Consider the following 41,005-nt stretch of genomic DNA (forward strand, 5'->3'; position numbering starts at 1 on the left):
GTGGGGGGGGGGGGGGGGGGGGGGGGGGGGGGGGGGGGGGGGGGGGGGGGGGGGGAGAGGGGGGGGGGGGGGGGGGGGGGGGGGGGCCCCCCCCCCCCCCCCCCGCACCCGTACCCGCCGTCCTCCGCCCGCGCCGGTCAGCCCAGCAGCTCACGCAGCCGGCCCGCCTGTCCCTCAGCCGTACCGGGCGGGTTCCTGCGATGCGCGGGATCTTCGAACGAGAGGATGAACAACCAGGTCAACGCGAGCAGACGACGGCACTCCCGCAGACGGCTGCGCTCCTCGGCGGTCAGATCGAAACAGTCGAGGAAGGCCGTGGCGTCGAAACCTCCGTCGACCCAGCCGGAGACATGCTCGGTGATCTCCGCAAGTTCGAAGGCGCGGTCGCTGCGGCCGGAGTCCTCGAAGTCGACCACCCGTACCCGGGAAGCGTGCTCGTCCCAGAGGTAGTTGGCGAGGTTCCCGTCGCCGGGGCCGAAGACCGGTGCACCGGGGACGTCCGGCCCGGCGGCGAGGCCCGACCGGTCCAGCCAGGCCATGCCCTCGCGCAGCGCCGCCCGTACCACCGCTCCGGCAGCCGGTCCCGGCCCCCGACCGTGCCAGGTGCGCAGCCGGGCGATCAGCCCGGCCTGGTGGTCCGGACGCATCGGCACCCGGGCAAGGCGGTCGTACGGGACCGCCGCGTACAACGCGTCGAGCGTCGCGGCCATCGCCGCCATCCGCGCCGCGTCCACCGGAGATCCCCGCAACGGAACCCCCGGCACCCGTGACATCACCACCGTCGGCGGAACGGCGTCGCGATCGACGGCGATCGGTGCGGGGGCGAGGCCCGGCGCATGAGCGTCCAGCAGCGTCAGGGCCCGCCACTCACGGTCGAGCAGAGCACGGGCGTCGCCCTTCCGGTAACGCTTCGTCACGTCGTCGCCGCGGATCTCGACCACATGGGTGCTCCACCGCACAGAGTTCATGGCGCCGATCCTGCCAAGCGGGGCGCGTACGGCCCATTCCTCCCGGGCTGCCGCCCCGGAGGGACACACCCCTCAGACCAGCGGCTTGGCCGACATCAGCAGGTGCTGGTGGGCGGGGCGGGAGTCCTCCGCGTCCGCCCCGGGCGTCCGGCCGGTGACCATCGCCCGCTGGCCGGGGCCCATCAGCTCGAACCTGATCACGGGGGTGCCGAACGAGCCCAGGGCATCCATCAGATACGCGGGGTTGAAGGCGACCGTCAGCTCGTCGGCGCCCTCCAGGACGGCGGGCAGTCGCTGGGAGGCGACGTCGTCCTCGTAGCCCGCCTGGAGCAGCACCGAGCCCTCGGAGAAGGCGAGGTGGAGCGGGCTGCCGCCCTCCGCGACCACGGCGACCCGCTTGACGGCCTCGACCAGGGGCGCCCGGTCCGTCTCCGCCGTGACCGCGCCGGTCATCGCGAACAGCTTGTCGTGACGCGGCAGTCGGCCGTCGAGCAGACGCACCGTCGTACGCATCCCGGCCAGCTCGAAACCGGCCGAGCCGCCGTCCAGCGCGAGCCGGACCATGCCGCCCCGACCGAAGGAGCGGGCGATCTCGGTGAGCCTGCGGGCGGAGACCACGACATCGACCGGGACACCGTCCGCGCCACCGGCCGCGCCGGGCTTCCAGGTGAGAGTGCGCACCGCGAACCGGTAGCGGTCCGTGGCGGCGAGCGTCATCGTGTCGCCGTCCAGGGACAGCCGGATGCCGGTCAGGGTCGGCAGCGTGTCGTCCCGGCCCGCCGCCACCGCTACATGGGCGACGGCCGCCGCGAACTCCTCCGCGTCCACCTCACCGAGCACCTCCGGCAACGACGGCAGCGCCGGGTAGTCGTCGAACGGCAGCACCGAGAGGCCGAACCGGGCGCCGTCGCTCGCCAGCGAGAACCGTGAGCCCTCGACCGCGCACTCCACCACCCTCTCGGGCAGCACCCGGCAGACATCGAGCAGTCGGCGGCCCATGACCAGCACCTTCCCGGCCCGTACGGTCTCCGCCGCCACCTCGATACGGGCGGACGCCTCGTAATCCAGCCCCGAGATGCGCAGCCGGCCGTCGGCCGCCTCCAGCAGCAGCCCGCCCAGCACCGGAACGGGTGAGCGCGTGGGCAGCACCCGGGCGGTCCAGGCCACGGCATCGGTCAGTGCGCTGCGCTCAATGCGGAACTCCATGGCGACGGCCTCTCCCGGTCGACTCCGATCACGGTCGTGATCGTGAGCCGACACTAGGGGCCGCCACTGACAACGGAAGAAGAAGAACGGTTGCGGCCGACGCGACAGCGGCCACCCCCGTGAGCCGCTGCTGTCGCCCCCTACCCCTCCCCCGAGAGTGCCGCAACCGTGTTCGGACTCTAGGTCCTCGGGTAGGTACCCGGAAGCTTCAATTCGCACTGTGTGGGCCGTGGCAGGTATCAGTCCGCACAATCAAACCGGTAGCCTGCATTCCGGTTTTTGGGCAGGAGTGGAGGACCTGTGCACGCGCGGGAACGGGCCGATGACGTACTGCGGATGTACCGGTTGGCCCGGTCGGGCGGGTCCCGGGAACTTCTGCACTGGGTGTCCGGCCGGGCGGCCGGCTGGGCCGGGCTGCTCGACGGGGACGGCACCGTGCTGCACGGCGTGACCCGCAGCGCGGACGGTACGGGCGTCGAGTCGGCAGCGATGGCGGGTGAGTACGCGAAGGGCCTGTCGGGGCTCGACGCGCGTTCCTTCGCCTTCGACCGGGGCCCGCACACCGCGCTGCTGTTCCCGCTGGACGGCCCGCCGGACGCCGCCGCCCCGATCCTCGCCGTGGTCACAACGCGCCCGCTGCCGGACGGGCTCGCCACCCTGCTCTCCGACGTGGCGATGCCGCTCGCCATGTGCTGGGCCGCGGAGGCCGTGGAACGCAAGCGGCGCCGCGTCGACCTCGCGGAGTCCCGCAGCCGGGAAGCGGTGCTGCATCTGCTCATGACGGGTCAGCTGTCCATCGCACACCAGGTGGCGGGCGCCCTCTGCGCATCCGCGCCACCCCCACCGGGACCGCGAGGGCCCGCCGGGACGAGAAGAAGACTCGGCAGCCCCTCGGCCTGGACGACATCCTGCGCGCCCCGGCCGTACGGGAATGGGCGGCCCAGCAACTGCGCCCGCTCACCGAACCCGACACTCCCAGGAGCACCACGGACCGGCGGGACACCCTCCGCGCCTGGCTCCGCTGCGAGGCCCAACTCACCCCGACAGCCGAGGTGTTGGGCATCTCGGTACCGGGGGTCCGCAAACGTCTCACCCGGCTCGAATCGGTGCTCGGCCGCTCACTGCTCCAGGCGCCCAGCGCCCGTTACGACCTGTGGCTCGCCTTCCGGGCCCTGGACGTCACCGGAGCGGACACCGCCCGGTGAACCGAAGAGGGGGCGTGTCCGGACCGGCCGGACACGCCCCCGTCGGGTGGGGTCCCACAACCGCGGATCCGCGGAATGCGGGTCAGCAGCTCAGATTGGAGCCGGGTGTGGTGCCGAGGATCGACACGAACGCCTGGTAGCGGTCGATACGGCTCTGGACCTGGGCAGGGTTGCCGCCGTTGCACTCCAGGGAGCCGTTGATGGAGCGGATCGTCTCGCCGAATCCCGCACCGTTCACCATGGCGTTGTGGGCGGTCATGGTGCCGGGGCCGTTCTGGGTGTTCCAGTACCAGAGGCCGGTTTTCCAGGCGACCGAGGCGTCCTGCTCGACCAGGTACGGATTGCCCAGCAGGTCGATGCCGAGGGCGTCACCGGCGGCCTTGTAGTTGAAGTTCCAGCTGAGCTGGATCGGCCCGCGGCCGTAGTACGCGGACTGGCCGGCCGGGCAGCCGTAGGGCTGGCTGCTGTCGCAGTAGTGCGGGTAGTTGGCCGTGTTCTGCTCGACCACGTACACCAGACCGCCCGTCTCGTGGCTGACGTTGGCGAGGAATGCCGCCGCTTCCTGGCGCTTGACGGTGTCGCTCCCGGTGTTCGCGAAGCCCGGGTAGGCACTCAGGGCCGCAGTCAGTCCGCTGTACGTGTAGAACGGATTCCGGTTCGGGAACATCTGGTTGAACTGCGCCTCGCTGACGACGAAGCCGGACGGGGTGCCCGGGTCCGTACCGCCACCACCGCAACTGCCCTGGTCCGCCCAGACGTCGGAGCTGCCGGGGGTCTCGTTCTGGGTCCACCACTTGGCGGTCCAGTTGTGTCCGTTGTAGGAGGCCGACCCGCCGCCGGTGTAGACGGACGAGGAGTTCCAGGGTGCCGCGCAGTCGGCTGCCGCGGCGGTGGTGGCGGGGAGAACGACGACCATTGCGACGACCGCGCCCAGCGCGGCCAGCAGGCCCATGATGCGTCTGATCATGCGATCACTCCTTCGGTGCGGCGCAACGAGCCGGCCGGTGCACCGCCATGGGGGGTTGACGGTCACTCAAGCGCTGCTGGTCTGAACCTGTCAAGGTCTGGACCAACAGGGGGACCCCTTCCCGACGGAGCGTTCACAGGCGGACCGACGGCGCATTCGCACCGCCGACCCCGCCCCCAACAGGGGGAATTCCGGACAGAGTTCATCCGGATCATGCGGCGCAGCACGGACGGAGCCGAAGGAAAAACTCCGACCCCGTCCAGCATGCGGAACGCCGGACCTGGCCGGCCCGGCGGCGGGCCGTCAGCAGCCCAGCCGGGAGCCCGGCGCCGTACCGCCGATGCCGGTGATCCGTTCGTACTTGGCGACCCGGGCGGCGACCGAGGCGGGGTTCCCGCCGTCGCACTCCAGGGAGCCGTTGAGCGAACGGATCGTCTCACCGAATCCCGCACCACCGACCATCGCCTCGTGCGAGGTCATCGTGCCGGGGCCGTTCTGGGTGTTCCAGTACCAAAGGGCCGTCTGCCAGGCGATGGACGGGTCCTGCTCGACCAGCCAGGGGTTGTTGAGGAGATCGAGGCCGAGCGCGTCGCCCGCGGCCTTGTAGTTGAAGTTCCAGCTGAACATGATCGGACCCCGGCCGTAGTAGGCCTTCTGTCCTGCCGGGCAGCCATACGGTTGGCTGTAGTCGCACTTGCGCCAGTAGTTGGCCTCGTTGATCTCCTTCACGTACTGGAGCCCGACCGACTCGAAGTCCGCGTGGGTCAGGAACGCCGCGGCCTCCTGGGCCCGTGTGGTCGGCGTACCGATGTTCGCGAAGCGCGGGTAGGCGTGCAGGGCGTCGATCAGGCCCTGGTACGTGTAGAAGGGGTTGCGGTCCGGGAAGATCTCGTCGAACTGCGCCTCGCCGATGACGAAGTCCGAGACCCCGCCCGTGCAGGCCCCCTGGTCGGCCCAGACGGTCGTGGCACCCGGATTCTCGTTCTGCGTCCACCACTTGGCCGTCCAGTTGCGGCCGTGGTGCGCGGCCGTGCCGCCCTGTGTGTAGGCGGTCGGCGAACTCCACACGGGCGCGCACTTCGGGGCCGGATCCGCGGCGACGGAGGCGGAGGCGGAGGGGAGGAAGGCGGCCGTCGCAACGACGGAACCCAGCACGATCAGAAGGCTCTTGATGGGTTTCAGCGCTGCTCACTCCATCGGCAGGGCACGCCGAACACCTCAGCGGGCCGTCTGGACGTCCCGCCACTCAAGCCCCAATGGCCTGGACCTGTCAAGGTCTGGACCAGTAGGCGAACGGCGGGCGAACGCCCACCGACTCCCTGGCCTCCGGCTTCCTGGGCCATCTGAGCCGGGGCAACGGCCAGGACGTGATCCGGACACACGGACACCTGTCGTGCGCGACGCCGAAGGGGCTGCGGATCTGCGGCGAGGAATGAAAGGCGAGGAGTGAGAACGGAACAGGGGAGGGCCGGAACAGTGCGTCCCGGCCCTCCCCCGTCCTGCCTCCTAGAGGAAGGAGTTGATCTCGATGGTCTCGGTGCGGCCGGGGCCGACACCGATCGCGGAGATCGGGGCGCCGGACATCTCCTCCAGCGCCTTCACGTACGCCTGCGCGTTCTTCGGCAGGTCACCGAAGGTCTTGGCCTTCGTGATGTCCTCGGACCAGCCCGGCAGCATCTCGTAGACCGGCTTCGCGTGGTGGAAGTCGGTCTGGCTGTACGGGAGCTCCTCGACGCGCTTGCCGTCGATCTCGTACGCCACGCACACCGGGATCTGCTCCCAGCCGGTCAGCACGTCCAGCTTGGTGAGGAAGAAGTCGGTGAGACCGTTGACCCGGGTCGCGTACCGCGCGATGACCGCGTCGAACCAGCCGCAGCGACGGTCACGGCCGGTGGTGACACCGCGCTCGCCACCGATCCGGCGCAGCGCCTCGCCGTCCTCGTCGAGCAGCTCCGTGGGGAACGGGCCCGCGCCGACGCGAGTGGTGTACGCCTTGAGGATGCCGATGACCCGGCTGATCTTCGTCGGGCCCACGCCGGCACCGGTGCAGGCGCCGCCCGCGGTCGGGTTCGAGGAGGTGACGAAGGGGTACGTGCCGTGGTCGACGTCGAGCAGCGTGCCCTGACCGCCCTCGAAGAGGACGACCTTGCCCGCGTCGATGGCGTCGTTCAGGATCAGCGTCGTGTCGGCGACGTACGGCTTGATCTGCTCCGCGTACTGGAGCATCTCCTCGACGATCTTGCCGGACTCGATCGCGCGCCGGTTGAAGACCTTGGCGAGGAGCTGGTTCTTCTGCTCCAGGGCCGCCTCGACCTTCTGCTCCAGGATCGACTCGTCGTAGAGGTCCTGGACGCGGATGCCCACCCGGTTGATCTTGTCGGCGTACGTCGGGCCGATGCCTCGACCGGTCGTGCCGATCTTGCGCTTCCCGAGGAACCGTTCCGTCACCTTGTCGACCGTGACGTTGTACGGGGTGATCAAATGGGCATTGCCGCTGATCAGCAGCTTGGACGTGTCCACGCCGCGGTCGTTCAGCCCACTCAGCTCGGAGAGCAGGACGGCCGGGTCGACGACGACACCGTTTCCGATGACCGGGGTACACCCCGGCGAAAGGATTCCGGAGGGGAGGAGATGCAGTGCGTACTTCTGGTCACCGACGACCACCGTATGGCCGGCGTTGTTGCCGCCTTGGTAACGCACCACATAGTCCACGGATCCACCGAGGAGGTCGGTGGCCTTTCCCTTGCCCTCGTCACCCCACTGAGCACCGAGCAGCACAAGTGCGGGCACAGGCGTACACCCCTTCCGGGCGGGGCATGTCCAAGGTCAGGGGGCGTACGTAAACGTCGTACATGCCGTACGACGATGTACGACAAGGCCTGAACCGTCGAACCGGGTGCCCCGGAATAGACGAAGCCCCTGGCGCAATAGCGCAAGGGGCTCTTGCACCAAGATGCTACCCGAGGAAGGACCGAGGTGTCGGCTGCCCAGCCCCCCGGCGACGGTGCGCACCAGCTGCTGGTGGTCATCGACCCGGTCGCCCGCCGGACCGACGGCGAGTCCGTGCGTATCGCGAAGGACGTGCTGAGCGCCGGTTCGCACGCCAAGATCTGCCTGCCCGACGGGCCCGAGGAATTCGCCCGTGCCCTGTCCCGCCGGGGCAGTCGGCGGCCGGTGGTGGTCGGTGACGACCGCGCGCTGCGGCGGGCGGTGGCCCAGCTGCACCGGGAACGGGAGCCGGCCGGGAGCGTGCTCTCGCTGATCCCGGTCGGCAGTGCGGCCGCGCTGGAACTCGCCCATTCGCTCGGCGTGCCCATGGGCGCGGTGGCGGCGGCGCGCACCGCGCTGGACGGTGCCGTACGCAGGCTCGACCTGCTGGTCGACGACAGCGACGGCGTGGTCCTGGGCGCGCTGCACATCCCGGCCCTGAGCACGCTGTCGGGCGCGGCGGCCGCGCACACAGGGGTCACCGCGGTCTGGGACACCTGCCGCAACCTGGTCCGCACGCTGGTGCGCCCCACCCCGGCGACGCCCGCCGCCGCCCCGCCGCCCACGCACCGGCTGCGGGTCGAGGCCGACGGCGTCCTGCTGAACGATCTGGACCGCCCGGTCGAATCGGTGACCGTGACCTCGCAGGGCGGCGACGGGGGCCTGGCGGAGGTGGTGATCCGCCCGCCGGCGGCCGACCCGGAGACGACGGAGGCGAAGGCCGTCACGGTCTCGGGCGCGGACTTCCGCTACCGGGCGGACATACAGGTCGGCGGCCCGGTCCGGACGCGGACCTGGACGGTGCGGGCGGGGGCCTGGGGACTGATGCTGCCGGTGGCGGAGGGATAGCGTCCGGGCACGGGGGCCGGACCGGACGCCGGACCACGCGGCCGGGCCCCGCGTGCCCGTCAGGCGTCCGCGCGCCCATCGCCGGACGGGAGGTCGAGCGTCTTGCGGTGCTCGCGCCAGCGGTCCATCAACCCGCCCAGCTCGTCCTGCAGGAACTCGAAGAACGCCGCCGTCTCGATGAGCCGGGCACCGGCCGGGGTGTCCTCGCCCAGGGTGCGGGCACCTTCCTTGAGGGTGTTCTCCCAGCGGGTCAGCACCCGGTCGCGGCTGACGAAGGTGGTGTACCAGACCTCGTCGTGCACGCGATAACGGTCGCGGCGCGAGCCCGGCTCGCGCTCACGGCCGACCATGCTGACCTGCGTGAGGTAGTTGACCGCACCGGACACGGCCGCCGGGCTGATCTGCAGCGCCAGGGCGAGCTCGGCGGAGGTCATGCAGCCGTCGTCGTCCGCCAGGAGCGCGGCGAAGACCCGGGACGCCATCCGCTGCATCCCCGCCTCGGTCATGTCGGACGCGAACCGCTCCACGAACCGCGACACGGCCTCCGCGTCACGCCCGGAGCGCATGCTCTGTTCGGTTTCGCTGGTCATCGCCCGATCGTCTCCCCTGCTTTCCCGGCCCCCGCCATGACGTCAACTTTATACGCTTCCTTAACTTCACAAATTCATGAAAGTAGCGTACGTTCAAAACATGACGAAGGCAATCACGGTGGCCGGACTGCACAAGTCGTTCGGTCGGACACACGCGCTGGACGGCCTCGACCTCACCGTCGAGGCCGGCGAGGTCCATGGCTTCCTCGGGCCCAACGGCTCCGGGAAGTCCACCACCATCCGGGTGCTGCTGGGTCTGCTGCGGGCCGACTCCGGCGCCGCCCAGCTGCTCGGCCGCGACCCGTGGCGCGACGCGGTGGAGCTCCACCGGAAGGTGGCGTACGTCCCGGGTGACGTCACGCTGTGGCGCAACCTCTCCGGCGGCGAGGTGATCGATCTGTACGGGAGCCTGCGCGGCGGCCTCGACCGGGCCCGACGCGCCGACCTCGTCGACCGGTTCGAGCTCGACCCGACCAAGAAGGGGCGTACGTACTCCAAGGGCAACCGCCAGAAGGTCGCTCTCGTCGCCGCCTTCGCCTCCGATGTAGATCTGCTGATCCTGGACGAACCCACCAGCGGACTCGACCCGCTGATGGAGGAGGTCTTCCAGGACTGCGTCGCCGAGGAGCGTGCGCGCGGGCGGACGGTCCTGCTCTCCAGCCACATCCTCAGCGAGGTCGAAACGCTCTGCGACCGGGTCAGCATCATCCGCCAGGGGCGGACGGTGGAGACGGGTTCACTGGCGGACATGCGCCACCTGACGCGTACGAACATCAGCGCCGAGCTGGCCGGAGCGCCCGCCGGGCTCGACCGTCTGCCCGGCGTCCACGACCTCGACGTCCAGGGCCTGCGGGTCACGCTCCAGGTCGACACGGACAAGCTGGACGCCGTGCTCAAGTCGCTCACCGCGTCGGGCGTACGGACGCTGACCAGTACCCCGCCCACGCTGGAGGAGCTGTTCCTGCGCCACTACACGACGGACGCGGCGGACACGACGGACACGGCGAGCGCGACGGACGCGCCCGGCAGCGACGAGGGCGCGGGGGTGGCGGCGCGATGACTGCCGTGACCACGACCGCCCCGGCCGGCACCCGGCGCCGGACCAGGGCCGCAACCGGGCAGCTCGCCGGGACGTGGACCCTGCTGCGGCTCGCGCTGCGGCGCGACCGGATCATGCTGCCGATCTGGGTGCTCGCCCTCGGCGGCTCCTTCTCCTCCGTCGGCGGCTCCATCGCCTCGCTGTACGACACCACCGCCCAGCGCGCCGAACTCGCCGCGTCGATGAACGGCAACAGCTCCCTCCGGGCGATGTACGGACCGGTCTTCGACGACTCGGTCGGCGGGCTCGTGAGCTGGCGGATGGCCGCCTTCGGAGCGGTGCTGGCGGCCGTGATGAGCCTGATCGTCGTCATCCGGCACACCAGGGAGGAAGAGGAGACCGGCCGCCAGGAGATGCTCTCCTCCGCGATGGTGGGACGCCGCGCCCCGCTGACCGCAGCGCTGCTCACCGCGGTGATCGCGAACGCGGCACTGGCGCTGGTGATCGCGGCGGGCCTGGCGAGGTCCGGCGCGGGCGGCGCCGGGGCACTGGCGCTCGCCCTGGCAGTCGCCGGGACGGGTGTGCTGTTCGCCTGCACGGCCGCGATCGCCGCGCAGTTCACCGAGAGCGCCCGGCTCGCCAAGGGGCTCACCGCAGCAGTGATCGGTGCCGCGTTCGTCCTGAAGGCGGCGGGCGACTCGGCGGCGGACGACGGCTCTTCCGTGCTGACCTGGCTCTCCCCCATCGGCTGGGCGGAGAGCGTACGGGCGTACGCGGACGAGCGCTGGTGGGTGCTGCTCGTCTTCGCGGCGGCCGTGGCGGTCCAGGCCGTCCTCGCGTACGGCCTGGCCGGGCGGCGCGATGTCGGCATGAGCTTCCTGGCGACGAGACCGGGGCCCGCGCAGGGGCGGATCTCCACGGCGTTCGGTCTCGCGCTGCGGCTCCAGCGCGGTGCGCTGACCGGGTGGACGCTCTCCTTCGCCGTGGTCGGTGTCGCCTTCGGCGGACTGACCGGCGGAGCGGCCGATCTCGTCGGTGACAACGCGAAGACCAGGGAGATCTTCGAGCGGATGGGCGGACAGGCCGGTCTGACCGATGCGTTCCTCGCCGCGATGGTCTCCGTGCTCGGGATGGTCGCGGCGCTGCACATCGTCGCGTCGGTGCTGCGGCTGCACGGCGAGGAGACCGCCGGCCGCGCCGAGCCGGTGCTGGCGGGCGGAGTGGGCCGGATCGGGTGGGCGGCCAGCCATCTGGTCATCGCGTTCGGCGGCGCGGCCCTCCTCATGGTGGCCGGTGGCCTCGGCCTGGCCGCCGGCTACGGCCACGAACTCCCGGCCGTGCTGGGTGCGTCGCTGGTACAGCTGCCGGCGATCTGGCTGCTGGGCGGGGTGACGGTCCTGCTGTACGGGGCGTTCCCGAAGGCGGCGGTGGCGGCCTGGGGCGTCGCCGGGATCTGTCTGGCGCTGGGGTGGCTCGGGCCCGCCGTCGACATGCCGCAGGCGGTGATGGACGTGTCACCGTTCACGCATCTGCCGAAGCTGCCTGGTGGCACGGGAATGGAATGGGGCCCGGTGCTCGCGCTCACCGCCGTCGCGGCGGTGCTGGTCGGGGCCGGGGTGGGGGCATTGCGCAGGCGCGATGTCCTGACCTGACGGTGACGTGGGGGCAGGGAGTCCCGGCCAGGTGCAGGGACTCCCGGCCAGGTGCAGGCTCGACGCGAGATGCAACCTCAGCGCGGTGCCCCTGCGTCACCCCGTTCATGGAGAACCGAAGCGAAGCCGTCCGCGGGATCGCCGGGTGCCTGGTCGTCGCCGCGGGCGGGGCCGCCGGGACGCTCGCCTGGGCGCCGTACGGCAGGAGCGGAATCTTCGGCGGCTTCGAGGGCGCGACGGAGTGGAACGTGCTCTGGCTCGGGCTGCCGGTCATGGCGCTCGGCGGCATCACGGCCGGGCTCGTCCTCGTCGCCCTCGCGGGGCGGAAGTGGCGGCGGGCGCTCGGGGCGGCGGCGGTGCTCGCCGCCCTCACCGGCTTCGGGGTGGCCTTCGACGTACTGGAGGGACCGCCCCCGGCCTGTGGGCCGGGATGCTGAGCGCCGGGCAGTCGGACGCCCGGCGCATCGAAGTCCCGACCCGCGGCCTCGTCACAGCTCCACGCGGAGTTCCTTCAGGCCCCTGATCACATAGCCCGGGTTCCACTCCGGTTCGGCCGCAAGCCGCAGGTCCGGGGCGCGGCGCAGCAGCTCGCCGAAGGACGCGGCCAGTTCGACCCGGGCCAGCGGGGCGCCCAGGCAGAAGTGGATGCCCGCCCCGAAGGTGATGTGCGGGTTGTCCCGCCGGGCCAGGTCCAGGGTGTCCGGGGCGGTGAAGCGGGCCGGGTCGCGGTTGGCGGAGCCGAAGAGCAGGGCCACCTCCGAACCGCGCGGAATGACGGTGCCGTCGATCTCGATGTCGTCCAGGACCCAGCGCTCGAACATCTGCAACGGGGTGTCGTACCGCATCAGCTCCTCGATCGCCGTCGGCAGCAGCCCGTGGTCGGCGCGCAGGGCGGCCAGTTGCTCGGGGTGGCGCAGCAGGGTCCACCAGCCGTTCACGGTGGTGTTGACGGTCGCCTCGTGGCCGGCGTTCAGCAGCAGCACACAGGTGGAGATCATCTCCTGCTCGCTCAGCCGCTCCCCCTCGTCGTGGGCGGCGATGAGCGCGGAGATCAGATCCGTACCGGGGTTCCTGCGCCGCTCCTCGATCAGCTCGCGCAGATACGCGGAGAAATCGAGCGAGGCGCGGACGGCGGCGCGGGCGGTTTCCTCGGACGGGTTCAGCTCGAACATTCCGCAGATCGCCGCGGACCAGGGCCGCAGCGGGGCCCGGTCGGACTCCGGGATGCCGAGCATCTCGGCGATGACGGCCACCGGCAGCGGCTCGGCGACCGCCGTGAGCAGATCGCCGCCGCCCGCCTCGACGAAGGAGTCGACCAGCTCGGCGGCCAGCCGCCGCACGGTCGGGACGAGCTGCTCGACCGTACGCGGGGTGAACGCCTTGGAGACCAGGCGCCGGATCCGGGTGTGGTCGGGGGCCTCCAGGTCGAGGATCCCCTGCCCGTTGAGGGTGTGGAAGGGCTCGTGCGCGGCGGGCGGCGGCGTGCGGCCGAACTCCTCGTGGGTGAAGCGGTGCAGATACGTGCGCCCCAGGCGACGGTCGCGCAGCAGCGCGGACACATCGGCGTGGTGCGGGACGAGCCACTGGTCGGTCGGCTCGAAGCGGTGTACCCGGCCGGTGGCGCGCAGCGCGGTGTAGGCGGGGTACGGGTCGGCGACGAAGGCCGGGGACCAGGGGGCGAAGGGGGCATCGGCCGCGGAACGGGGAGACGGGTGCATAGGCGGACGCTAACCGCACCCCACCGCCGCCGACCACCCACCCCGCGCGCAAGCGCACGCTTGCGCGCGGAACCGTCGCCCCGGGCACCTCAGGACGGTGTGACCAGCCGGGCCTCGTACGCGAAGACGGCCGCCTGGGTGCGGTCCCGCAGTCCCAGCTTCACCAGGATGCGGCTCACATGCGTCTTGATGGTGGACTCCGCGACCACCAGATGCGAGGCGATCTCGGCGTTGGACCGGCCCTGCGCGATGAGGACGAGCACCTCCGTCTCGCGCTCGGTGAGGTCGCCGATCCGGGCGAGGGCGGGCGAGCGCGGGGACTCCGCGAGCTTCGAGAACTCGTTGATCAGCCGCTTGGTGACGGTCGGGGCGAGCAGCGCCTCACCGGCGGCCACCACCCGTACCCCGTCGGCGAGCTGGCGCGCGGAGGCGTCCTTGAGGAGGAAGCCGGACGCCCCGGCCCGCAGCGCCTGGTAGACGTACTCGTCGAGGTCGAAGGTGGTCAGCACCAGTACCTTGGCGTCCGCGTCGGCGGCGACGATCTCGCGCGTGGCCTCGATGCCGTTGAGTTCGGGCATCCGGATGTCCATCAGGACCACGTCGGGGCGCAGGGCCGCGACCTGCGCGATGGCCTGCCGTCCGTCGACCGCCTCGCCGACGACCTCGATCCCCGGCATGGCGTTGAGCAGCACCGAGAAGCCCTCGCGGACCATCATCTGGTCGTCCACGATCAGCACCCGGATGGGCGGGGTGGTGGGGGTGCTCATGCTCGGTCCGCCTGTTCCGCCCGCTCCGTCTTCCCGAACCCGACCGGCCCGGCCCCGCGTGTCCCGTCCTGCTCCTGGGACTCGGGATCGGCCTGCACGGGGATGAACGCGGCGATCTCGTATCCGCCCTCGCCCGTAGCCTCGGCCGTCATGTCGCCGTTCAGCATCGTGACCCGTTCCCGCATCCCCGTGATCCCGTGACCGGCCCCCGGCGAGGGCTTCACCGGACCGGTGGGCGGCCCGTTGACGACCCGCAGACCGAGCCCGCCCAGCACATAGCCGATCTCCACCTTGGCGGATGCGCCCGGTGCGTGCCGCAGCGTGTTGCTGAGGGCTTCCTGGATGATCCGGTACGCGGACAGCTCGACCCCCTGCGGCAGCTCACGCACCGCACCGGTGATCGTCTTCTCCGTCTCCAGGCCCGCCTCGCGCACATTGGCGAGGAGCCCGTCGAGCTGGGCGAGGGTGGGCTGCGGGGCGTCCGGCGCCTGGTAGTCCTCGGCCCGTACGACACCGAGGACCCGGCGCAGTTCGGTGAGGGCGGCGACGGCGTTCTCCCGGATCGTGACGAAGGCCTGCTCCAGCTCGGGCGGCGGATTCTCCACCCGGTACGGGGCGGCCTCGGCCTGGATCGCGACGACCGACATGTGGTGGGCGACCACGTCGTGCAGTTCACGGGCGATGGTGGTGCGCTCCTCCAGCAGTGTGCGCCGGTCGCGTTCGACGGCGGTCACGGTGCGCTGCACGGTCACCTCGCGCTCCGCGTCACGGCGGATCTGCACCATGGCCACCACGAGCAGGGCGAACGCGGAGGTCAGCGCCATGCTCACGGTGGTGGTCCCGGAGCGCCAGACGGCGTTCTCCATGAACGTGCCGAGCAGTACGGTCAGGCCCCACATCCAGGCGGCGGTGCGCGGCCCGGTCCTGACCGCGACGACGACCAGCACGACCAGGTGCGCGAAGAACGTGCTCGGCCCCCACGGCCACCCGTTGCCGCCGAGCACCGCGGTCACCGGGGTCGACGCGAGCGACATCCAGAACGCCCCGACCGGTCTGACCAGTGTCATCACGACGCAGACGGCCGGGAGCGCCGCGATCACCTCGGCGGGCGGAAAGCTCGTCCGGGAGGCCCCCGTCAGGAAGACGACGAGCGCGGCCAGCACCACCATCGCGTGCGGCGCCCAGGTGGCACGCGCCCGCACCCGCTTCGGCAGCCGACGGATCACCGGCCCGTCGATCCGCAGCCGCGGCATCGGGCGGTAGGCGAACGCATCGTGGAAGAGGGCCTGCCGGAGGCCGCCTATCGCACCCGCGGCCATCCGGTACTCCGGACTTCTGCTCTTGGTCTCGGTCACGCTTCCACGGTAGAGGGCGGGCCGGGGCCCGGTCGTCAGCAGTGATACGGATCCTGTGCCGTCCGTCGCAAGTACTACGGACTCCTCCGCACCGCCGTCCCCGCCCTCACCAGGCCAGCTGTGCGAGCTCCTCCGCCACCACCGCGCACGCGTCCGCCGCCGGGTCGATCAGCGGGTAGTGGCCGACATCGGGCAGCAGGGTCAGCCCCACCGTCTCGCCCGCCTTCGCCGCCGCGTCGACGAACGCCTCCGCGACCGCCTGCGGCACATCGAAGTCGGTGGTGCCCTGCACCACGGTGGTGGCGATGCCGGTGGGCAGCAGCACGGCCGGGTCGGCGTGCGGCGCCCGCTCCCCGAAGTCCTCCTCGCGGCCGAGGAATTGACCGACCGCCCCGGAGCACACGTCCAGCCCGACGGCGGTGGCGAAGTCGGCGATCGGCGCGAGGGCGACGACGCCCCGCAGCTGCGGCGGCGCGGGCAGCCGCCACGGCGAGCCCTCGGGCAGTACATGCCGGGCGGCGGCCCACAGGGCCAGCTGCCCGCCCGCGGAGTGCCCGGTGACGACGATCCGCCGGGCATCGGCCTGAGGGAGTTCCCGGGCCAGCAGCGCCGGCAGCGCGTCCATCGCCGCGGCGACATCGTCGAAGGTCTCCGGCCAACGGCCCGCCACCGGACCGGCCCCCCGCTGCTGCGGGATCTCGCTGCCGCGTCGGTACTCGACGCTGGCGACGGCGAATCCGCGCCGGGCCAGGAAGTCCGCGAACGGCGACACATGCTGCCGGTCGTACGGCGCCCGCCATGCCCCGCCGTGCAGGACGACCACGACCGGCGCCCCGGTCCGCCCGTCGCGCGGGGCGTAGAAGTCGATCAGCTGGTCGGGGTGGCTGCCGTAGGCGGCGGATGCGTCGGGCGCGACCGGTGGATGCGAGAGGGCCGACTCGGTCTCGGCTGCGTCCCGATCACGCGCGGCAGAATCCGACATGCTGCTCCAACCGTCCTGTAGCTGTGCCCAACTGGCCTGACCTGCGGGGACGGTACCAGTACGGAAGGCTCCCGTCCCCCGGCGGCGGACCGCCCGGTCTCACTCCCGCTCCAGCCGGTAGTAGTACGCCCCGTACAGACCGCCCTGGAGATCACCGAAGAAGTAGGTCCAGGGGCTGTCCTCGGAGAAGACCGCGGGATCGGCGCCGTCGAACTCGGCCCGCACCCCGTCGGCGAACCGGGCGAGTTCGGCGTAGGGCGCACGCTGGTCGCCGCCCGTGCACTCGCGCGCCACCCGGAGCTTTCGCCGGTGCAGCAGGCCGAGCAGGTGCCGCAGCGAGGAGAGATCCGCGTGCACCAGGCGGAAATCTCCCGGACAGAGTGCGATCTCGTCCGGGAAGGCGTGCACGGTGCCGTCACCGAGGTGCAGGAAGAGGTACCAGCCCTGGACCGCCCCGAAGAGCAGCAGCTCGCCGAACTCCCGCTCCACGACCCCCACTTCGTCGCCGAGGTGCACCAGCGTGGACCGTTCCACGGCGCAGTCCTCGGCCGCGAGGGGCGGGGCCATCCGGAACGGGCCCTGCGGGAAGCCCTGTTCGCACAGTACGCGCAGGTCGTCCGGCCGTCGCACCACGCCGGACAGGACCGTGCGCGAGGCCCGCACCCAGCCGGGCGGCGGCACGGTGGGGACGGGGCCGCCCTCGTCGCGGCCGATGTCGAAAATCATGTGGTGTACCCCCGTCGTCCGCTGCCGTCGCACCACATCCTGGCCGCGCCCGCGGCGGGTCCGGGCGCCGACAGCGCCCTGACCCGCCCGGAGCTCCCGGCCCGCCGACGGTTTTTCGAGAGGCCCTACGCCAGCACCTCGGCCAGCGCCCGCGCCGCCCGTTCCACGTCCGCGAAACCGACGTACAGCGGCGTGAATCCGAACCGCAGCACGTCCGGCCGGCGCAGGTCCCCGACGACGCGCCGCGCGATGAGCGCGCTCATCACCGGCTCCGCGTCCTCGCAGCGCAGCGCGACCTGGCTGCCGCGTTCCGCGTGCGCGGCCGGGGTCACCGAGGTGACCCGGCCCTCGGGCACGTACCCGGCGACGCACTCCAGGAAGAAGTCCGTCAGCGCCAGGGACTTGGCCCGTACCGCCTCGACCGACACCCCGTCCCACACGTCGAGCGAGGCTTCGAGCGCCAGCATGGAGAGGATGTCGGGGGTGCCGACCCGGCCCCGTACGGCGCCGTCGGCCGGGGCGTACGCGGGGGTCATGCCGAACGGGTCGGCGTGCGACGTCCACCCCGGCAGCGGTGAGTCGAAGGCCGCCTGGTGGCGTTCGGCGACGTAGATGTAGGCGGGCGAACCGGGGCCGCCGTTCAGGTACTTGTACGTGCAGCCGACCGCCAGGTCCACGCCGTGCGCGTCGAGGCCGACGGGCAGGGCGCCCGCGCTGTGGCACAGGTCCCAGATCGCGACGGCGCCCGCCGCGTGCACGGCGGCGGTGAGTCCGGGCAGGTCGTGGAGCCTGCCGGTGCGGTAGTCGACATGGTTGAGCAGGACGGCCGCGGTACGGGGGCCCAGCGCGCCGGGCACCTCGGCGGGGGCGACCGGGACGAGCCGGTGACCGGTCATCCGGGCCGCGGACTCGGCGATGTACCCGTCCGTGGGGAAGGTCGTCGCGTCGACGAGGATCTCGTCTCGCCCCTCCGGCGCCAGCCGGGTGGCCGCGACGACGGCCTTGAAGACGTTCACGCTGGTCGAGTCACCGACGACGATCTGCCCGGCGGAGGCCCCGACGAGCGGGGCGATCCGGTCACCGATCCGTTCCGGCGCGGTCCACCAGCCGCTCTCGCCCCAGGACCGGATGCGCAGCTCGCCCCACTCGCGGGTGAGGACCTCGTGCACCCGGGCGGGCACGTGTCGCGGCAGCGCGCCGAGCGAGTTGCCGTCGAGGTACACCCCGTCGTCGAGGGCGAACAGCTTCCGCAGATCGGCGAGTTGATCGGCGGCATCGAGTGCCGCGGCCCGCGCGGCGAGGGTCCCGGACATGGCGGCGAAGGTCTCAGACATGGCTGCGCGCCGTCCACAGCTCGGGGAAGACGTTCTTCGTGGCCCGCTTCTCCAGCCAGGCGACCCCGGCGGAGCCGCCGGTCCCGGTCTTCGAACCCATCGCGCGCCGGGTGGCGACGAGATGGTCGTTGCGCCAGCGCCACACCAGTTCGCCGACGTCGGTGAGCGCCTCGCCGAGCCGGACCAGCTCGTCGTGGCGCTCGGGGTCGGCGTAGATCTCCGCCCAGACCGCCTCGACCTCGGAGGACGGCTCGTACTTCTGCGCCAGGTCCCGGCCGAGCACGGCCTGCGGCACGGCGAACCCGCGCCGGGCGAGCAGGGCGAGCGTCTCGTCGTACAGACTCGGCTCGCCGAGCGCCTTCTCCAGCTCGGCGTGGACGCGGGGCGCGCCCCGGTGCGGCACGAGCATGGACGCGGACTTGTCGCCCAGCAGGAACTCCATCCGCCGGTACATCGCCGACTGGAATCCGGAGCCCTCGCCGAGGGCGGAGCGGTAGGAGTTGAACTGGGCAGGGGTGAGCTGGGCGAGCGGGGTCCAGGAGGCGTTGAGCGCCTCCAGCTCCCGCACCGAGCGCTTGAGCGCGTCGCGTGCGACGGTCAGCCGGTCCTCGCGCAGGGCGTGCGCGGCGGTCTCCCACTCGTGGACGATGACGGTGAACCACAGCTCCATGACCTGGGTGGTGACCAGGAAGACCATCTCGCCCGGATCGTCGGAGCGAGGGTGCTGGAGATGGGTCAGGACATCCGCCTGGACGTAGTCCTCGTACGGAGTCGTTCCCGCGAAGTCGAGGTGCGGGGTCTGCGCACCGGTGGCTTCGGGGTCGGGGTGGATCGTCGACATTGCTGTCTCCTCGACACAAGCTTCCGGGTAGCGGTCCGCCCCTTCCGTGAGGTGATGGAGCTCCGGTCCCCTGCCGGCATCCTAGACGGACGTCCCAGGAGTGCGCAGACCCCGCGGACGTACCACCTGTCCGCGGGGTCCGGCGGAAAGCTCTAGGGCCTCTCGATCCAAACGAAAGACCCTAGCCGAGGGTCTCGGCGGCGGTCGGCGAGGACTCGCGCAGGAACGTCGAGCAGCGCTCGTACTCCTCCTGCTCACCGATCGACCGGGCGGCCCGCGCCAGGGCGTGCAGGGCGCGCAGGAAGCCGCGGTTCGGCTCGTGCTCGAACGGTACGGGGCCGTGGCCCTTCCAGCCGGCCCTGCGCAGTGCGTCGAGGCCGCGGTGGTAGCCGGTGCGGGCGTAGGCGTACGACTCGATGACGCGGCCGCCGTCGAACGCCTCGTCGGCGAGCTGTGCCCAGGCCAGGGAGGAGGTCGGGTACTTCGCGGCGACATCGGCGGGGGCCGTGCCGTTCGCGAGCAGCTCGCGCGGCTCCGGGTCGTCGGGCAGGTGGGTCGGGGAAGGGCCCCCGAGCAGGTTCTCGTGGATCGACATGGGTTCAAGTGTGCCTGGCACATGCGTGCCGGGGGTACCCGGGCGCCGGGCCGGCGGCCAGCTCGGGCGGTCAGCTCGCGCCCGGGTTCTCCTCCTTCTCGTGCACGGGCTCCAGGGGCGGGGCGGCGATACCGCAGTGCACCGTGCACTCGGGCCGCGCCTGCTCCTCCTCGTCGGCCGCGACCGGGGGTCTGCGTACCGTCGCCCAGGCGATCACCGCCCCCAGCACGAGCAGCCCGGCGCACATCGGCATGGCCCGGCGGAAGGTCACCGCGAACTCGTCGGGGTTCCGGTAGGCCTCCGGGCCCATTCCGGCGAGCAGCGGCAGCGCGGCCACCGCGATCAGCCCCGCGGCGCGGGCGGCCGCGTTGTTGATCCCGCTGGCGAGACCGGCCCGTGCGGTGTCCACGGAGGCCAGGACGGTCGCGGTGAGCGGGGCGACCATGGTGACGAGTCCGACGCCGAGGACGGCGACCGCGGGAAGCACATCGGTGAGGTAGCCGGAGACGGAGTTCGATCCGGGCCCGACCCGCAGCATCAGCAGCATTCCCGCGGCGGCGACCAGCGGGCCGGCGGTGAGCGGGATACGGGGCCCGATGCGCTGCCCCAGTTCGCCCGAGGCGGCCGAGAAGAGCAGCATCAGGACCGTCGTCGGCAGCAGCGCCGTGCCCGCGCCGAGCGCCGAGTACCCGGCCACCACCTGGAGCTGGATCGCGGCGAGGAAGAAGTAGCCGCCGAGCGCCGCGTACACGCAGAGGGTGATGATGTTGACGACGGTGAACTGCCGGGACGCGAAGACCGAGGGTGGCAGCATCGGTTCCGCCCGGGTGCGCTCCACCCGTACGAAGACCGCCCCGAGCAGGACCCCGCCGACGGCCGCCCCGATCACCACGCCGGACGCCCCCTGCCCCGGCGCCTCGATCAGCGCGTAGGTCACCAGGGCGAGGGCGAGGGCCCCGAGCATGGCACCCAGCACGTCGAAGCGCCCGTGTGCGTGCGGGTCGCGCGACTCCGGTACGTGGCGCAGCGCCACCGGCACGCAGACCACGGCGAGCGGCACGTTGAGCAGGAACACCCACCGCCAGCCCGGCCCGTCGACGAGCCATCCGCCGACGAACGGCCCGACCGCGGCCCCGACTCCGCCGAGCCCCGACCACAGCCCGACCGCGCGGGCCCGGTCGTCGGGGTGGAAGCTCGCCTGGATCAGGGCCAGCGAACCGGGCGTGAGGAGCGCCCCGCCGATGCCCTGGAGGGCGCGGGCGGCGATCAGGACGGCGGCGTTCGGTGCCAGGCCGCACAGCACGGAGGCGGCGGCGAACCAGACGACGCCGACGACGAAGACCCGCCGCCGCCCGTACCGGTCGCCCAGGGCGCCGCCGAGGAGGATCAGCCCGGCGAGGGTCAGCATGTAGGCGTTGACGGTCCACTGGAGGGCGGCCAGGTCGGTGCCGAGGTCCTTGCCGATCCGGGGCAGGGCGACGTTGATGACGGTGGAGTCCAGCATGGCCATGCTGGAGCCGAGGACGGTGGTGAGGACGACCCAGCGTCCGGTGGCGGAGGCGACGCGGATGGCTCCCGTCTCGGCTGCGTCAGGCATACGAGCAGCATCCCCGCTCCGTGCCGGGAAGGCCATCGGGCGGGGGGCGCCCGGCCGACGAAGTCAGCCCGTCAGATCGACGGAGGGGCGGCTGTCGCCCGCACCGTTCCAGTCCACGGGGAAGCCGGCTCCGCGGAACGCCCGGACGACGAGTTCACCGGCGTGTTCCATCTTCCGGGTGCTGCCGTCCGGTGCGCCCCAGAACGCCAGGAGGAGGTGTCCCGTCTTCCGGGCGCGTGCGGCGTCCTGGCGCGTGTAGTAGCAGAACCCGACGAGGCCGTCCGGGCCGCGGCCCCGTTCCCCGGCGGCCTCGGAACAGTCGTCGAAGCCGTCGGACTGGGTGGTTCCGGCGTCGGCGAGGGCGACGAACCCCGCCGCGTCCAGCCCTGCCAGCACCGCACCGATCCGCTTCTTCGCCGCGCGCCATTCCGCCCGCGACAGCTTCCGCTCCGGCGCGGACCCCGGCTCGTCCGGTGCCGGCGGCCCGACTCCGGCGGCGGCCGCCAGGAGCGCGGCGACCTCCGGGGCCCAGGCGTTGACGGTGACGTGGTTGCCATGGCCGTCGGTGATGTCGGGGTCCGCCCCGCGGGCGATCAGCAGCTCGACGGCTTCGGGCGACTGCGAGAACTCGGCGGCGAGGTAGAGGGCGGTGCGCCCGTCACCGCCCGGATGCTCCACGGGCGCTCCGGCGTCCAGCAGCGCGGCGAGGACGGAGGCCGCACGGGCCGGGTCCGCCTCCGCCCCCGTCGCGGCCCGGTGCAGGAGGCTCCACCCCTGCTCATCGACCGCGGCGACATCGAATCCGGAGTCCAGGGCGGCCCGCACCGCGGCGAGGTCGCCGTCGTGCGCGGCTTCGAACACATCCATGGCGGCAGACCCTACGACGCCCGCGCCGTCACCGCGCGTACGCCCCGGATCAGCGCATCCACCCCGGCCTCCGCCTTGGAGCGCGGGCACCCCACGTTCAGCCGCACGAAGCCCTCCGCCCCGTACACACCGCCCGGCATCACCGCGACCTTCTCCTGCTCGACCAGCACCCGCTGCAAGGCCTCGTCGTCGTCGACGCCCGCGGGCCGCAGATCGATCCAGGCCAGGTAGCCGGCCTGCGGCGGCTGCCACCCCAGCTCCGGGAACGCCTCGTTCAGCCGCTGCGCGACCAGCGCCAGATTTCCGGCGACATACCCCCGGAGCGCGTCCAGCCACGCCTCCGACTCCCGGTACGCGGCGATGTGCGCGGTCAGCGACAGCACCGCCGGGGAGGCGAGTCCCTCGGCCGTCTCCATCCGGCGCAGGAACTCCGCCCGGTCGGCCGGATCGCCGATCAGCCCGTACGAACCGGTCAGCGCCGGGAAGTTGAACGCCTTCGACGCGGAGGTGACCAGCGCCCAGCGCCCGTCGCCCGCGACCCGGGTCCACGGCACATGCGCATGCCCCTCGTGCACGAAGTCCGCGTGTATCTCGTCGCTGATCACCGCGACCCCGTACCGCGCGGCGAGCGACGCCATCTCGCCCAGCTCGGTCTCCGTCCACACCCGGCCCGTCGGATTGTGCGGCGAGCACAGGACCAGGACCTTGCTGTCGGGGCGGGCGAGCTCGCGTTCCAGCGCGGCCCGGTCCCCCACCGGCACACCCCGCAGCTCACGCCCGAGCCCGGTGATCGCCTTGCGGAAACCGTCGTAGGTGGGGGTGTGGACGACCACGCCCTCGCCCTGCGACGTCCACATCTGCAGCAGTTGCGAGAGCTGGCTGAGCACGGAGGGCCCGTACACCAGCTGCCCGGTGTCCACCTCCGTGCCGTGCCGGGTCGCGTACCAGTGGGCTATCGCCGAGCGGAAGTCGTCCTGCCGCCAGTCCGTGTAGCCGAACACCCCGTGGTCGAGACGGGAGCGCAGTGCGCTCAGCACCTGCGGGGCGGTCTCGAAGTCCATGTCGGAAATGGTGAACGGCAGCAGCCCGTCCACCCCGAACCGGTCCGCCACCCCGTCCCACTGGACGCACCAGGTGCCCCGGCGGTCGACGACGGTGTCGAAGTCATAGCGCGCAGTGGAACTCACAGCTGCCCCTCATATCTCTCGCGGACATGCCGTGGGGGAGGGAAGCCCCAAGATAAAAAAGCCACCGCAAAAACCCCCCCCCCCCCCCCGAGCCGGGGAAAGCACGAACGAGCAGACAGGAAGAAGAGATCTCATGCCGCGGCGAGCGTGGGCTCGGGCACGGGCACGGACGCGGGGTACTGCTCCTTTGCGAACAGCCCCACCAGTGGCATGAAGCGGTAACGCAGCCGTGCGTCACCGGCGACGCTCCAGGCCTCCAGCAGCCGTGCGTCGGCCAGTCGTTCCAGCAACTCCTCCGCCTCGTCCGGTTCGGTGCCCAGCAGCGCCGCCGCGTCACCGGCCGTCAGCGCGGACAGACCGGTCCGCGCCAGGAGGCCGAACGCGGGCCTGGTACGCCGGTCCAGCAGCGACAGGGCCACGCTCAGCCCGGTCCGTACGTCGAGGCTGCCGATCCGCAGTTCGCCCAGCCGGCGCCCCTCCGGGGCGAGCCGGTCGGCCAGTCGCGTAGCCGGCCAGTGCGGGTGGGCCGCCAGCCGGGCTGCCGCGATGCGCAGGGCGAGCGGCAGCCGGTCGCAGAACTCGGCGATACGGGCGGCCGCTTCGGGGGCTTCGGCAAGTCGTCCCGGGCCGACGACGGCGGCCAGCAGGGCGCTCGCCTCGGCGGGTTCCATGGGGCCCAGCCGGACCAGCCGGGTGCCTTCGAGCGAGGCCAGGGGGGAGCCGACTCCGGTGACGACGGTGCGGCTCCCCCCGCCGCCGCCCGGCAGCAGCGGGCGCACCTGGGTGTCGTCGGAGGCATTGTCGAGCACGATCAGCATCCGTCGCCGGGCCAGCAGGGTCCGGTAGAGCTGGACCCGCTCGTCCGGTGTCGCAGGAAGCTGTTCCGGTACGACGCCGAGGGCGCGCAGGAACCAGCCGAGTACCTCTCCGGGCGCGCGGGGGCCGCCGTCGGCGGTACGCAGATCGGCGTAGAGCTGCCCCTCGGGGAAGCCGGTCCGGCAGTGTTCGGCGGCCCGCAGTGCCAGGGCCGACTTCCCGGTGCCGGGCGCCCCGGTGACCACGACGTCCTGGTGGTCGCGCAGTGCGCCGAGTACCTCCCGGGTCTCGGCGGCACGGCCGGTGAAGTCGCCGGGCGCGGCAGGCAGCATCGCGGGGACGAGACCCTGCCAGCCACCGCTGCCGGTCTCCGCGCCCTGCCGGGAGGGCGTCCCGGCCGTCGGCGGTGCGGCACACGGCTGGGGCGGCGCGGCTGCCGGCGACGGGCGCCCGGCCGATGTCGTTCGGTCCCGCTCCGGCGCCTGCGCGGACGCCAGCGTCCCGGTGAGGATCTCCTGGTGGACGGTGCGCAGGGCCGGGCCCGGGTCGATGCCGAGGTCCTCGGCGAGGGCCCGGCGGCCCTCCTCGTACACGGCGAGCGCATCGGCCTGGCGGCCGCAGCGGAACAGTGCCGTCATCAGCTGGCCGCGCAGCCGCTCGCGGACCGGATGCAGCGTCACCTGCCGGGTCAGCCCCGGGACCATGTCGGCGTGGCGGCCCAGAGCGAGTGCGGCCTCGGTGTGGTTCTCCAGCGCCGAGAGCCGGGCCTCTTCCATACGGGGGGCCTCGGCCTCGGCGAGGTACTCGGTGACATCGGTGAGAGCCGGGCCCCGCCAGAGCGCGAGGGCATCGTCGAGAAGGCGCTCGGCATCGGCGTACCGCCCTGCCCGCAGAGCGGCTCGGCCCGTGTCGGCGAGCCCGCGGAAGATGTCCCAGTCGAACCGGGCGTCGCCGATGTCCATGCGGTATCCGGGGCCGTGGCGCTCCAGTCCGAGGCCGGCGCCCAGGCGGGTGCGCAGCCGCGATACGTAGGTGTAGAGCTGGTTGGTGCTGGTGGCCGGCGGGTCCCAGCCCCACAGCAGGGCGGTCAGCCGCTCGTCGGGCATGACCTTGCCGTGGGCGAGCAGCAGGGCCGCGAGCGCGGTGCGCTGCTTGCTGCCGTCCAGTGCGACCGCGCGGCCGTCGAGCTCGGCCGACACGGGTCCGAGGATCTTGAGGTCCATGCGGCTCTCCCCCGTTCAGCAGCCCCGTTCCGATCGCCGGGCCGTCTGCGGAAGAAACTACTGAGCTGGGCTTTCCCCTCGACCTCGGTTCGATTTCGTGGCCGCGAAAGCGATTCGAAAGAGTCTCAAAAAGGGGTCTCCGTAACGTTCATGGCACACCGCGGGGCAAGGGCCCGCAGCGCCGCCGCATTCGTCACAGGAGGACATCATGAAGCTCGTCACCCCCTCGGCCAAGGCCCTCCCGGCGGGCCGCATCGCGGCCGGAGCGGTCCTCCTCCTCGCGGTGGCCGGCACGATGGGCGCCTCGAACGCGATGGGGTCGGCCGCGCGGTGGTCCGGCACGAACGCCGCCGCGAGCACGGTGGCGGACGACCCCTGGACGAGCGCCCCGTCGGGGAAGGCCGACGATCCCTGGACCGTCGTCCGTACCGCGAAGGCGGACGACCCCTGGACCGTCGCCCCCGCGGCGATGAGGGACGACCCGTGGACCTGAGCCCCGGGCCCCTCAGGGCCGTACGAGCGCGAACAAGCGGTCCGAGTCCAATTCCCCGCCGTCGCCGAGCACCGCCAGCAGCCGGGCGGACCGGTCCTGCCAGCCCGGCGCTCCGACCTCGGCGAAGAGATCCTCCGCCGCCTTGAAGCTGCCGGCAGCCCCGGCCCGGTCCGCGTGCAGAGCCTGCACGCACCCGAGGACGATCCCGGCCCGCCCCTCCAGAAAGCGGTCGGGCACCTTGGCCGAGGTCAGCAGCGCATCCCGCAGAACCGCCTCGGCCTCCTCGGTCCTGCCCCGGCACCACAGGGCCTCGCCCAGCGTGCGCAACGTATGCGCCTCACCCCGGCGGTCACCGCTGCCGCGGACCAGCTCCAGCGCGCGTCGGCAGGCTTCCTCCGCCCGCTCCCCGTCCCCCTGATGGATCAGTGCCTCGGCCAGCCGGACGGTGTTCTGCGCCTCGCCCCGTTCGGTCCCCAGACCACGGCTTCGGGCGACCGCCTCGGAGGACAGCCGCAGGCTCGCCTGCGGGTCGCCCCGCTCCAGTTCGACCTGCGCCAGGAGCCCGAGCACATGGGCCTCGGCGTAGTGGTCACCGACCGCGCGGAAGATCTCCAGCGAGCGGTGTCCCATCTCCCTGGCACGGTCCATGTCTCCGCGATGGCGTTCGCACAGCGCCAGGTTCCGGAGGACCAGGGCGCGTCCCTGGTCCTGGCCCTGCTCCTCGAACAGCCGCAGGGCCAGGCTGAGGCGTCGATGGGCGGAGTCGTAGTCCCACTCGACGATCTCCAGGGTGCCGAGCGAATGCAGCATCGCCGCCTCGCCCAGCGCGTCCCCGGTCCGGGCGGCGGCCTCCAGCGCCCGGTCGCCGCAGTCCCGCCAGTCCTCCAGGTAGTTGCGGTTCTGGAAGAGCGTCACGCTGGTCATCGCCAGATCCCAGGCGTAGGCGGACTCGTCGTCCCGGGCGGCCTGCTCCACCAGCCCGGTGATCGAGGAGCGTTCGGTCTCGAACCACTCCATCGGGTCCTCCAGCAGACTCTCCACCAGATGGCCGGGGAGCGGGTGGAGCGGCGCGGGACCGTGGATGACGGTGTAGTCGCCGCCGTAGACCCGCCGATGGGCCTCTCCGGCCAGCGCGAGCCAGGCGGCACAGGCGCGCCGGGTGGCGGACCGCAGTTCCACCTCGCTGTCCTCGGCCCCTGCGCACTCGCGCGCGAACAGCCTCAGCAGGTCCTGGAACCGGTAGCGGACATGGCCGGTGGTGGCGCTGAGCGGTTCGAGCAGCTGGGCGTCGACGAGCTGCTCGATCAGGTCCTCGGCGTCGACGGGGTCGATGTCGAGGAGCGCGGCCCCGGCCCAGGCGGAGAAGTCGGGGACGTTGAGGACACCGAGCCGCCGGAACATCCGTGCGGCATCGGCCGGGAGATCCCGGTAGCTGAGCCGCAGTCCGGCCCGGACTCCGCGCTCGTCCAGGCTGAGCTCGTCGAGCCTGCGGTGCTGGTCCTCCAGCCGGGCCACCAGGGTCCGTACGGACCAGTGGGGTTTGGCGGCGAGCCGCGCGGCCGCGATCCGCAGGGCCAGCGGAAGCCGGTCGCAGAGCGCGCTGAGCCGGGCGGCACCGACCGGGTCGGCGCCGAAGCGTTCGTCGCCGGCGACCCGGGAGAGCAGGGCGATCGACTCGTCCTGTTCCAGCGAGCCGAGGTGCAGCGGCACGAAGGCGTAGTCACCGGCGAGTGCGCCGCCCATCGTGTCGCGGCTGGTGACCAGGACGCAGCAGCGTCCGGTGCCCGGCAGCAGGGGGCGTATCTGCTGGAAGGAGCGGGCGTTGTCGAGGACGACGAGAACCCGGCGGCCGCCCAGGACACTGCGGAAGAGGGCTGTGCGCTCGTTCTGGTCCGCGGGGATCTGTGGTCCGGGTACGCCCAGGGCGCGCAGGAATCGGTCGAGTACGGCTCCGGGCCTGCGGGGCGCCTCCGCCTCGTCGTAGCCGCGCATGTCCGCGAAGAGCTGGCCGTCCGGGAACCGGGCGACGACCTGGTGGGCCCAGTGCACGGCGAGGGCCGTCTTGCCGACGCCACCGGTGCCCGTGATGGACCCGACCGGGAGCGCGCCGCCGTCGAGATGGTCGAGGAGCCGGTCCAGCGAGGCGAGTTCGGGATGACGTCCGGTGAACGAGGCGGCGCTGGGCGGGAGATGGGCGGGCACGGTGGTCTGGGGTGCGAGGCCGACGGCCTCTGCGGGCAGGCCGAGTTCCGGGGAGTCGGCGAGGATCTCCTCGTGCAGCTCCTGCAGCGCCGGGCCGGGGTCGATGCCGAGCTCCTCGGCGAGCAGCCGCTGGGCGTCGCGGTAGGTCTCCAGGGCTTCGGCGCGGCGGCCCGAACGGTACTGGGCGAGCATCAGATGCCCGGTGGCCTGCTCCCGGAGCGGGTGTTCGCGGACGAACGCGCTCAGCTCGCCGGTCATTTCGCGGTGCTGGCCGAGTTCCAGGCGGAGCCCGGCGTACTCCTCGTACACATCGAGGCGCATCCCGGTCAGCTGGGCCGCCTCGGACTCGACGCGCTCGGCGGAGATGCCTTCGAGTGCGGGGCCGCGCCACATGGCGAGGGCCTCCTCGAAGTGGGCGCACGCCTCCTCGGACCGGCCGCGGCGGGCGGCCTCCCGTCCCTTGGCGGCACGGTCCTCGAACTCGACGGCGTCGATGCGGTGTTCGCCGGCGAAGAGCATGTAGCCGGGGTGGCTGGTGACCAGGATGTCCTCGACGCCGACCGCGGTCTTGATGGTCTTGCGCAGGGCCGAGACGCAGATGGCGATCTGGTTGCGGGCGGTGGCGGGCGGGTTGCCGTGCCAGACGGCGTCGGCGAGCGTGTCCACCGATACCACCCGGTTGGGGGCGAGGAGCAGCATCGACATGATCGTGCGCTGACGGGCGCCCTGGAGAACGACGGGCCGCCCGTCGGCGCTGATGTCCAACGGCCCCAGGATCCGGAACACCACCTGAAGCACGAGCTGCCTCCTGATTTCGGCCGCAGCCGTACCTGTACGACCGGGTTCGCCGCTTTGAGACTGATTACCAGGGCGGCGCCGGGCCCCGCAACGACGACGGCAGAAAGCTGCCAGAGCCGTGGGAGCCCGGAGCGCCGGGTGTCATTTCAGGCTCTGGCCATCCAGGAGGCGGGCGGGAAGGCATCGGGCCGGTCCCAGACGGCGACCGGTGCGGTCTCCCGTGCCGTGTCCGTGTTCCCGCGACCGGCCGTGGACAGTGCGGTGAGCAGGGCGGTGACGGCCGCCAGCTCCTCAGGGGTGGGGGCGCCCTTGATCACCTTGAACAGGGCGGAGCCGAGCGGCCCTTCGAGTGCCGGTACGGACATGGTGTCTCCTCACGCAGGGGGGTTTCCGTGCTTGCGGGCGGGCAACGGGGCGTGCTTGGAGCCGAGCATGGAGAGCGCGTCGATCAGGACGTGGCGGGTGTCGGCGGGATCGATGACGTCGTCGACCAGACCGCGTTCGGCCGCGTAGTAGGGGTGCATCAGCTCGGCCTTGTACTCCTTGACCAGCTGCCCGCGCATCGCGTCCGGGTCGTCCGCGGCCTGGATCCGGCGTCGGAAGACCACATTGGCGGCGCCCTCGGCGCCCATCACGGCGATCTCGTTGGCCGGCCAGGCGAGCGAGACATCGGCGCCGATGGAGCGGGAGTCCATGACGATGTAGGCGCCGCCGTACGCCTTGCGCAGGATCACCTGCACCCGGGGGACGGTGGCGTTGCAGTACGCGTACAGCAGCTTCGCGCCGTGCCGGATGATCCCGCCGTGCTCCTGGTCGACGCCCGGGAGGAAGCCCGGCACATCGACGAGGGTGACCAGCGGGATGCTGAAGGCGTCGCACATCTGCACGAAGCGCGCCGCCTTCTCGGAGGAGTGGATGTCGAGCACCCCTGCGAACGACTGCGGCTGGCTGGCGACGATGCCGACCACCTGGCCGTCGAGGCGGGCAAGGGCGGTCAGGACGCTGGTGGCCCAGCGCTCGTGGACCTCCATGTACTCGCCGTCGTCGACGAGTTCCTCGATGACCCGACGCATGTCGTACGGTCGGCTGCCGTCCAGCGGGACCATGTCGCGCAGTGCCTCGCATCGCCGGTCGGCCGGGTCCGCCGAGACGGAACGGGGCGGTGTCCCCCGGTTGTTGGAGGGCAGCATGGAGAGGAGATAGCGGACCTCGGCGATGCAGGTCTCCTCGTCGTCGTAGGCGAAGTGCGCGACGCCCGAGGTCTCGGCGTGCACATCGGCGCCGCCGAGCCCGTTCTGGGTGATCTCCTCGCCGGTGACCGCCTTGACGACGTCCGGTCCGGTGATGAACATCTGCGAGGTCTCGCGGACCATGAACACGAAGTCGGTCAGCGCCGGGGAGTAGGCCGCGCCGCCCGCGCACGGGCCGAGCATCACGCTGATCTGCGGGATGACACCGGAGGCCCGGGTGTTGCGCTGGAAGATCCCGCCGTACCCGGCGAGCGCGGAGACGCCCTCCTGGATACGGGCGCCCGCGCCGTCGTTCAGCGACACCAGCGGGGCACCGGCCGAGATGGCCATGTCCATGATCTTGTGGATCTTCGTGGCATGGGCCTCGCCCAGCGCACCGCCGAAGATCCGGAAGTCGTGCGCGTAGACGAAGACCGTACGGCCGTCGACCGTGCCCCAGCCGGTGATGACACCGTCGGTGTACGGCTTCTTCTCCTCCAGGCCGAAGCCGGTCGCCCGGTGCCGGCGCAGCTGCTCGACCTCATGGAACGAACCCTCGTCGAGGAGCAGCGCGATGCGCTCACGCGCCGTCAGCTTGCCCTTGGCGTGCTGCGCCTCGGTCGCCGCGGGCACCCCCTGGAGGACCTCCTGACGGATTCGCGCCAGTTCGCCGATCCGCTCGTTCATCGACATGACCAACTCCTTTACTGTGTCAGCCGGTTCGCAGGACGGTTCCGAGGTCACCCGAAAGCCTCTCAGGCGGTCCTGCGGGCGACGAAGTCGCAGAGTGCGGTGAGTGCGCGGCGCGCGGGCAGCGGCGGCAGCTCACCGAGGCAGGCGCGGGCCCGCTCCAGGCGCCGGTGCATCAGCTCTTCGGCCTCCGCCGTCACCGGTGAGCGGCGGAACAGTTCCAGTGCGCGGCGGTGCGCGGCGGGCGGGGCTCCGGCACCGTCGGCGAGCAGGGCGCGCAGCTCGCCGTCGGCCGTGTCGTCACCCGCCCGCACCAGCAGTACGGGAAGGCTGGGCACTCCGGCCAGCAGGTCCTTGCCCTGCTCCTTGCCGGTCAGTTCGGCCGGGGCGCTGAGGTCGAGCAGGTCGTCGGCGATCTGGAAGGCGATGCCGAGCTGTTCGCCGTATCCGATCAGTGCCGCCACCTGCGAGGCGGGCGCGCCGGCCTGCAGGGCCCCGATCCCCAGCGACATGGCGAGCAGGGCGGCCGTCTTGCCCGCGGTCACCTCGAAGTAATGGGCCACGGGGTCCTCACCGGGGGCGGGCCCGGTCAGTTCGCACAGCTGCCCCGAGACCAGCCGGTCGGCGGTCCGGGCGTTGAGGTCTATCGCGGCGGGAACGAGGCCGGCGGCGAGCCGGGCGGCGCGGGCGAGCAGCCAGTCGCCGCCGAGCACGGCGGCCCGGTCGCCCCAGCGCGCGTTGGCGCTGACGACTCCGTGCCGGGTGGCGGCCCCGTCCATGATGTCGTCGTGGTACAGCGAGGAGATGTGGACCAGCTCCGCGATGACGGCGGCCTGGATGACGCCGTCCTGCCACGGGTCGCCGAACTCGGCACCGAGCAGCACCAGCAGCGGCCGGAGCCGTTTACCTCCGGCCGCCGCGAGATGGCCGGTGAGTGCGGCGATCCGGGGATCGGGGGCGTCGTGGGCGCAGTCCTGGAGCCACTTCTCCGCGACAGCCAGCGCCTCATGCATTCCTGTCTCGAACTCCGCCTGGTCCAGGCCAAGTTGGCCGAGAATCCCGGCCGGTCGCCCCGGCGCGGATATCGGGTCCTCACACATTTGATTTACGCCCACGAGGAAACCCCTCAGTCGCACCGGTGTTGACTCATTCATTCGACGAATATCGACCGCCACTCTCCCGTCGCCCCCGACTTCCGGACAATGGCGCTGACATGAAGGTGCCACTACGTATGCGACGCGCCCGGCGACAGTGAATTGTCAGCTTCCTGCCAACCTCTCCGATTCCGTCTCACACCTTGAGAGGCCCCGTTACGCTCCGTGCGGAATCACTTGAAATGCCAAGAAGGGCTGGAGAATTGCGTATCCGAATCGCCATGGCCGCGACGGCAGCGGCCGGTCTGCTCTCCCTGTCGGCCGTACCGGCCACCGCCGCCGCGGGCGACGCGCCGGAACCCGACGGAGCCGGGCAGGCCTGCACGGATGTGAAGCTGTCGGGTTCGCTGCCCGCGCCACCGGCCGGCATGGCCGTGCGGCAGCAGGTCACCATAGGCGCCGACTGCAAGCCGAAGCTGGGGCCCGCCCGACTGGTCGCCGCGGTGGGCGCGGACACGGGCGGCGGGGCCGGAACCGCGGCAGCCGACGCGAAGGCCGCGGGCACCCGGCAGCTGAAGAGCTGGTCCGAGATGTACGACTGCTGCAACATCCGGATGACCGGCCTCTACACGACATCCACCTGGGACACCGACGGCAACCGCGTCACCACCGCGGCCACCGAGGCGCGCCAGGAATGGAACCGTGAGCCCTGGGACGCGGGCTGGTCGCTGGAATCGTCGAGCAAGAACGCCGACTGCCTCACCGACTGCGCCGTCTCCCACAATGAGGCGCATGCCGAATTCTCGTACAAGGGCGTCTTCGACACGTCCGGCGACTGGTACGCGAACAAGCATCATTCCTATGTGGATCTGAATGCCGACGGCACCGCTTCCTGTCGTTTCGACGTGGAGCTGAAGCACAGCTTCATCGGCTGGAATCTGCAGCGGGGCTGCTCCTGAGAGCCGTCCGGCGATGAGTTCCGGACAGAGAGCGTGACGGCGGTGGCCGGATCCCGGGGCAAGGGTCCGGCCACTGCCGCATATTCCCGTCGTCGAATTGACGTCGGCATGCACACCATGCGTTCGAAGGGCTACGGGAAGGCCTGGCAGCAACCTGACATCCCACGGGCTTCCGGGGGTGCGGTCTCCTTACACTCGCGGAGATCGTTTCCCCCCACCAGAAACCCGTAGAAGGAGTCCCATGTTCGGAGGGATCGGGCGGCTGGCCGTGCGCCGCCCCTGGCTCACCATCCTCGCCTGGATCATCGCCGCCGTGGCGCTGGGGCTCCTCGCCCCACAACTGAAGGCCACCACCGACCAGGCGGAGTTCCTGCCGCCCCACTATGAATCCGTGCAGGTGAGCCGCCTTCAGGAGAAGGCGTTCCCGCAGCAGGAGACACCGGCGGCGGTGGCGGTGTTCCAGCGGTCCGACGGCGGGAAGCTCACCGCTGCCGACAAGACCGACCTGGGCAAGGTCGTCGCGGGGCTCCAGGACAGGAAGCTCGACCGGATCAAGTCCGTGGAGACCAATCCGCAGTCGGTCTCCCCCAATGGCCGAATAGCACTGGCCAGTATTTTTGCCACGGTCAAGGACCCGTACGACGTGAAGGTGTCGGAATCCGTAAAGGAAATCCGGACCGACGTCAAGGAACTGCTGGCCGGGACGGAGCTCAAGGCGGGTATTACCGGAGCCGCCGCCACCGCGCTGGATTCCCAGGAATCGGCCGGTGACACCGATGCCATGATCATGCAGGCCACCCTGATCCTGATCATTGTGCTGCTGCTGATCATCTTCCGCAGCCCGCTCATCGCCATCCTTCCGGTACTGATCATCGCGCTCACCTTCATGGTCGCGACCGGGCTGATCTCGACCGCCGCGGAACTCGGCGGGCTGCAGGCCGACAGTTCGATCACCGCCATTCTGATCGTCGTGCTGTTCGGTGTCGGCACCGACTACATCCTCTTTCTGCTCTTCCGGTACCGGGAACTGCTCCGGGAAGGCCACGACCCCAAGCCGGCCATGAGCGAGGCGGTCGGTCGCGTCGGCGAGACCATTGCCTCCGCCGCCGGAGCGGTGATCGTCGCCTTCCTCGCCCTCCTGCTGTCCAGCCTCGGCATGCTGCGCGCCATGGGTCCCGCCCTGGCGATCTCGGTGGCGGTCACCCTGGCGGCGGCACTGACCCTGGTCCCGGCGGTCTTCTCCCTGCTCGGCCGCAAGGCGTTCTGGCCGTCCAAGTCCTGGCGCAAGCAGCCCGGTCACGGGCTCGCGGGCCGGGTCGGTGCGCTCACCGCACGACGCCCCGGCGTCGTCGCCGCCGTCTCGGGCGGGCTGCTGGCGGTCCTGGCCGTCGGTGCGTTCAGCTTCAACCCGGCGTTCGACAGCGAGAGTTCGCTCCCGAAGGACCTGGAGTCCGTACGCGCCGGTGAGGATCTGCAGCGCGGCTTCGCCGCCGGGCAGACCGATCCGACCTGGGTGCTCGTCGAGGCGGAGAACGGCGCCCGGCTGAAGCAGGCCGACCTCGACGCGTACCGGCAGAGGCTGACCGCGGCCAAGCTCGGACAGGTCACGCCCGCCACCATCAGCCCCAAGGGCGACGTGGCCCAGTTCGGCGTGGTGCTGCGGGAGAAGCCCGCCGGCGACCGGGCCATCGAGCTGGTCTCGGGACCGCTTCGCGACGCCGCCCATCATGCCGCACCGGACGGCACCCGGGCGCTCGTCGGCGGCACCTCGGCCGTACTCGCCGACATCCAGCACGCCACGAACCGCGACTACTCACTGGTCTTCCCGGTCGCCGGAATCGCGATCATGGTGATTCTCGGGCTGCTGCTGCGCAGCGTCGTCGCCCCCTGGTACCTGATGCTCGCGGTGGGACTCGGCTTCGGAGCAACGCTCGGCTCCACGGTGTGGCTGTTCCAGGACATCAGGGGCGAGCAGGGCCTGCTCTTCACCCTGCCCGTGATCGTGTATCTCTTCGTCGTCGCGATCGGCACCGACTACAACATCCTGATGGCGGCCCGGCTCCGCGAGGAGACCAGGCGCGGCAGAAGCCCGGCGGAGGCCGTGCGGGAGGCGATCACCCGCACCGCATCGACCGTCGGGGCGGCGGCCTTCATCCTCGCGGGCACCTTCGGAGTGCTGCTGCTCGCCAAGAACAGCATGCTGCAGCAGATGGGCTTCGCCGTGGCGTTCGGCATCCTGCTGACCGCCTTCGTGATGGCGCTGCTGCTGGTGCCCGCCGTGACGACGCTGCTGGGCCGGCGGGCCTGGTGGCCGGGCAACCGGAACACACCCGTCGGAGAGGGCGAAGACCACCGCGACCCGTCCCCCGAGGAGCCCCACGAGACCGTGAACGCCGGTGCAGGATCGGCGACTTGACGGTAGGAACAACACCTTCCCGGCACCCCCGCGCCGCTCACCACGGCGGCACGGGGGTGTCGGGCTTTGCTTGGTTGTGCCGCATACAAGAAGATTGGCAGCCTGAAGACCATGACCACTGAAGTCAGTCGCGACTCCCGCCGCTCGACGGCGCTGTCCACACCCCCTCCGTCCCGGTGGATGCGCTGGACGGCCCACGCCGTCCCCCTGATCGCCCTGCCCTCCTCGCTGTGGCGCCTGGCCATGACCGTCGGTGTGCCGGTCGGATACAGCGACGCGGTCCTGCGCACCGACTACGGCCTGCCCGGCAGCGGCTATTTCGTCCTGCCCCTCATCACGGTCCTTCAGGAACTGGCGGCGCTGCTCACCCTCGGCCTGGTCAGCAACTGGGGCCTGGTAGCCCCGCGTTGGCTGCCGTTCATCGGGGGCAGGCCGGTCCGGACCTGGGCGGCCGTCGTTCCCGCGGCTCTCGGCGCACTGATCCTGACCGTGGTGACGTTCAGTCAGTACCTCGCGTGGGACAAGGTCGACAGCGGCAGCCTCGACGATGCCCACCGCAGCGTGATGGGCTGGTGCTATGCGCCCCTGCTGCTGTGGGGCCCGCTGCTCGGTGTCGTCACGGTCTCCTACTACCTGCGGCGAAGGCGTCAGCGATGAACACAGCAGTACTCGTCCTCCTGGCCGCGCTCTCCCTCACCGCACTGCTCGCCGGACTCGCCTCGGGCGCCCGGCGGCTGCTCGGCGTCGAGATCGGCAAGGGCCGCGCCGCGCTCACCGCGGCCGTCGGTATCGGCGCCGGCACCCTCGTCGGGTTACCCCTGCGCGATGTGCAGCCCCTGGCCCTGCTCACCCTGGAGATCGGTGTCTCGCTGCTGGTGGCCATGGTCTTCCTCGCCGCCACCGAAGTGCTGATCCCTTCCGGCACCGTGCGCGGCCTGGTGGGATTCCCGAAGGCGCTGCGCCGCCGTTTCGCCCGGACCCGCCGGTACGCACGGCTGAGCCGGATCTTCGTACGTCACGGACTGGGCCGGTTCCTCAGCGGCAGGTCCCGCCGCGCACCCGCCGAACGCGCCGTGCTCGCCCCGTCCCTCAGGCTCGCGCTGGAGGAGGCCGGGGTGACGTTCGTGAAGCTGGGCCAGGTGATGTCCACACGCTACGACCTGCTGCCGCAGGAGTTCATCGACGAACTCAGCACCCTGCAGGACCAGGCGACGGCCGAGCCGTGGGAAGCCATCGAGCAGGTGCTCCAGGAAGAACTGGGCGCACCGACCGCCGAGGTGTTCGCCGAGTTCGAGCCCAAGCCGATCGCGGCCGGCTCGATCGCGCAGGTGCACCGTGCCAGGCTGCACAGCGGTGAGCAGGTCGCCGTGAAGGTGCAGCGGCCGGAGGCGCGGGCGATCGTCGTGGACGACCTGGACATCCTGTACCGGTTCGCGGCGAAGCTGGAACACCACACCGAATGGGGCCGCAGTGTGGGGGCCGGGGCGCTCGCCGAGGGGTTCGCGACCTCGCTCCACGAGGAGCTCGACTTCCGCATCGAGGCGCGCAACACCCTCTCGGTGGCGGCCGCCATCGAACAGTCCACCGGTGAGTCCGTGATCCAGGTGCCCGAGGTGCACCTGGACCTCAGCAGTCGCCGCATCCTGGTCACCGAGTGGATGGAGGGCGTCCCGCTGCACAGCGTCTCGGGCATCCTCGACGAACGCGGACTGGACCGGGACGCCCTGGCCCAGGCGATGCTGGAGTGCCTGCTGGGACAGATCATGACGAGCGGGGTCTTCCACGCCGATCCCCATCCCGGCAATCTGCTGCTGCTCGCGGACGGGCGGCTCGGCATGCTCGACTTCGGCTCGGTGGGGCGTATCGACCGGTCGCTCCGCTCCACACTGCGCAGCATGCTGCTCGCCCTGCACCGCGGCGATCCGGCCGGCCTCTCCGATGCGCTGCTGGAGCTGGTGGCCCACCCCGAACTGGTCGACGAGCGGAAGCTGGAGCGGGCGCTCGGAGGGTTCCTGGCCAGGCATTTCGCGCCCGGTGTCAAACCGGACCGGGAGATGTTCGCGGACCTCTTCACCATCGTGTCGCGGTACGGGATCAGTGTGCCGCCGGAGATAGCGGCCGTGTTCCGGGCACTGGCCACCATGGAGGGCTCCCTGGAACGGCTCGTCCCGGACTTCGACATCGTCACCCGGGCCCGCTCCTTCGCCGTCACCCAGCATCTGCGGAAGCTGCGGCCCGAGATGCTGGGACGTTCGGTGACCGAGGAATTGCTCGCCATGGTTCCGATGCTGCGCAGGCTGCCGCGCCGGGTCGAACGGATCGGCAGTGCCATCGAGGGCGGTCAACTCACCGTCGGTGTACGGATGTTCCAGGATCCGCAGGACCGCAGATTCCTGCGTTCGCTGGTGCATGAGGTACTGCTGGCGTTCCTGGGCGGTGTGATAGGTCTGGTGGGTGTGCAGCTGCTGCGGACCAGCGGCGGACCCCGGATCAGTGACGGTCTGGGGCTCTTCGAACTCTTCGGCTACAACCTCCTGCTCATCAGCTGCGTGCTGGTACTGCGGGTGCTCTTCATGATGATCAGCCCGAGACGCTGAGCGGTGGCGGGTGACCGTCAGCGCTGTGCGGCCGCCTTCTGGTACGCCCGTCCGGCCAGCGGCACCACCACGGCGATCAGGATCACGAGGACCGCCAGCGCGGCGGGGATGGGATGCTCCGCGGGGAACGCCCCGCTGGTGGCGCCCCGTTCGTTGCCGAACAGGTCCCGGCTCGCGGAGACGACCGCGCTGACCGGGTTCCACTCGGCGATCACCCGCATCCAGCCGGGCAGCCCGTCCAGCGGCACGAACGCGTTGGACAGGAACGCGAGCGGCATCATGATGACGCCGGCCGCCGCGCTCACGGTCTCCACATTGCGCAGCACGAGCCCCAGCAGGGCGCCCAGCCAGGACATCGCGAAGCCCATCATGAGCAGCAGTCCGAAGCCGGCCAGCGTCTGGAGCACGCCGTTGTGCGCGCGCCAGCCGATGAAGTACCCGACCAGTGCCATCACGGCACAGGTCCAGGCGACGAGCACGCCGTCCGCCACGGTCCGTCCCACCAGGACGGAGGACCGGGAGATGGGCAGCGCACGGAACCGGTCCACCAGACCGTTGTTGAGATCGCCCACCACGCCGACCGCGGTCGTGGTGATGTTGGTGAGCATCACCTGCGCGAAGATGCCGGCCATGATGTATTCCTTGTAGCCGCCCTCGCCGGGCACCTGCATGGCGCTGCCGAAGAGGTAGCCGAAGACGATGACGAACGCCACCGGCATCACGGTGATGCCGAGCAGTTGTTCCGGCATCCGGCGGATGTGCCGCATCTGTCGGCCCACGAGTGCGAACGAGTCGCTGATTGCCTCGGTCATGCCGGCTGCTTCTCCTTGGTCGTGGTGGCGGTTCCGCTCGCGTCCGGATCCGACGCGGGCTCGGTCCGGCCCTGCTTCCCGGTCAGGGCGAGGAACACGTCGTCGAGCGAGGAACGGCGTACGGCGAAGTCCTCGGGCTCGATCCCGAGCCGCTGGAGACCGCTCGCAGCCGCGGCGATGGTGCTCACACCGCCGGTCAGCGGTACGGAGACGGTACGGGTCTCCCGGTCCGTGACCGGTTCCCCGGGCGAGACGTCGGACAGCGTCCGGGCCACGGCCGCCAGATCGGCGACGGAGGCCACCGACACCTCCAGCCGCTCGCCGCCGACCTTGCGCTTGAGCTGGTCGGGAGTGCCCTCCGCGATCACAGTGCCCTGGTCGATGACCGCGATCCGGTCGGCCAGTTGGTCGGCCTCCTCCAGATACTGGGTGGTCAGCAGCACGGTCACGCCCTCGGCCACCTGGTCCCGGACCATCTGCCAGAGGGTCTGCCTGCTGGTGAGGTCCAGACCGGTCGTCGGTTCGTCGAGGAAGAGCACCGGCGGCCGGGCGACCAGGCTCGCGGCGAGGTCGAGGCGGCGGCGCATACCGCCGGAGTACGTCTTCGCCGGCCGGTCGGCGGCGTCCACGAGCCCGAACTGTTCGAGGAGTTCATTGGCACGGACCTTGGCCCCGCGCCGTCCGATGTGCAGCAGCACCCCGATCAGCTGGAGGTTCTCGCGCCCGGTGAGCCGCTCGTCCACCGCCGCGTACTGGCCGGCCAGCCCGATGTGGGCGCGCACTTCGCGGGCCTGGGTCGCCAGGTCGTACCCGGCCACGGTGGCGCGCCCCTCGTCCGGCTCCAGGAGCGTGGCGAGAATCCGTACGGTCGTGGTCTTGCCGGCTCCGTTGGGTCCGAGGACGCCGAGGATGGTGCCCGCGGGTACGGAGAGGTCGATGCCGCTCAGCGCCTGGTGGTCGCCGTAGCGCTTGCGGAGACCCTCCGCCGAGATTGCCGTTTCCATGACGGCTGCTCCTTTGCTCAACTGGTGTGGGAATACGGGGAAGTTCAGGAAGGTGATCAGGTGGTGGGAGCCGCTTGCAGCTCGGCGAGAATCGCCAGGACGACCCGGCCGATCTCGGCCGCGGGCTCCGGCTGAAGCAGGTGTCCGTGGTGCGCGGCCACCGGATGGGTGGTGACGGCACCGGCCACATGCGGCTGCCATGCGGCCACCGAGTCCGCCGTCTTGCGTACGGGGTCGTCCGTTCCGACCGTGGAGACGAACAGCAGCAGTTCGCCGTCGAAGCGCCGGGGCCGGTATCCGGCGCTCAGCTCGTGGTTGTTGATCCCGGCCTTCATGAAGGCGGTGATGCGGCCCTCCTCCAGGCTGCCGAGCGCGCTGTCCCGACTGCGGATGATCTCCATCACCCGCTGGTGCTCCAGCGGCCCCTCGGGAAGGTCTGCCAGGTCGTAGCCGACGAAGTCGAGAAGGGTTTCGAGCACGTCCCGCTCCGTGGGGAGGGCGTAGTCGTCGTCCTCCCACGACTCGTCGTACGGTGTCTGGTCCAGGTTCACGAGGAGTGCGACCTTCTCCCCCGCCTCGGTCAGCAGGGTGGCGATCTCGTGTGCCACCAGGGCTCCGAAGGACCAGCCGATGAGGTGGTACGGGCCGGCCGGCTGGACCTTGCGGATCTGCTCGACGTAGTCGGCGGCCATCTCCTCGACGCTCGTCGCGATCGGCTCCTTGCCGTCGAGGCCTCGGGCCTGGAGTCCGTACAGCGGGTACTCGGCCCTGATGTGCTTCAGCAGCGAGGAGTACGGCCAGCTCAGCCCGCCCGCGCCGTGGACGCAGAAGAGGGGGGCGCGCTCGCCGCCGGTACGCAGCGGCAACAGCACTTCGAAGCCGTCGCTGTCCGAACCGGTGCCGAGCTTGTCGGTCAGCTGCGCCACCGTCGGTGTCTCGAAGATGCCGCGGTTGCTGAGCTTGACGCCCAGGACCGAGCGGATCCGGCTGACGAGCTGGATGGACGTGATGCTGTCGCCGCCCAGCTCGAAGAAGCTGTCGTCGATGCCCACCCGGTCCACCTTGAGTACTTCGGCGAAGAGCCCGCAGAGCACTTCCTCCTGGGCGGAACGCGGGCCACGGCCGGCTGCGGGCAGGTCGAGGCCGGGTTCGGGGAGGGCTTTGCGGTCGAGTTTGCCGTTGACGGTCAGCGGGAGCGCGTCGAGGAGGACGAACGCGGACGGCACCATGTAGTCCGGC

At 71.4% G+C, this 41,005-nt stretch carries 35 protein-coding genes; 10 read left to right on the plus strand and 25 right to left on the minus strand.

What is annotated here, in order from left to right; all coding sequences use genetic code 11:
• Positions 1 to 137: 137 nt before the first annotated feature.
• Positions 138 to 968: a phosphotransferase family protein gene (locus tag ACFVX4_RS16100; protein WP_389976940.1), complete on the minus strand. Its 831-nt coding sequence runs from the start codon at positions 966 to 968 to the stop codon at positions 138 to 140.
• Between the two features lie 72 nt (positions 969 to 1,040).
• Positions 1,041 to 2,174 carry a DNA polymerase III subunit beta gene (gene dnaN, locus ACFVX4_RS16105; RefSeq protein WP_389976943.1) on the minus strand — a complete coding sequence of 378 codons (1,134 nt, stop codon included), beginning with the start codon at positions 2,172 to 2,174 and terminating at the stop codon, positions 1,041 to 1,043.
• Between the two features lie 689 nt (positions 2,175 to 2,863).
• On the opposite strand from dnaN, the gene ACFVX4_RS16110 reads away from it, so the two are divergent.
• The gene (locus ACFVX4_RS16110) at positions 2,864 to 3,379 is read left to right on the plus strand and encodes a helix-turn-helix domain-containing protein (RefSeq protein ID WP_389976946.1); all 516 of its coding nucleotides are present in this window, start codon (positions 2,864 to 2,866) and stop codon (positions 3,377 to 3,379) included.
• An 82-nt stretch (positions 3,380 to 3,461) separates the two neighbouring features.
• Here ACFVX4_RS16110 and ACFVX4_RS16115 read toward each other — a convergent pair whose 3' ends face one another.
• The 3 genes from ACFVX4_RS16115 to ACFVX4_RS16125 all read right to left on the minus strand — a co-directional run bounded on the left by ACFVX4_RS16115 (position 3,462) and on the right by ACFVX4_RS16125 (position 7,136).
• A complete protein-coding gene (locus ACFVX4_RS16115) occupies positions 3,462 to 4,346 on the minus strand; it encodes a glycoside hydrolase family 19 protein (RefSeq protein ID WP_385325961.1) in 885 nt (294 codons plus the stop codon).
• Between the two features lie 303 nt (positions 4,347 to 4,649).
• Complete coding sequence (locus ACFVX4_RS16120) at positions 4,650 to 5,501, minus strand: glycoside hydrolase family 19 protein (protein WP_389976949.1); 852 nt, start codon at positions 5,499 to 5,501, stop codon at positions 4,650 to 4,652.
• Positions 5,502 to 5,852: 351 nt separating this feature from the next.
• A complete protein-coding gene (locus ACFVX4_RS16125) occupies positions 5,853 to 7,136 on the minus strand; it encodes an adenylosuccinate synthase (protein ID WP_266417391.1) in 1,284 nt (427 codons plus the stop codon).
• 186 nt (positions 7,137 to 7,322) lie between these two features.
• On the opposite strand from ACFVX4_RS16125, the gene ACFVX4_RS16130 reads away from it, so the two are divergent.
• Positions 7,323 to 8,183: a diacylglycerol kinase gene (locus ACFVX4_RS16130; protein WP_389976952.1), complete on the plus strand. Its 861-nt coding sequence runs from the start codon at positions 7,323 to 7,325 to the stop codon at positions 8,181 to 8,183.
• Positions 8,184 to 8,242: 59 nt separating this feature from the next.
• Here the strand turns inward: ACFVX4_RS16130 and ACFVX4_RS16135 are convergent, their stop codons facing one another.
• Positions 8,243 to 8,773, minus strand: coding sequence for a GbsR/MarR family transcriptional regulator (locus tag ACFVX4_RS16135; RefSeq protein ID WP_389976954.1), 531 nt, complete (start codon positions 8,771 to 8,773; stop codon positions 8,243 to 8,245).
• 100 nt (positions 8,774 to 8,873) lie between these two features.
• Between ACFVX4_RS16135 and ACFVX4_RS16140 the strand changes: the two genes are divergently transcribed.
• The 3 genes from ACFVX4_RS16140 to ACFVX4_RS16150 all read left to right on the plus strand — a co-directional run bounded on the left by ACFVX4_RS16140 (position 8,874) and on the right by ACFVX4_RS16150 (position 11,901).
• A complete protein-coding gene (locus tag ACFVX4_RS16140) occupies positions 8,874 to 9,833 on the plus strand; it encodes an ATP-binding cassette domain-containing protein (protein ID WP_389976957.1) in 960 nt (319 codons plus the stop codon).
• Positions 9,830 to 11,464, plus strand: a complete 1,635-nt coding sequence (locus ACFVX4_RS16145) for an ABC transporter permease (protein ID WP_389976960.1) — start codon at positions 9,830 to 9,832, stop codon at positions 11,462 to 11,464. The genes ACFVX4_RS16140 and ACFVX4_RS16145 overlap by 4 nt, the downstream gene beginning before the upstream one ends.
• A 107-nt stretch (positions 11,465 to 11,571) precedes the next feature.
• A complete protein-coding gene (locus ACFVX4_RS16150; protein ID WP_389976963.1) occupies positions 11,572 to 11,901 on the plus strand; it encodes a hypothetical protein in 330 nt (109 codons plus the stop codon).
• 51 nt (positions 11,902 to 11,952) lie between these two features.
• Here ACFVX4_RS16150 and ACFVX4_RS16155 read toward each other — a convergent pair whose 3' ends face one another.
• From ACFVX4_RS16155 to ACFVX4_RS16210, 12 genes are all read right to left on the minus strand, one after another.
• Positions 11,953 to 13,182: a cytochrome P450 gene (locus ACFVX4_RS16155; protein WP_389976965.1), complete on the minus strand. Its 1,230-nt coding sequence runs from the start codon at positions 13,180 to 13,182 to the stop codon at positions 11,953 to 11,955.
• Between the two features lie 89 nt (positions 13,183 to 13,271).
• Positions 13,272 to 13,949, minus strand: a complete 678-nt coding sequence (locus ACFVX4_RS16160) for a response regulator transcription factor (protein ID WP_266417374.1) — start codon at positions 13,947 to 13,949, stop codon at positions 13,272 to 13,274.
• The gene (locus ACFVX4_RS16165; RefSeq protein WP_389977052.1) at positions 13,946 to 15,268 is read right to left on the minus strand and encodes a sensor histidine kinase; all 1,323 of its coding nucleotides are present in this window, start codon (positions 15,266 to 15,268) and stop codon (positions 13,946 to 13,948) included. The genes ACFVX4_RS16160 and ACFVX4_RS16165 overlap by 4 nt, the downstream gene beginning before the upstream one ends.
• Before the next feature lie 142 nt (positions 15,269 to 15,410).
• Positions 15,411 to 16,286, minus strand: a complete 876-nt coding sequence (locus ACFVX4_RS16170) for an alpha/beta hydrolase family protein (RefSeq protein ID WP_389976968.1) — start codon at positions 16,284 to 16,286, stop codon at positions 15,411 to 15,413.
• 99 nt (positions 16,287 to 16,385) lie between these two features.
• Complete coding sequence (locus ACFVX4_RS16175) at positions 16,386 to 17,012, minus strand: SUKH-4 family immunity protein (RefSeq protein WP_389976971.1); 627 nt, start codon at positions 17,010 to 17,012, stop codon at positions 16,386 to 16,388.
• Between the two features lie 125 nt (positions 17,013 to 17,137).
• Positions 17,138 to 18,346, minus strand: coding sequence for a kynureninase (gene kynU / locus ACFVX4_RS16180; protein WP_389976973.1), 1,209 nt, complete (start codon positions 18,344 to 18,346; stop codon positions 17,138 to 17,140).
• Entirely contained in the window at positions 18,339 to 19,187 is an 849-nt protein-coding gene (locus tag ACFVX4_RS16185; protein ID WP_389976976.1) for a tryptophan 2,3-dioxygenase family protein, read from the minus strand. The genes kynU and ACFVX4_RS16185 overlap by 8 nt, the downstream gene beginning before the upstream one ends.
• Positions 19,188 to 19,368: 181 nt before the next feature.
• Entirely contained in the window at positions 19,369 to 19,782 is a 414-nt protein-coding gene (locus ACFVX4_RS16190; RefSeq protein WP_389976979.1) for a DUF3151 domain-containing protein, read from the minus strand.
• Between the two features lie 70 nt (positions 19,783 to 19,852).
• Entirely contained in the window at positions 19,853 to 21,379 is a 1,527-nt protein-coding gene (locus ACFVX4_RS16195; protein ID WP_389976982.1) for an MFS transporter, read from the minus strand.
• Positions 21,380 to 21,442: 63 nt separating this feature from the next.
• Positions 21,443 to 22,246 (minus strand): ankyrin repeat domain-containing protein, encoded by an 804-nt coding sequence (locus ACFVX4_RS16200; protein WP_389976985.1) that lies wholly within the window; start codon positions 22,244 to 22,246, stop codon positions 21,443 to 21,445.
• An 11-nt stretch (positions 22,247 to 22,257) separates the two neighbouring features.
• The gene (locus ACFVX4_RS16205) at positions 22,258 to 23,433 is read right to left on the minus strand and encodes a MalY/PatB family protein (protein WP_389976988.1); all 1,176 of its coding nucleotides are present in this window, start codon (positions 23,431 to 23,433) and stop codon (positions 22,258 to 22,260) included.
• A gap of 131 nt (positions 23,434 to 23,564) precedes the next feature.
• On the minus strand, positions 23,565 to 25,472 hold the full coding sequence (locus ACFVX4_RS16210; protein WP_389976991.1) for a BTAD domain-containing putative transcriptional regulator: 1,908 nt from the start codon (positions 25,470 to 25,472) through the stop codon (positions 23,565 to 23,567).
• A gap of 208 nt (positions 25,473 to 25,680) precedes the next feature.
• On the opposite strand from ACFVX4_RS16210, the gene ACFVX4_RS16215 reads away from it, so the two are divergent.
• A complete protein-coding gene (locus ACFVX4_RS16215; protein ID WP_389976994.1) occupies positions 25,681 to 25,965 on the plus strand; it encodes a hypothetical protein in 285 nt (94 codons plus the stop codon).
• 12 nt (positions 25,966 to 25,977) lie between these two features.
• Here ACFVX4_RS16215 and ACFVX4_RS16220 read toward each other — a convergent pair whose 3' ends face one another.
• The 4 genes from ACFVX4_RS16220 to ACFVX4_RS16235 all read right to left on the minus strand — a co-directional run bounded on the left by ACFVX4_RS16220 (position 25,978) and on the right by ACFVX4_RS16235 (position 31,897).
• A complete protein-coding gene (locus ACFVX4_RS16220) occupies positions 25,978 to 28,965 on the minus strand; it encodes a BTAD domain-containing putative transcriptional regulator (protein ID WP_389976997.1) in 2,988 nt (995 codons plus the stop codon).
• Positions 28,966 to 29,111: 146 nt separating this feature from the next.
• Complete coding sequence (locus ACFVX4_RS16225) at positions 29,112 to 29,330, minus strand: acyl-CoA carboxylase subunit epsilon (RefSeq protein ID WP_389977000.1); 219 nt, start codon at positions 29,328 to 29,330, stop codon at positions 29,112 to 29,114.
• Positions 29,331 to 29,339: 9 nt separating this feature from the next.
• A complete protein-coding gene (locus ACFVX4_RS16230; protein WP_389977055.1) occupies positions 29,340 to 30,881 on the minus strand; it encodes an acyl-CoA carboxylase subunit beta in 1,542 nt (513 codons plus the stop codon).
• 68 nt (positions 30,882 to 30,949) lie between these two features.
• Entirely contained in the window at positions 30,950 to 31,897 is a 948-nt protein-coding gene (locus ACFVX4_RS16235; RefSeq protein WP_389977004.1) for a polyprenyl synthetase family protein, read from the minus strand.
• A gap of 362 nt (positions 31,898 to 32,259) precedes the next feature.
• On the opposite strand from ACFVX4_RS16235, the gene ACFVX4_RS16240 reads away from it, so the two are divergent.
• The 4 genes from ACFVX4_RS16240 (at position 32,260) to ACFVX4_RS16255 (ending at position 37,950) form a co-directional block, all read left to right on the plus strand.
• Positions 32,260 to 32,937, plus strand: a complete 678-nt coding sequence (locus ACFVX4_RS16240) for a hypothetical protein (protein WP_389977006.1) — start codon at positions 32,260 to 32,262, stop codon at positions 32,935 to 32,937.
• A gap of 241 nt (positions 32,938 to 33,178) precedes the next feature.
• A complete protein-coding gene (locus tag ACFVX4_RS16245) occupies positions 33,179 to 35,353 on the plus strand; it encodes an MMPL family transporter (protein WP_389977009.1) in 2,175 nt (724 codons plus the stop codon).
• A gap of 111 nt (positions 35,354 to 35,464) precedes the next feature.
• A complete protein-coding gene (locus ACFVX4_RS16250; RefSeq protein WP_389977012.1) occupies positions 35,465 to 36,010 on the plus strand; it encodes a hypothetical protein in 546 nt (181 codons plus the stop codon).
• Positions 36,007 to 37,950 (plus strand): ABC1 kinase family protein, encoded by a 1,944-nt coding sequence (locus ACFVX4_RS16255; RefSeq protein ID WP_389977015.1) that lies wholly within the window; start codon positions 36,007 to 36,009, stop codon positions 37,948 to 37,950. The genes ACFVX4_RS16250 and ACFVX4_RS16255 overlap by 4 nt, the downstream gene beginning before the upstream one ends.
• 17 nt (positions 37,951 to 37,967) lie before the next feature.
• Here the strand turns inward: ACFVX4_RS16255 and ACFVX4_RS16260 are convergent, their stop codons facing one another.
• From ACFVX4_RS16260 to ACFVX4_RS16270, 3 genes are all read right to left on the minus strand, one after another.
• Positions 37,968 to 38,762, minus strand: a complete 795-nt coding sequence (locus ACFVX4_RS16260) for an ABC transporter permease (protein WP_389977018.1) — start codon at positions 38,760 to 38,762, stop codon at positions 37,968 to 37,970.
• A complete protein-coding gene (locus ACFVX4_RS16265; protein ID WP_389977021.1) occupies positions 38,759 to 39,766 on the minus strand; it encodes an ATP-binding cassette domain-containing protein in 1,008 nt (335 codons plus the stop codon). The genes ACFVX4_RS16260 and ACFVX4_RS16265 overlap by 4 nt, the downstream gene beginning before the upstream one ends.
• Positions 39,767 to 39,822: 56 nt before the next feature.
• The coding region (locus ACFVX4_RS16270; protein WP_389977024.1) for an alpha/beta fold hydrolase at positions 39,823 to 41,005 on the minus strand (1,183 nt) is incomplete at its 5' end.

Origin of the sequence: Streptomyces sp. NPDC058240 (genome assembly GCF_042882135.1) — a bacterium.
Taxonomy (GTDB): Bacteria; Actinomycetota; Actinomycetes; order Streptomycetales; family Streptomycetaceae; genus Streptomyces.

Bases quoted from the DNA above. Each gene is read 5' to 3' on its own strand.
- ACFVX4_RS16135 (WP_389976954.1), bottom strand. From the start codon at position 8,773: ATGACCAGCGAAACCGAACAGAGCATGCGCTCCGGGCGTGACGCGGAG.
- ACFVX4_RS16230 (WP_389977055.1), bottom strand. From the start codon at position 30,881: ATGAACGAGCGGATCGGCGAACTGGCGCGAATCCGTCAGGAGGTCCTC.
- ACFVX4_RS16255 (WP_389977015.1), top strand. From the start codon at position 36,007: ATGAACACAGCAGTACTCGTCCTCCTGGCCGCGCTCTCCCTCACCGCA.
- dnaN (WP_389976943.1), bottom strand. From the start codon at position 2,174: ATGGAGTTCCGCATTGAGCGCAGCGCACTGACCGATGCCGTGGCCTGG.
- ACFVX4_RS16150 (WP_389976963.1), top strand. From the start codon at position 11,572: ATGGAGAACCGAAGCGAAGCCGTCCGCGGGATCGCCGGGTGCCTGGTC.
- ACFVX4_RS16260 (WP_389977018.1), bottom strand. From the start codon at position 38,762: ATGACCGAGGCAATCAGCGACTCGTTCGCACTCGTGGGCCGACAGATG.
- ACFVX4_RS16155 (WP_389976965.1), bottom strand. From the start codon at position 13,182: ATGCACCCGTCTCCCCGTTCCGCGGCCGATGCCCCCTTCGCCCCCTGG.
- ACFVX4_RS16100 (WP_389976940.1), bottom strand. From the start codon at position 968: ATGAACTCTGTGCGGTGGAGCACCCATGTGGTCGAGATCCGCGGCGAC.
- kynU (WP_389976973.1), bottom strand. From the start codon at position 18,346: ATGTCTGAGACCTTCGCCGCCATGTCCGGGACCCTCGCCGCGCGGGCC.
- ACFVX4_RS16215 (WP_389976994.1), top strand. From the start codon at position 25,681: ATGAAGCTCGTCACCCCCTCGGCCAAGGCCCTCCCGGCGGGCCGCATC.
- ACFVX4_RS16265 (WP_389977021.1), bottom strand. From the start codon at position 39,766: ATGGAAACGGCAATCTCGGCGGAGGGTCTCCGCAAGCGCTACGGCGAC.
- ACFVX4_RS16240 (WP_389977006.1), top strand. From the start codon at position 32,260: ATGGCCGCGACGGCAGCGGCCGGTCTGCTCTCCCTGTCGGCCGTACCG.
- ACFVX4_RS16160 (WP_266417374.1), bottom strand. From the start codon at position 13,949: ATGAGCACCCCCACCACCCCGCCCATCCGGGTGCTGATCGTGGACGAC.
- ACFVX4_RS16200 (WP_389976985.1), bottom strand. From the start codon at position 22,246: ATGGATGTGTTCGAAGCCGCGCACGACGGCGACCTCGCCGCGGTGCGG.
- ACFVX4_RS16165 (WP_389977052.1), bottom strand. From the start codon at position 15,268: ATGGCCGCGGGTGCGATAGGCGGCCTCCGGCAGGCCCTCTTCCACGAT.
- ACFVX4_RS16250 (WP_389977012.1), top strand. From the start codon at position 35,465: ATGACCACTGAAGTCAGTCGCGACTCCCGCCGCTCGACGGCGCTGTCC.
- ACFVX4_RS16195 (WP_389976982.1), bottom strand. From the start codon at position 21,379: ATGCCTGACGCAGCCGAGACGGGAGCCATCCGCGTCGCCTCCGCCACC.
- ACFVX4_RS16235 (WP_389977004.1), bottom strand. From the start codon at position 31,897: ATGCATGAGGCGCTGGCTGTCGCGGAGAAGTGGCTCCAGGACTGCGCC.
- ACFVX4_RS16190 (WP_389976979.1), bottom strand. From the start codon at position 19,782: ATGTCGATCCACGAGAACCTGCTCGGGGGCCCTTCCCCGACCCACCTG.
- ACFVX4_RS16245 (WP_389977009.1), top strand. From the start codon at position 33,179: ATGTTCGGAGGGATCGGGCGGCTGGCCGTGCGCCGCCCCTGGCTCACC.
- ACFVX4_RS16115 (WP_385325961.1), bottom strand. From the start codon at position 4,346: ATGATCAGACGCATCATGGGCCTGCTGGCCGCGCTGGGCGCGGTCGTC.
- ACFVX4_RS16210 (WP_389976991.1), bottom strand. From the start codon at position 25,472: ATGGACCTCAAGATCCTCGGACCCGTGTCGGCCGAGCTCGACGGCCGC.
- ACFVX4_RS16140 (WP_389976957.1), top strand. From the start codon at position 8,874: ATGACGAAGGCAATCACGGTGGCCGGACTGCACAAGTCGTTCGGTCGG.
- ACFVX4_RS16185 (WP_389976976.1), bottom strand. From the start codon at position 19,187: ATGTCGACGATCCACCCCGACCCCGAAGCCACCGGTGCGCAGACCCCG.
- ACFVX4_RS16225 (WP_389977000.1), bottom strand. From the start codon at position 29,330: ATGTCCGTACCGGCACTCGAAGGGCCGCTCGGCTCCGCCCTGTTCAAG.
- ACFVX4_RS16170 (WP_389976968.1), bottom strand. From the start codon at position 16,286: ATGTCGGATTCTGCCGCGCGTGATCGGGACGCAGCCGAGACCGAGTCG.
- ACFVX4_RS16145 (WP_389976960.1), top strand. From the start codon at position 9,830: ATGACTGCCGTGACCACGACCGCCCCGGCCGGCACCCGGCGCCGGACC.
- ACFVX4_RS16175 (WP_389976971.1), bottom strand. From the start codon at position 17,012: ATGATTTTCGACATCGGCCGCGACGAGGGCGGCCCCGTCCCCACCGTG.